This is a genomic window from Psychrobacillus psychrotolerans, from assembly GCF_900115805.1.
GTDB lineage: Bacteria > Bacillota > Bacilli > Bacillales_A > Planococcaceae > Psychrobacillus > Psychrobacillus psychrotolerans.
Map to the genome: position 1 here is coordinate 115343 of NZ_FOXU01000008.1, position 57671 is coordinate 173013.

Sequence of the window (57671 nt, forward strand, 5' to 3'; positions counted from 1 at the left end):
TGCGAAGGAGATATTCCTTCGTAGTTTTTTATTTTGGGATACATAAACACAAAAGAAGTGTTTCTCATACTATAATGTGAGGTGAGAAAATGCCAAGAATAAAGTATCGAGATGCGGACGTTGACTTAGTGGCAAGGATGATGAGAGCAGAAGGCGAAGGCGAAGGAAACCAAGGTATGTTATATATTGGGAATGTAATTGTTAATCGTGCTGTTGCAGATTGTTTAGATTTTAGAGATGTAAGAACAATTGAAGACGTCATTTATCAGGTGCAGGGAGGAAATTATTCTTTTGAAGCTGTTCAAAAAGGTAATTTATTTTATTCGCCTGCGAGAGAAAATGAAAGAAAATTAGCAAGACGAGTTTTGGAAAATTGGAGAGACCACCCAGCGAAATTTGCGCTTTGGTATTTCAATCCATATGGCGAATGCCCTCCAACATGGTATGATCAACCTTTTACTGGTCAATTTAAACAACATTGTTTCTATGAACCAATAGCCGGAACATGTGAAAGTGTTTATAGGGGATAGGTAACAGTAATTAGCATTTAACCACTCTAATGAGCCTTACTACATAGTGTTATGTAGTAAGGCTCTAGTTTTTTTGGCTTTATGCTTGTAAAGAAATTGTTAAATATTCAAAAGCGTGATAAAAGTCACTGTGCACCAAATACCTATTTGGTAGCATGGATATTAATGCTAAACACTTTGGAGGTAATAGAATGTTTAGAAAAAAACGAATTAGTTCACCTATCAATCTGTTAAATAGACCTGATGTTCACTTCGATATTAAGGATAAACTTAGACTGATTCAGTTGCAGTTGATTGATTTCACTGAAAAGGATCTTGCAAACCTTAAACAAATGGAATCATATTTTGCGCCCCACATTCCAGAAGCAGTGAAGAACTTCTATGACTCCCTAATGGCAAATGAAGAATTAATCGATATTATAAATAAACATAGTTCACGAAATCGTTTAGAACAAACATTAATAATACACATTGGGGATTGGTTTGCTGGAGTTTTGAACGAAGGGTACATAGAAAAACGAAAGAAAATTGCTAAAATGCATGTACATATTCAGCTGAAAACGAAATGTTATTTAGGAGCATGTTATCAGCTCCAAAACAGTTTAGTGGAAAAAATACAATTAGCTCAATTGCCAATTGAAAAACAAATCGAATTTGTAGCATCTTTAAACAAAATAATTAACTATGAGCAACAATTAGTTGTAGAAGCTTACGATAAGTATGCCGAAGAGCAAGCAAGGGAAAAAGAAGATCGTATAAAAAGAGCCATAAAAGAAACATTGGGAAGTATCGTTACTAACCTAGAATATCAATCTACTGAAACCACCACCTCTGTAGAGGAGCTAATTGGAACTACAAAAGATGTGGAGATAGAAGTAGCGAAGGGAGTAGAAATCTCACAGAGGACGATTGAAAAGGCCGAAAATGGGAAGCGAATTATACAAACCTTAACGGGTCATTCACAGGAAATTTACGACAAAACGAAGTCGATGTCAGGCTTAATCATCAAATTAAACCAATCTTCTCAAGAAATTTTGAATGTAGTAAAGATAGTCAAAGATATAGCGACTAAAACAAATTTGCTCGCATTGAATTCAGCGATAGAAGCAGCAAGAGCTGGAGAGTATGGCAAAGGTTTTGCAGTAGTGGCAGAGGAAGTGCGTAACCTTGCAGAACAAACAAAAAGTTCAGTAGAACAAATAGACTCGCTAGTTGGCGACTCGAATATTGCGCAACAGGAAGTAGTAAAATCTATTGTAGATGTACAACGATTAGCAACTATTGGTTTGAATGAAAGTGACCAAACATCCACTTCTTTAGCGAGTATTTCCTCTATGATCCGTGAAGCAGCGGTTGAGTCAGAGAACGTCGGCAAAGATATTAAAGACTTAACTGTTGCAGTTGAATCGATTGGTGCAGCATCCATTCAAATACTAGAGTCGACTAAACTTTTAGATGAGACCATTCAAAAAATCTAGCTTATGGATGAGAATCGGTTGAATGTCATAAAGAATCGGTTGAATAGTACGAAACCTTCTCTATGTTCAGGGGATATAGATTTATGGGGAATCTTAGTTTTCTCACAGATCTCATTCATTAGCTATAAAATTGTCTATTTCGAAAATCGAAATAATGTGGTAGGATAGTTTAATTAATCAATGAGTTGTGGGGATATAGAATGAGAATAAGAGATTGGGATCGTAGTTTACAGGTCCGTTTGTTTGGGGAGTTTTTTAGTAATTTAAGCTTTTGGATGGTATTTCCCTTTTTAGCTATTTATTTTGCTGATGAATTTGGCACGAGTATGGCAGGGGTTTTACTAGTTGCATCGCAAGTTTTTTCAGTAGGGGCTAATTTGGTAGGGGGCTATTGTGCGGATAGATTTGGTCGCCGGACAATGCTGTTTTTCTCAGCAATAGCAGAAGGGGTGGCATTCATATTATTTGCGTTTGCGAACTCCCCCTGGTTAGATTCACCGATGCTAAGCTTTGTAGCCTTTACGATTGCGGGGATGGCAGGGTCGTTATATCATCCTGCAAGTCAAGCAATTGTCGCGGATGTTGTGCCGGAAAAAGACCGAAGCACTGTATTTTCGGTGTTCTATACGTCTATAAATATTTCGGTAGTAATTGGTCCAATAGTTGGGGCGGTATTATTCTTTAATCACCGTTTTATACTTTTATTAGTTTCGGGAATTATTTTCTGTATCGTTGGTTTGGCAATTAGATTTTTAACGGAAGAAACTTTGCCCGACGATATGAAGGCTAAGATGGCGAGCGGGTCGAATAATTGGACTCAGGTGATTGTCACTCAGGTTAAAACTTACGGATTAATCGTAAAGGATAAGGTTTTCTTCTTATTCGTTATAGCAGGTATTTTACTAGGACAAACCTATATGCAATTGGATATGCTGATACCAGTTTATATGAAAGAGGTTATCGACAAGCAAGTGCTTGGTACTCTTTTTAATAGGGAATGGTCTGTAACAGGAGAAGGCTCGTTTGGTATTCTTCTTTCCGAAAACGGATTATTAGTAGTACTGTTTACGGTAATTGTTACAAGGTGGATGACAAAATATCCGGAGAAGTGGGTGTTTTTTCTATCTTCGTTTTTATACGCAGTGGCAATGATTATATTCCCGATGACAGCGAACTTCTGGGTTTTCTTAATAGCGATGGCAATCTTTACTTTAGGAGAATTAGCAACAGTTGGATTACAGGAAAGCTTTGTGTCCAAATTAGCTCCTGACGATATGAGGGGACAATATTTTGCGGCGGCAAGTCTCCGCTATACTATTGGTAGAACAATTGCACCCTTAGTATTTCCGCTAGTAGCTTGGATTGGGTTTACGTGGACATTCGCGATACTTGCAGCTTTAGCTTTACTGAGTGGATTCATCTATTTGCTGATGTTCAAAGAATACAACAAACGAAAAAAAGAAATAGCTGGATAAATTGGACAAGGGGCGCTCTCATAATGAGAACACCCCTTGATTTTGTATAGGTATAACATAACTTTTGAATTTTAAAATTTTCATCCCGAAAAGCTCGGGGAATAATTTCCATGAAAGAAACCTTTCAATGCCGCGGTAAATTGTTCCACTGGTTGCCTTCTAACCTAAGCAACGTAAACCCTACCTTCTTTTACGTCCTTGCGACCCTATAGCCGCTCCAGTGTGAATAAGTATTATCAAAAACACATATAGCAGAATGCCAATATCGAAAAACTATGTCGTACCAAATGTTAACTAAGGTATTATCTCACACATGAAAATAATTGTCAAACATGATTAAAACTAAGATGCTTGAATGATATACTATTTGTAACGAATAAGGTGTAAAGAGGGTGTAGAAATGGAACGTTGGGATATTATGAATGAGTTCAGAGAGAGTACGGGAAAGATATGGATAAGAGGAAATGAGATGATGGAGGGTGACTTTCATCAAGTAGTTCATGTATGGATCATGAATGAAAAAGGTCAATTTCTTATTCAACAGCGTCAGCCGTGGAAAAAAGGGTGGCCAAGTATGTGGGATTGTGCTGCAGCAGGGGCTGTTCTTGTAGGAGAAACTAGTGAAATGGGTGCTATTCGTGAAACGAAAGAAGAATTAGGCATTGAGTTGCAAATGGAACACGCAGAGCAGATATTCACTGTAAAGTTTTCTCGTGGTTTTGATGACCATTGGCTAGTCAAACAAGAAATAGAGGCGGATCTATTAAATTTACAATACGAAGAGGTAGCGGATGCTAAATGGGCATCAATCGATGAAATATATGGACTGGTTAAAAGTGGAGATTTTATCCCCTATCATCTTTTAGAAGCGCTTTTTGAAATAAGTAAGTCCTCTATTTCTCTAAGAAAAGCTAGTTTATCAGACGCTTCTGAACTATTTACAATACAAAAAAAAGTGTTTCAACCTATCTATGAAAAATACCAAGACCATGATACTAGTCCTGTTTTTCAGACGTTTGAAAGGTTTAAAGAACGGTTACAGACAGGGGACTATTTTAAAATCTTAAAAGATGAATTGTTGGTAGGGAGTGTTCATGTATATCCGAAGTCACCAGGGGTGATGAGATTACACATGATTAATATTCTCGAGGAATTTCAAGGGAAAGGTATTGCCCAAGAAGTCATGAGCCGTATTGAGGGCATGTATCCACATGCGATAAAGTGGGAGCTAGATACAATTAAGCAAGAACAAAGAAATTGTTACTTATATGAGAAAATGGGCTATGTGAAGACTGGTGATGAATGGAAGGTAAATGAGCAGATGACCCTCATTCACTATATGAAAACGAATGGTTTAAACCAGTTAATATCATTTTAATAAGTGTATTAAGTTATATATACCGGTAAAAAGGGATGCTAGTTAATTGTGGTGGATATCACAATTAACTAGCATCCCTAAAAATTTACTCAGTAACTATATAGCAAAACGTCTATTCAAAGTCCTTCGAAGAGGTTTTAATCTAAAAGGACCCATGTCATTTTTATCCGTTTTTCATTAACCAACTGTTACTGCTGAGAAAAATTCATTGTATAATGCACGCAGAATTTTGTTCTCACTACTTTCTTGAACACCAAATGACAGACTGACCTCAGAAGATCCTTGGTTAATCATTTCAATATTTGCTCCAGTATTTGCAATAGCGGATGCAGCACGTGCTGCCAGTCCTGTACTATTGTTCATACCTTCTCCTACAATTACAATCATGGAAAAATGATGGCGGAAGTGGACATCATCTGCTTTAAGTTCGTTCAATACTCGACTCATAATACGTGCTTCTTTCTCTGGGTCCAGTTGATGACTACGTACAATAACAGAAATATCGTCTAATCCAGATGGTGTGTGTTCATAAGAAATATGCTCTTCTTCTAAAATTTGAAGCAGCTTACGACCAAATCCAATTTCTCGGTTCATTAAATACTTACTTACATATAAAATAGAAAAACCGTTATCAGCGGAAATTCCAGTTACTGGGCGCTTGTTGTTTTTACGTTTAGCTACTATTTTCGTTCCAGGAGCTGATGGGTTATTTGTATTTTTAATACATACTGGAATGCCACTTTTAAATACAGGCATTAATGCTTCATCATGAAAAACAGAGAAGCCAGCGTAGGAAAGCTCTCGCATTTCACGGTATGTGATTTCTTCAATTTCAGCAGGATGGTTCACTACTTTAGGATTAGCGCAAAACACAGAATCGACATCCGTAAAGTTTTCGTATAAATCGGCTTTCACTGCTGCTGCAAGGATAGAACCGGTGATATCAGATCCACCACGATCGAATGTGCGCAGAGTGCCATTAGGTGTAAACCCAAAAAAACCGGGGAATACAACAACGCCAGAAAGGTGCTTTAGTGCATATAGATTGTCATATGCCTGTGGTAACGCTTGTGCTCGTTCAGGTAGATCATTTACAAGCAACCCTGCAGTCCTCGGGTTAACATATTGAGAATCGAGACCAATGCTAGTGAAATAAGCGGAAATTAGTTTTGCATTATTATCTTCTCCACTTGCTTTAATATTGTCTACAAATAATTCAAGAATACTTTGGTCTTTGTTAATACGTGAACGAAGGTCCTCTTCAATAACGTTACAAATTGTATCATCTAGTTCTAGGCCTTGTGCGATTTCTTTATAGCGATCCAAGACTTTGAATAGTTTTTCTTCTACTTCTTCTTTATGTATAGCAGCGATTGCCAATTCAATTAGTAAGTCCGTTACTTTTTTATCGGTATCGTAGCGTTTACCTGGTGCAGATACAACAATGAATTTTCGAGATGGATCTGCTTTAACTATTGCAGCTACTTTTTTAATTTGGATTGCACTTGCAACAGATGTTCCACCAAATTTACTTACTTTCATCTAATCAAATCCTTATAATTTAATGTTATTGTACTCACAGGAAAAACAAATGGTTTTATACAGTGTACAAATTAAACTCTTTAAGGTCAATAACTTTATAGCTATTTTTAAAATATATTTTTATATATACGAACTTTAATTGATTTAGAATAAATAAAGTTCGCCTTTACATTTAAATTTCATATATTAATTATATTTTTAATGCTTATATCATTAGAAAACGAATTAAAAATATTTCAAATATTTTTTTGGATTGTTAAACGGCATTATATCAATGTTTTTTTGAAACAAATAAAAATGATAGCGTTTTCAAGTATTTTGACTATATTGACAATTATTCTACTGGTGAGTATGATGAATTTAATTCAATAAAGCGTAAACAATTTTGACGGAGATAGACTTTACAATTTGAGATCTTCAGAGAGCTGATGGTTGGTGTAAATCAGTGATTTTGTTTGTAGAGTAGCACTCTAGAATTGGTGGACTGAAAACAGAGGATTTAGGTTCATCCGTGAAATGCGCGTTAAGCATACTAATTGAGAATCTGCGAGATGATTGCAGTAAAATTTGGGTGGTACCGCGTGAGTGTATAAGCTCTTCGCCCCTTACATGTTTGTAGGGAGTGGAGGGCTTTTTTATGTTTTTAAAATAAGGAGGAGTACTGGTATTTCATTTGATGCTAAATAATCGTACAAAAATATAGTAATAAAAGGAGAAGATTCATATGACATTTAATATTCTAATCAGTGATCCACTAAGCGAAGATGGTATTTTCCCGTTAAGAAATGCAGAAGGATTTAATATCGTTGTTGATACTTCATTAACTCCAGAACAACTTGGCGAAAAAATTGGTGGGTTTGATGCATTGTTAGTTCGTAGCCAAACACAGGTTACTCGAGAAATTATTGAAAAAGGAACTAATTTGAAAATTATTGGTCGTGCAGGAGTTGGGGTGGATAACATCGACTTAACTGCTGCAACAGAACGTGGGATCATCGTTGTTAATGCTCCTGATGGAAATACGAACTCAGCAGCAGAACATTCTATTGCTATGCTTATGTCGCTTGCGCGCAATATCCCACAAGCCTTCCATTCCTTGAAAAATAAAAAATGGGATCGCAAAACTTTTATCGGCGTAGAAGTGAAGAACAAAACATTAGGTGTTCTAGGCTTCGGAAGAATTGGGCAGGAGGTTGCTTTCCGTGCAAAAGGGCAACGTATGAATGTCATTGCCTATGACCCATTTTTAACAGCTGAAAAAGCGGAGAAACTAGGAGTTCAGTTTGGTACAGTAGAAGAGGTGATCAAAGCGGCAGACTTTATAACAGTACATACGCCTCTATTGAAAGAAACTCGTCACTTAATAAATAAAGAAGCTTTTGAAAAAATGAAAGACGGGGTTCAAATTATTAACTGTGCTCGAGGTGGAATTATCGACGAAGATGCATTATATGATGCTATCATGTCAGGTAAAGTTGCAGGTGCGGCACTGGATGTATTTGAGGAAGAACCTTTTGTGGAGCATAAATTATTAACACTTCCACAGGTTATTGCAACACCCCATTTAGGTGCTAGTACGATAGAAGCACAAGAGATTGTAGCAATTGATGTGTCTTATGACGTTGTGAGCTTCTTACAAAATGGGACAGTGAAGAATCCTGTTAACCTTTCTTCTGTACCAAAGGATGTCCTAGCTAAAATTGAGCCATTCTTTAATCTAGCGGAGCAATTAGGTTCATTCCTAAGCGATCTTGCGGATGGAGTACCTGAGGAGGTCAATATTACTTATTCTGGGGAATTGGCAAATCTAGACACTCGTCCATTATCACGTAATGCTATAAAAGGTCTACTGAAAAGCAAATTAGGGGAATCAGTAAATGATGTAAATGCGAAATTCCTTGCAGACCGTTTGGGCATTACAGTAAACGAATTAAAAACTTCCAAGTCCAAAGGTTTTACAAGTTTAATAACGGTTGAAATGAAAACAGCGACTGGAACAAGAAAAGTAGCAGGCACATTATTAAATGGTCTAGGTGGCCGTATCGTACGTGTAGATGACTTTATCGTAGATGTAGTTCCATCTGGTTACTTATTATTCATCCGTCATAAAGACCAACCGGGTGCTATTGGTCGCGTAGGAACACTGCTTGCTTCGGAAGGTATCAATATCGCAGCGATGCAAGTGGGTCGTTCTGAAGTAGGTGGAGATGCGATTATGATGATTTCAATTGATAAGCATGTGGAAGAGTCAGGTGTTGAGCAGCTTAAGGCATTAGAAGATATCTTTGATGCAACACCGATTGATCTATAAAATAAAAAGGTGGATTCACGACAATTATATGTCGAGGATCCACCTTTTTTTAATAGAAGAAGAGTATAAAATTTAGTGCAGATAGTTCATCTATCTAGTTATTATGAAGAATAAGATCTATACAATGATACTACTGATTTCCGTTTTCAGGTGGAGAACAAAGGCTAAGTGCGCCACGTCCTGTGGCAAAGCCTTTGTGACCAACCTCCTGTTGTCCTCCGCGGGCGAGGTCGAGCCTCCTCGTTCGCTACGCTCCTGTGGGGTCTCGACTTTCTCGCTTATCCCGCTGGAGTCGCCACCTTGCACTCCAATCAATATAGTGAGTAGTACTCCACTCTAAGATTGAGCATAGCTTCTCGCTTAGATGCTAATAGTAGTCAAAGTTAATATAGATATAAAATCGTCTGTTGAATTAGGGATATTATTCTGTAATAAAGGATGAAGAAAGTAGATTTTCTTTTAACTAGTGGAAATAAAGAGAAATAGTTAGGAGATTTTAAATAAAGAAGTGAAATAGCGAACGAAATTGCCTCTTCGTGAGCTTGCTTTATCAATAGGAAAGCATCGTTTCTCTAGTTATCCAAAAAAGCACTAGCCTGTTTCGAAAAGATTTAGAAGTGCGACGGACAGAGAAATGCCATAAGATTACCGGAAAAAGAAGTGGTGGTCGTGACGTTAGTCACGACCACCCTTCAAAAATTAGCTGGTTAAAGTATAGTAACAAGTCTGTCCAAAGCGCTTCGAAAGCGATAGAAACAGGTCTTAATCTTAAAGGACCGAGCGTTTTTTTTACCCGGTTTTCTTACGAGAGCAATGTTAAAAGCTCTCTCAAGTTTTCAATTGTATATGTAGGCCTTATTTCTTCAATTACCGGTTTTTCCTCGCGGTTAATCCACACAGATTGAATGCCAACCTTAGAAGAGCCCAATATATCGGTCATTAAGTTATCACCGACCATCAATACTTCTTCTGCCGATAATCCTACCATCTCTAAGGCATGTTCAAAAATGGATGGGTCAGGCTTTCCTTTACCGAAGGATCCAGAGATAAGGATATGATCAAAATATGGAGCAATCTCCGGTGTGATTTCTAATTTAGTGTTTTGAAGACTTGGTGATCCGTTTGTCATTAATAATAATGAATACTTCTCTTTTAGTTGGTCTAATACTTCATAGGTTTCTTCATATACAAAGGGGCTTTCTTTTCGCATCCGTGGGAAATACTCCGCCAGCTCTCTGCCTAATTCTTCATTATTAATCCCTAACTGCTCTAATCCCTTCGTCCAAGCTAAACGCTGATATTCGGGTATGATAGCTTTCATCTTTTGAAAGTCTTCAGAAGGATCGTCAAAAGTTCCCCATAGCCCTTCAAAAGGATTAATGCCGATCATTTTAGTGTAAGCACGTGTTTCATATGTATCGTACAATGTGCTTGCCTCTGAACGTACGGCTTGTTCTAGAGCAAATGGTTCCACATTAACCTGAGTGGCTGCATATACGCATGTTTTGTGAAACGCAGTGGACACACTTTTATTGTCCCATAGTAAAGTATCATCTAAGTCAAAGAAAATTGCTTTTTTCATTCCCATAAACCCCCAGTACGTATTTATATAATACTTTACCGTACTAAAGAGAGTGTGTCACTAGAATGGAATCATTTTTTCAAGAATACCACCTTCCCGAATAAGATTTTCTATATCTTTAATGGTAATTGGAAAATAGGGGAAGCCGTATACATACGGAGTCCATTCATACACTTGAAAATAAATGACAAGTGAATGGTCTGCTATATAAAAATCTTGATCACTTCGTATTTGTGTAAAATCCTCTAATAGAGGTACATCCCACTCGACAATTTTCTTTTCAATCATGTCAGAGAGGACTTTTACATAATTGCTGTCTGGCTTAAACAATTCGCTTAGTCCATACTGCTTCCCAGTCTTGACATCAAAGGTGAGTGATTTCGTAATTGTTAGACCATGGGCACCACCTGTAAACGAATAGACAGTTAAACTTAAGCTGAGAACGCCGCGTTCATTCGTTTTAATCTCATAGGTACCGACCATTTCAACTAAATGTTCACTGTAAAATCCTTGTTCGATTAAAAGCTTGTTTAGTTCATGAATAATATCTGCATTAATCTTTTTTTCAACGGCAGGATTGGGTAGATTAGTTACTATAGGATAATACACGTTAATTTTTGGCGAACTTTTCTTAATATATTTCGTTTCTATACGAATAGGTAGATCCAAGGCAAACAACCTTTCTTCAGAAGTAATAATTTATGATATGAGTGGGAGAGGAATCATATGTTTTTAAATAGAGTGACCCTTTTCAAAGAGCCGCAAATGGAAAGGCAGTATCCATTCACCATTCCTGCAATTAGTAACTTTAATGAATTAGAGTTAACTTCTCCTGTCACTTTCTTTGTGGGAGAGAACGGGACTGGGAAATCGACATTATTAGAAGGAATTGCAGATAAATGTGAGTTTAATACTGCTGGAGGAAGTCGAAATAACCTTTATGATGTAGATGCTGCAGAAAGTGCATTGGGGAAATATCTAAGACTTTCTTGGATGCCCAAAGTAACTAGTGGTTTCTTTTTACGAGCAGAATCCTATTATCAGTTTGCTTCACATCTGGATGAACTGGAAAGAGAAAATCCTGGCCTTGGTGTGTTAGACAGTTATGGTGGAAAATCCCTTCATGAGCAATCTCATGGTGAGTCATTTTTGTCGTTATTTAAAAATCGATTTAATGGTAGGGCTATTTATCTGTTAGACGAACCAGAGGCAGCATTATCACCGCAGAGACAATTGGCATTTTTACGTATCATGCATGATTTGATCAAAGAACAGAATTGCCAGTTTATCATTGCGACACACTCTCCAATATTATTAGGATATCCTGAAGCGACGATCCTAAGTTTTGATGAAGGACAAATTGAGGAAATCGATTATGAACTGACCGCGCATTATCAAATTACAAAGTATTTTTTAGATCATAGGGAAAAATTTTTAGAAGAGTTATTTGAAGGTGAGTAGATGTATGTAATCATAAATTATTTAGATGATATGCTATTTTTTATAGGGATTGCCTTTCCATTGATCGTCATTTGGCGACTATTTCGTTGGAAGAAGAGAGGATTTAAGCTTAAAGAGACTTTACATGAGATTGGAATATTAGTGTTTTTCTCAGTACTTGTTGGTCTTTTTTCTCAAACAATAATACCTAAAGTAGGGGACGTACCTGCCTATACTACTGGTGTAAATTTGGAGTTATTTCGTGTTGTGGAAGAAACCTACAAGTCAGTTGTATACCTAGGTTTTTGGCAACCATTTTATATAAACTTCCTTGGTAATATCATTCTATTTATGCCAATTGGATTTCTTCTACCTTTACTATTTAAAAGGATGGAACTTTTTATATTACCTGTATTTGTGGGATTATGTATCTCCTTATTTATTGAAATTATGCAGATTCCACAAAGTAGGAGTAGTGACGTGGATGATTTGTGGCTGAATACACTTGGGACATTTCTAGGCTATGTATGCTATTACTTTGTTCGTAAAGCTTTCCCATCATTTACGGGTGCTTTCAAAAGAATGAAAAGACAAGTTTATTAAACCTTAGAATGGGTAAAATACAATGGAATAAAATTTGCAAGGAGACATTAACATGATGATGATAAAAGAATCACAAACAGAACAAAAACGTGATGGAATTATTGAAGAATTTGTAAATAAAGGTGTATATAAAATTGATGGAAGACAATTATATGAGTTGAATTTTTATGAATTAATGAAGGAATATACAACTGAAGAGGAAAGTAAATAAGTGCCTTTTTAACAGGCACTTTTTTTTATCTAAATCTCTATAATCTATAAATAATAGTCGATATAAAAAATATGGTACACTTGACTTAAATACGGATAAGGTGGAAACAAATTTGACTTTTATAACTAACTTAAATGAAACATTACAAAACAAATGGCAGGATGCAAATTTTGCATCACCAATGCCTATACAATCTCAATTAATCCCACATATGCTGGATGGCTCTGATATTGTTGCAGAATCTCCAACAGGAACGGGAAAAACGCTTGCTTATGTACTTCCAATCTTGCAGATGGTTGACCCTACCAAAAAACATATTCAGGCAATGGTAATCATTCCTTCTCAAGAACTTGGAATGCAAATTGTAGAGGTTTTTCGTGAATGGGTGAAAGGTACAGACATTTCAGTTGCACAATTAATTGGTGGAGCAAATATTCACAGACAAATTGATGTACTTAAAAAGAAACCGACAATTGTCGTTGGAACCCCTGGTAGATTGCAAGAACTAGTAAAAACGAAAAAACTAAAAATGCATGAAATAAACATCGTTGTCCTAGATGAAGGAGACCAACTTCTGAGCAGAGAACATCGCACAACTGTAAAAAGTTTAGTTGATGCAACTGTCGAAAGCCAACTAATAGTAACTTCTGCAACAATCACAGAAGAAATAGAACTAGTTGCGGAACGTATGATGAAGAATCCTGTGCGTATTCAAGTAGCAGCAGAAGATATTCCTTCGCAAGGAGAAGTTATCCATAGTTTCGTGAAGACAGAACCTCGTGATAAAACTGAATTACTGCGTAGAATATCTTACTTGAAAGGTATGCGAGGCCTTGCATTTGTAAATAGTTTAGATCAGCTATTAATGAAGGATGCAAAACTTTCTTATAGAGATGCGCCGATTGTATCCCTACATTCTGAAATGAAAAAGGATGAACGGAAGAAAGCATTAGATGATTTTAAAAGCGGTAAAGTAAGTTTACTAATTGCTACAGATGTGGCAGCAAGAGGATTAGATATATCTGGACTTACTCATGTAATCCATGTAGATGTACCACATTCAGTGGAACAATACTTACATCGTTCAGGACGCACAGGTCGTGCGGGTGCTGATGGAGAGGTAATGACATTATTAACTTATTCCGATGAAAAGACTTTTAAAAAGTGGACAAAAGAGCTTCCTAAAAAGCCAATTCAAAAAGTATGGTATCGCGGAGAGTTAATCGAGGGGACATCTAAAACTATTAGTCAAAAGGGGAAATAAAGATGGATTTTCAACAAAAGCTTGAAGAGTATGCAGAATTAGTAGTGAAGGTTGGCCTGAATATACAGCCGAACCAACCACTTCTTATAAATACGACGACAGATACAATTGAATTTACACGATTAATAGTGAAAAAAGCTTATGAAGCTGGCGCAAAAAGAGTAGATGTCAACTATACAGATGAAGTAAATGCACGCGCATTTTATGATTTTGCTCCAGATGAAGCGTTCCATGAATTTCCTAAGTGGGCTGCTATGCAGCGCGACGAGTTAATCGAAAATAAAGGCGCATTATTATGGATTGACGCGGATAACCCAGATCTACTAGAAGGTGTTTCGATTGACCGTATTTCAAGCTTTCAAAAGGCAAGTGGGAAAGCGTTAGAAAATTATCGAAAAGCTGTGATGAATGATGTAATTACATGGTCCATCGTTGCAATGCCTTCAGAGAAATGGGCTGCCAAAGTTTTCCCTGATCTGAAGCCTGAAGAACAAATGCAAGCCCTTTGGGAGTTAATATTCCAAGTTGTGCGCATCGGCGAAGGCACAGCAGTTCAACAGTGGAAAGAACATATTGATAACCTGGAAAGTAGAGCGGCACTACTAAATAATAAGCATTTCAAAAAGCTGCACTATAAAGCAGAAGGAACAGATATTCAAGTGGAACTTCCAAAAGAACATATTTGGATGTCCGGAGCTAGTAAAAATGGTCAAAACACACCATTTATAGCAAATATGCCAACAGAAGAAGTATATACTGCACCACTTAAAACAGGTGTAAATGGCTATGTTAAAAATACAAAGCCATTTGTTTATCAAGGAAATGTAATAGATGATTTTACTTTGACTTTTGAAAATGGGAAGATTACTTCTATTAAAGCTGCAACTGGTGAGAAACTATTGCAAGAGTTAATTGGAACAGATGAGGGAGCAAAGTATTTAGGCGAGATTGCTTTAGTGCCACATGAATCACCTATTTCCGCTTCGAATGTATTATTCTTTAACACCTTATTTGATGAAAATGCCTCCAACCATTTTGCAATTGGAGAAGCATACCCTACCTGTGTGGAAGGTGCTCGTGGCTTAACTCATAGTGAATTAGAAGATATGGGTATTAACACCTCCATTGTGCATGAAGACTTTATGATTGGTAGTGGCGACATGGATATTATGGGAGAATTAGCAGATGGATCAATGGAGCCTATATTCAAAAAAGGAGCATGGGCTTTTTAAGGAGTGAGTAGTTTGAAAAAAATGCTTGGTACTTTAATCATTCTGTTTATCTCATTTGGCTCTATCACAGTAGATGCAAAGGGAACTGAAGTCTATCTAGCACTTGGCGATTCTTTGGCAGCCGGTCAAACACCAAATCGTGCCATCGATACTGGTTATACAGACTTAATCGCACAGAAACTAACTACAACAGGACAGCTGGCTTTCTATTCAAAAGCATTAGCATTTCCAGGATATACAACAGCAGATGTTCTTGAGAGTATTCAGACAGATGAAGCGAAAGAGTTGCTGAAGAAGGCTACGTTAGTTACGATATCCGCAGGAGCAAATGATTTGCTACAAATGGTACAAGTGAATTCAACGAGTGGTTCTGTAGCATATCAACAAATTTCAGCTGATTTTGCTTTAAATAATGCGCGAAAAAATATAGCGCAGATTATTAAAGAAGTGCAAGTACTAACACCAAAAGCAAAAATTTATGTCATGGGTTATTATTTTGCTTATCCTCATGTCAGAGAGTCGCAAAAGAGTGGTATTAAAAAAGAGTTAGACCGTTTGCAGCTTATATTAAAAAAACAATCAGAGGCAAATGGAGCAACTTATGTGTCAGTAGAAGAGTCATTTGGAGTTAATGCAACGACATTATTACCAAATCCTGCAGATGTCCATCCAACGATGGAAGGTTATCGTATTATGGCAAATGCATTTTTTTCACAGTACAACAAGGGAATATTTGTGACCCAAAGTGAGTTGCCAGCACCGAATCCACTATCGTTTGAACAAATTCTGAATGCTAGTAAAGAAGAAGGAAAATCTCCTGTAGCTAAGTCAGAGGGAATGGACAACTACTACTCATTAACAGAATTGAAGCCACTAATATAGCATGTTGCTTACCTTTCCAAATGCTTAGCTGTATTAACGCTTGGGGGAAGTTGCTTAAATAGGGGTAGAAGTTGCAAGTTTACTGATGAATGCTGCGCAAAAGCACCTCATATACTAAAAAAACTGTCCCCTTATTTAGGAGGACAGTTTTTTAGCGAGTAGTTTTTTTAGATTTTAACACTTTGCGGATAATGGGATAAACAATTGGTGCAAATTTAATTGCTGTTTTAACTAAGTTTTTTACTTTCATCATAATCGCTCCTTGGCTTTCGTTATTAATAATTATGTACCCTTAAGAGCCTATAAATAAACGTTATCTTAATACTTTAATGCCTTGAACAATATTCCAAACCATTACTATAACATACACAAGCATATATATACCGATTAGTATTAAAGGTCCCACTGCCATCCAAAGGGTAGGCTGTTCATTATATCCAGTTGTAAAAGGCATAAAACTTGAAAAGATACTAATGAACAAAATTACTAATAAAACAACAGGTATGATATGAGAGATTAAGGATTTTTTTGCATGATATTTAACCTCAGAATCCTGTGAGACAAAATAAACGATGATGGGCAATAAAAAGGGAGCAAACAAAACACTAAAATAGGAAAGTGCTGATAAAATTCTTGGATTATCCAGTTTATATCACCTCTATTCTTTCTAATATATCCTACGAAATTATAATATTTTTCTCACTTTTACCTAAGGAGACTAAGATGTTTTTATAAGTTTCAGTAGAGGAAATAGATACATATTCTTTTTCACCATGCCAATCCCCACCACTTGGTCCAAACTCAATAGCGCCTGCTCCAGTTTCTGCATAAAAGCGAGCATCAGCTGCTCCATGCTGCCCAAATAACACAGCAGGTTTTCCTATAAACTGTGAAGTGACCTGAGCAATACGTTTGATATATGGGTTAATAGCTTCAGTTGTTACTGCAGGAGCGGTAGTGTGCACTTGTATTTCACTATTGGGAAATTCTTCCGTCAACGTTTGGAGGTCTAAAAGAATACTATGCATATCTTGTCCGGGTACGTAACGAAGATCATAACTTACTATGCACTCATCGGGCACTACGTTATATCGTTCTCCTGCTTGTATTTTTGCCAAGTTTAAGGAAGGATAATCATAGAACTCATTGCTTGCTGTTAAAAAAGAAAGTTTGCGAAGCTGTTGGTCAAAAAGAAACGCTTGTTCAATTGCATTTATTCCTTCCCAAGGACGACTGCCATGACTAGATTTGCCCTTAAGTATTACATCAAACTGGATAATTCCTTTTGCCTGTAAGCCAATTTGTAGATTGGTAGGTTCTCCGCATATAACAAAGTCACCGATATATCCTTGATTGACCAAAAATTTGGATGTCTCTCCGTCTGTTTCCTCATCGGTTACGATATGTAGTTGGATTTTTTGAGCAAGATTTTCAGGTTGTTTAGATAGCTCATAAAAGGCTTGCATCATCGCTGCAACTCCCGCTTTCATATCAGCTGTTCCACGACCATATAAATAATCTCCCTCAATATAAGGCTGAAATTGTGAAGTTTCTCCTGGAACAACATCTACGTGACCATTCCAAATCATACATTTATCACCGTCTCCTATTACTGCCACAAGCATCAGTTTTTCCTCATGCTTTAAGATCGTAGTAGTAATACCTCGTTCCTCTAGCCAATTCTCACAAAATAACAAAGCATTATTTGCGCCTTCCAATGTGTCACTTTTGATACGTATTAAATCTTTTAATAATGTAATCATGTAAACATCCCCTTACGCATATAGTTTTTACAAGTATAACAAAAGAACAAAAGAAGGTTGCAATACTTTATCTATTCAGCTACAATGAACTCGAACTAAATAATTCAAACCACAAGGGGCGCCGTTGATACGGCTGAGATAGTACCCTTCGAACCTGTAAGTTAATACTTGCGTAGGGATGTGGATGGAAACTGACAATCGCGCGATGTCTGGGTCTATCCCGGGGGTCGTTTTTTTTGTGGTCAAAAAAGGGGATTGTCATGAAGAATAATCGAGTATTAATATTAATGGAAATCGCTATTTTTGCAGCTTTAGGATATGTTTTAGATATGATCGGCTTTGGAATGCCGCAAGGTGGATCAGTTACATTCGTTTTAGTACCTGTTATTTTAATGGCTTTTCGTCGTGGTATTGTAGCAGGTTTAACTACTGGATTTTTAATAGGTGTATTACAAGTCGTTACAGGCCGTTTTTACGCAGCTCCCTTATCATTTGAAATAGTGATAGCACAAGTAGCAATAGATTATTTCATCGCATTTATGGTAGCTGGTTTTGCTGGTTTTCTGAGACCTGCGTTTTTACATGCATTTGAACAAAAGGATAAAATGAAAATGGTTAGAGCAGTTGTCTTGGGAACGTTCATCGCAGCTTTTCTTCGTTATTTAGCACATGTAACTTCAGGTATTCTATTCTTTGGTGAATTTGCTGGTGAGCAAAATGTTATTTTGTATTCGTTGATCTATAATTCTACTTATATGATTCCTGTATTTTTAGTAGCAGCTTTCATTTGTTCGATATTATTTGTTAAAGCTCCGCGCCTCACACTGCCGAATCTTCACTAAATATGGTATGATTAGAATACATTTAGTGAAGAAGGGATCTTGTTAAGATGATTGTACAAACTGACGAAGAGTTAGTAGCATTAAAAAAAATAGGGCGTATTGTTGCAGAAATTCGAGATGTAATGAAGGCTGCTACTAAACCTGGTGTGACTACGAAAGAGTTAGATGAAATCGGCGGAAAGCTATTTAAAGAGCATGGTGCGATTTCTGGACCAATGGGAGAATACGATTTTCCGGGATATACTTGTATTAGTGTTAATGAGGAAGTAGCTCATGGTATGCCAGGCGCTCGTGTTATAAAAGATGGTGATATCGTGAATATAGACGTTTCAGGATCGCTTGATGGTTATTTTGCAGACACAGGAATTTCTTTTGTCGTAGGCGAAGGATATGAAGAGAAAGAGAAGTTGTGTGCTGTAGCTGAGAGTGCATTTGAGCGTGCAATGCTAAAAGTTAAAGCAGGTTCACGATTGAACCAAATTGGTAAAGCAGTAGCTAGAGAAGCCAAAGATAATGGCTTGCATGTTATTATGAACCTAACTGGACATGGTATTGGGAAATCACTTCATGAAGCTCCTCAACATGTATTGAATTATTATGATGCATGGGATCCAACAATATTAAAAGAAGGAATGGTTTTAGCAGTTGAGCCATTTATTTCTGCGAAGGCAGAGCATATTGTGGAATCAGGTGATGGTTGGACATTTATCACTCCTGATAAATCCTTAGTAGCACAGATTGAGCATACAATTGTTGTCACAAAAGGTGCACCAATTTTATTAACTAAATTAGATTAAAACAAAACGCCTTCAAGAGTTTACTCTTTTGAAGGCGTTTTTTAAATTAAGAATATGAATTATCCTACTACGAAGTAAGTGCTCATAGTAATTTTCGGCTGATGGACGGTTTCCATGGGCGTTGCCTCAGCCTCCTCGCTTAGAAAACATTTATATCTAGTTATTTAAAAATACATTAACTATTTCTTAAAGTTGTAGGAGACAGACAGATAAATATGTTTAACGAAAAAAGAGAGGCTGTTTGTGACAACTACCACAAACAGCCTCTACTCGGTAATAATATTGTAAAATGTCTGTCCAAACCTTAAGGGGTTCTGGATCCTTTCTTAAGGAAAATTATCCCAACGACCAAGACGCAGCTTAGGAAAAGAGAAGCTGAGGTCAGGAGCAGTTGACTAAAGTTGTGTTGGATTGCTACCCCGACGAAAGTCCAGATAAACACAACTGACATAAGACGATCAAAATAATGATAGCGGAAGTGAAGAGCTATCGCTGTCGCAATGGTTAAGAAGATAACACCCCAAAGTGATTTTGTCATACCAAATCCACCGAATTCATAAAACGTGAGGAGATAAGATAGATTTATGAAGAAACTGATAAATGTCCATCCTAAAAGGAAGGAAATTGGTAATCGATTTTTTCGATTTATATCATCTAAAGGATAGGTTAAATATAATTTAAACAAGCAGCTTAGTAAGACAGTGAGAATACCAAAAGCATAACCAAACAGTTCGTAATGCCAACTGAATATATACAAAATATATAACACAGATGATGCCCCGTATAATAGAACTCGTCTAGTAGGGATAGGATGAGAAGACTTGTAATCTTTCATCATATTCCAAATCCACCAAGCTAATGAGATGAAAATAACAATCCATATGTAAAACACATAATTTGCTGGAGTAAAAAAGACGGGAAGTCTATTGAAAATCTCGCCACTGGTTTGACCATTTATGGGAAGTAGAATAGATAGTAATTTAACGATTACAGTAGATATAAAAAATAATATTAAAAGGATTATTTTAAACATTCAGCTGCCTCCTTCTATTTAATAAGTATACCTTTGATATATACCAACAACAAATTAGAATTATGAATGTTATGTGACGAAATTGGGACAATCTGTATGAGGAAAACATGATATACTAGAAATCTAATATAATTGTCAATATAGGAGGAATATTTAGATGATTGAACAAACTTATCCGGTTGTATGGGATCTTGATCGCTTTTTTGAAGGGGGTAGTAGCTCTCCATCTTTAAGAAGCCATTTGGATGAAGTAAAAGGAAAGCTAAGCAGTTTTGACGCAAAACTCCAAGACTTTAACTCACCGACATCTATAGCAGATGTCTCCATTATTGAGCAAACAATAGAACAATTAAAAGATATCGCAACAAATTTATCTGAAGCTGGAGCAGTAATAGGTTGCTTTATGGCACAGGATACAACTGATAAGCAGGCAGCATTATTAGAAGGGGAGATAGGGTCACTTTATGCTAGATTCTCTTCTCAAATGCTCACAATTCAACAAGTGCTAAGTAAAACAGAGGAATCTGTATGGGAAGATCTACTTCAAACACCTGAGCTTTCTTCATTTGCATTTGTGTTGAATGAATGGAGAGAAGAAGCAAAAAGAATGCTTTCTGAAAAAGAGGAAGACATAATTACTAAACTTGAGGTAGATGGCTATCATTCATGGGGACAACTTTATGATTTACTTGTAGGTGATATTCGTATTAAACTTACAATAGATGGAGAAGTAAAAGAAATGTCAGTTGGACAGGTTAATAATCTGAGTTCCCATGAAGATGCAACGATTCGAAAAGAATCATTTGAAGCACTTGAGGCTGCTTGGACAGATAAAGAGGAGTTCTTTGCAAAAACACTGAATCATATTGCTGGCTTCCGCCTTGCAGTTTATGAAAAAAGAGGATGGAATTCTGTTTTAGAAGAACCTCTTCATATTAATCGTATGAGTGAACAAACACTAGATGCAATGTGGGGAGCTATCTCTAAAAATAAAGCTCCATTCGTAGAATACTTAAACAAAAAATCGGCAATGCTAGGCGAAAAACAAATGCATTGGTACGACTTAGAAGCACCCGTGAGTACTTCTACAGAGAAAATGGATTATCAACAAGGTGCTGAGTTTATACTAAAACATTTTAAAGAATTTGGACCAAAGTTAGAGTCATTTTCAAGAAATGCGTTTGAAAAAGGTTGGATTGAAGCAGAGGATCGTCCAAACAAGCGTCCAGGAGGATTTTGTACAGGAATGCCTGTATCAGAGGAATCACGCATTTTCATGACGTATAGTGGGTCTATGTCCAATGTTTCTACGTTAGCTCATGAATTGGGTCATGCCTTCCATTCATATGCTTTAAGACCAGTACATTGGATGAACCGTCAATATGCCATGGGTGTAGCGGAAACTGCATCCACATTTGCTGAAATGATAGTTGCCGATGCTGCTGTAAAGGAAGCAACAACTGATGACGAAAAAATTGCTTTACTAGAAGATAAAATTCAACGTAGTGTAGCATTTTTTATGAATATCCATGCTAGATTCTTATTTGAAACTAGATTCTATGAGGAACGTAAAAATGGAATAGTATCTGCTGCTCGTTTGAATGATTTAATGGTTGCAGCTCAACAGGAAGCATACGGGGATGCATTAGACACAACACATCCTCATTTCTGGGCATCAAAACTGCATTTCTATATAACGGGAGTACCATTTTATAACTTCCCATATACATTTGGTTACTTATTCTCTTTAAGTATCTATGCTAAAGCTATAAGTGAAGGTGCGAACTTTGAAGAGAAGTACATTGCATTATTGCAAGATACGGCAGTAATGTCGGTGGAAGACTTAGCGATGAAACATTTAAATGAAGACATTACTCAAGAAGCATTTTGGATAAAAGGAATTGATCTATGTATCCAAGATGTTAAAGAGTTTATTCAATTGACTAACGCAAAAGGGTGAAGGTGTTTGATTTATCTAGAAGGAGATACATGTTATTTACGAACATTAAATACGAAAGATGCACCAGCTCTAGCGGATCTGACTTATCGCAATAAGATGTATTGGTCTGTTTATGAACCGCTGCATCGGGATGATTATTATACTACTTCTGTCCAACGGGAGAAAATTCGGGAATCTCTTATGCTCTCAAAGGAAAAAAGAGAGTATAGCTTCGGGATTTTTGAACATCAGTCAGACAAAATGATTGGTAGTGTATCCTTATACAGTATTAAAAGAATGCCTTTTTCTAGTGGGCTTATCGGATATTCTATGGACGAATCCAATATTGGAAAAGGGATTGCTTCTGAAGCGGTTCACCTTGTGAAAGTATTCGGATTTGAGCATGTCCAACTAAATCGTATTGAAGCATATGTATCTCCAAATAACCCTGGTTCTATTAAAGTATTAGAGAAAAATGGCTTCAACCAAGAGGGATTACTACGAAAACTACTTTATATCAATGGTAAATGGCAGGATCATTTTATCTATGCATCCTTAACAGAAGAAGATATTTAACAAACTTAAAACCCACTTATTCATTTTTCATGAATAGGTGGGTTTTCTTTAGAATTCATTATTTTGTAAGTCTCCCTGTCGATTTCCCGGGAAATAGTTTATTTCTTGTCGATATTCCCATCAGTCACTAAATCTAGACGCCCGGTTTCCGGATCTATAATTAGACCATGAACAGGGATTTCCGGAAGCATAAGCGGGTGATTACGAATCATTTCAACACTATGTAAGACACTACTTTCTACGTTAGAAAAACCTTCCAACCATTTTTCTAAGTCCACGCCAGAATTTTTAAGCGTATCTAATACACGAGGATCTACCCCACGTGTAATCATTTTATCAATCATTTTATCGGTTTGTATAGCACTCATTCCACAATCATGATGACCAATTACATATATCTCATCGGCCTGAAGCTCATAAACAGCTACCATAAGACTACGCATGATTCCACCAAATGGATGATTGATAATTGCGCCAGCACTTTTAACGATTTTGACATCGCCATTTTTAAAATTCATGGATTTTGGAAGCATTTCTGTGAGTCTTGTATCCATACAAGTTAAAATAACAATTCGTTTGTTTGGAAACTTTGTAGTTAAAAAAGGTTCGTAAAGTTTACTTTCTACAAAATGATCATTGTAAGTTAGAATTTCTTGTAAGCTTGGCATCGTATTCCTCCTTTAGGTTATAATTATATTTTATAGGAAATGAAAGATAATTGCTTTATTTAATACTTAGTACTTCCTATTCAATTTTTAATAGTATACAAAAAAGCAAAATGTTGTTCATCTGAATGAACAGTATTTTGCTTTTTCATTAGGTATTTTTATATTTTAAGGCCTAGAAACCATTAAGTGAACTTTATTTTATTTCGCTAGTTTTTGTTTTCGGTCTGAGACAATATAGGATTTCCCTGTCCCAATAGCAACAGATTGTAATGGCTCCGGTGCGAGGTGAACTGGAACTTCAATGACCTGAGTTAACCATTCGGAAATACCTTTTAGTAGTGCTCCACCACCAGTTAGTATTACCCCGTGATCGACGATATCTCCAGCAAGTTCAGGCGGGCAAGTTTCCAACGTAGCGCGAATTGCTTCTAAAATTGTTTCCAGTGATTCTGTTAAAACTCCTTGAACTTGAGTAGACGATAGATAAATGGTCTTTGGTAATCCACTCACTACATCTCTCCCGGTAACTTGCATTTGTTCTACTGCATGGGGAACTAAAGCATGTCCAATAGTCATCTTAATAAGCTCAGCGGTAGGCTCGCCAATTATGACATTATATTCTTTTCGGACAAAGTGAATAATCGCTTCATCCATACGATCACCAGCAGCTTTTACTGTATTAGATGCGACAACACCACCGAAAGAAATAATACCCACTTCCGTAGTACCTCCACCAATATCCACAATCATACTTGCCACTGGTTCATCTACAGGCAGACCAGCACCGATTGCAGCTGCAACAGGTTCTTCCATTAACTGAACTTCCTTTGCTCCACTTTGTCTTACGGCATCTTGTATAGCTCTTCGTTCAACAGAGGTTGCACCAGATGGAGTACATACAACAACAGTTGGTTTTCTCAAAGAAGTGCCAAGTTTTTTTCCTGCTTTTTGCATAATAAGTTTTAATAATTGTGTTGTAATATCAAAATCGGCAATTACGCCATCTTTTAGAGGACGTATTACCTCAATAGAAGTGGGAGTCTTGCCAACCATTTTTTTTGCCTCTTCACCAAAAGCTACAATTTCACGAGTTTTAGTATTTACTGCTACTATGGTAGGTTCATCTATTAACAAGCCTTTGCTTTTTGTATAAACTAATGTATTTGCTGTGCCTAAATCTATTCCAATATGTGAGTTTGAAAACATTTGTCTTCCTCCTATTCCAATCATACTAAATAAGTATAATAGATAAACAGAGGTTTGCCATTTGTCACATTATGGTATTTTACATATATTTCATCAGATTTTAGGTCAATAGAAATAGAGAGGGACATAAAAATAAACGAATAGTATTGGTTTGTCATCTCTTTGTAATAGTTTTGTAGTTAATTTGAGAACAAAAAGAGATAACATAACATATAAAAAAACAACCGTCAGCTTACTCGACGGTTGTTTTTGGTATTATTGAAAAGGTTTTGGATCTATCGTAGTAGAATCTTTTGAATTCATGCCTTTTCCGAAGAAATGTAAAATCGCATAACCAACGATTCCCATTACTACAGAAAATCCAAGTACTGTAGATATGAATAAAGCCATTATTAAACACCTCACTAGTCTTGTTTATTTGATTATAACCCAAATTCGAAAGAATAGTAACTAGTAAAATATTGAATTATAGTTAACAATTAAAATGCCCAGTTCCCATTACGGAATATTGGCTCTGTAGTCCCATCTTCTTTTATACCGTCAATATCCATTTTATCTGAACCAATCATGAAATCAACATGTGTAATACTTTCGTTTAATCCATTTTCTGCTAGTTCTTCACGACTCATTTTTTTGCCGCCTTCTAAACAGAAAGCATATGCACTTCCGATTGCTAGATGGTTAGATGCATTTTCATCAAAAAGAGTGTTGTAAAATAATAGATTTGAATTAGATATCGGTGAGTCATGTGGTACAAGTGCAACTTCGCCTAAATAATGAGACCCTTCGTCCGTTGCCACTAAGTTCTCCAGAACTTCTTGACCTTGTTCTGCCACCACTTTAACAATACGACCATTTTCAAAAGTAATAGTGAAATTATCAATAATATTTCCACCATAGCTTAATGGCTTCGTACTTGCTACATAACCATTAACGCCTGTTTTCATTGGGACAGAGAATACTTCTTCCGTAGGCATGTTAGCCATGAAAGAAAATCCTTTTTCGTTTGTGCTGCCAGCTCCACACCATAAATGACCCTTTGGTAATTCAATAGTTAAGTCCGTACCTGGAGCAGTATAATGAAGCTTTTGATAATTTTTTTCGTTTAGATAATCTACTTTCGTGTGTAAAAGGTTATCGTGGTCAATCCATGCTTGCGTTGGGTTAGCAACATCCGCACGAACCGCTTGGAAGATTGCTTCCCATAATGCTGGTACTTGTTCCTCTTCTGATAGCTCAGGGAATACCTTTTTAGCCCAAGCTTTAGATGGAGATGCAATTACTGACCAACTTATTTTATCGGATTGCACATATTGACGATACTTGCTCAAAGCTTGACCAGCAGCTTTTTGGAATGCTGAAATTTTAGAAGAATCCATGCCTTTTAATAGGTCGGGACTTTGGCTGACAACACTTATAAATGCTGCACCACCATCAGCTAATAGTTCTTTTTCTTGTGCTTTCCAAGATGGGAAGAAATCAAACGAATCCTCGGGTGCCAGTTCATATCGAAGACGAGTAATCTCATCGTCTGTTAAATCTACGAATACTTGTTTAGCTCCGGCTATGTATGCTTTTTTAGTAATTAATCGAACAAGTTGCACACTATCCGTTGAAGCGGCGATAAATAAATTTTGACCAGGCTGAATATTAACTCCTACTTCTACAACAAGAGAAGCATAATTTTCTAGTTTTGTGTTGAAAGATGTCATTTAGATACTTCCTTTCTATTATTATCTCCATAGTATCAGTATTGAACATGTATTATCAATATTCAAATTTGTCTATTAGTAAAAATTTGTTCATAATTAAGAAATTTAATTAAACATTCGGGTAAATTTTATTAATAATATATGATAATAGCCGAAATAAAGTAGAGAAATAGAATGTGGGGGAAATTGAATGGATAAGTCTACAGTTTTTGGTTTAATAATTGGATTTGTATCGTTATTTGTTGGGATGATTATGAAAGGTGTTACCGTAGGTGCATTATTAAATCCTGCAGCAATCTTAATCATCATTTTCGGTACGATTGCAACAATAGTTATTGGATTCCCAATGAACGAATTAAAAAGAATACCGAAGATTTTTGGCGTTATATTTAAAGAAACAAAACTAGTACCAGATGTTGAAGTTATTAAAATGTTTTCCAGTTGGGCAGATTTAGCAAGACGAGAAGGATTATTAGCCCTTGAAAGTAAAACAACAGATGTAGAAGATCCATTTTTAAAAAATGGTCTTACATTAGCAATTGATGGACAAAATGCAGACTATATTCGAGATGTGTTAACAGAGGAAATTGACGCACTAGAGGAAAGACATTCTGGTGGTGCTCAAATTTTTACTCAAGCTGGTACATATGCTCCAACGCTTGGTGTACTTGGAGCAGTAGTAGGTTTAATAGCTGCTTTAAGTGATATGAGTGATATTGATAAACTAGCTCATGCTATTTCAGCAGCCTTTGTCGCAACTCTTTTAGGTATTTTCACTGGATATGTTTTATGGCATCCATTTGCAAATAAATTAAAACGTAAATCGAAACAAGAAGTTAGACAAAAGACAATGATGCTAGAAGGGATACTTTCTGTATTAGAAGGAGATGCTCCGCGAGTTATTGAACAAAAACTAGCTTCCTACTTATCTATGTCTGAGCGTAAAAAAGTTTTAGATGAAAGCGGGGAGGCTGGCCTTGGCAAAGAAGCATAAAAAACATAAGCATGAAGAGGAAGTAAGTGAAGCATGGCTTCTTCCATACTCGGATGTTTTAACCTTATTATTAGCATTATTTATCGTGTTATTTGCTACTAGTTCAGTAGATCAGCAAAAACTGGAACAAATGTCTCAAGCGTTTAATCAAGTTCTTAATGGTGGGACTGGTATTTTTGAACAACCGTCTCCGGTGGAAATGCCTGATACTCCTAACGATTCAGGCAAGGGAGAAGACGGAGAGAGTACGGCTTATTTGGAAGATCAGCAAGCACTGTCCGAAATTCAAGATAGTGTCGATGAATATATAGCAGTAAACGCACTTGAAAAACAATTTATTACGAAACTTACGGATGAAGGATTACTTGTAACTATAAGAGATAGTATCTTATTCGATACCGGGGAAGCCGAAGTAAAAGGGGAATATCGTCAAATTGCAGAAGATATTTCTGATTTATTAGTGTTTGATCCACCAAGAAATGTAGTTATTACTGGTCATACAGACAATATTCCGATCTCTAGTAGTGAGTATTCTTCTAACTGGGAGCTGAGTGTAATGCGTTCAGTAAACTTCCTAAAAATATTAGCAGGCAACAATACAATAGATCCTCTATATTTTAGTGCGAAGGGTTACGGTGAATTTAAACCTGTAGCTGCAAATGATACTCCAGCAAATAGAGCAAAAAATAGAAGAGTTGAAGTACTCATTCAACCACGTGTTTTAGAAGATGGTACATTAAACGATAAACCTGAATAATTAGAGAAACTGACAACTATATTAATGGTTGTCAGTTTGAGTTTGGACACAGAGGTATTTTTATAAACGGTTATGAATAGTAAAAAATGTTCCTAAGGATGGTTATTCATCTTATTAAAAGTAAGATATCGATTACTTTATTGGAACTGTTTATAAGGCAAGGGCCACCACGAAGACTCCAGTGGGAATAGCTTGAGCTGAAGACCTCGCAGGAAAGACATTGGTCGAACTTTGTTTGACCAATGTCTTTGCGACGAGTAACCGCAGGAGCATATGTTTTTAGTAGTGACGAGGGGGCTGAAGCCAAGCCCACGGAAAGCGAAGTGGTGGACCTTGCCGAGTTTAATATTCTACTCTATACACCTAGAATTGAGTTTGGGTTTGTCTACAGTCTGAAACTGACAACTATATTAATGGTTGTCAGTTTTTATTTGACTTCTTAAAACAAAAGTTTATAATTAAAACATAAGTTTGAAACGGTGAGGAGGTGGAAAGTAAATGAATTCAAAAGAAACAAGTATTTTAAAGTACTTGCGAGAAAACCCGTATGCTTCTCAAATGGAAATAGCAAATGAATTAAAAATGTCTCGACCAGCCGTTGCGAATATAATCTCCCAATTAATCAAAAATGGGAATATTACAGGAAGAGCGTATATATTACCTGAGAATAAAGAAATTATTTGCATAGGCGGAGCAAATGTAGATAGAAAATATACATTGAATAATAAACTCCAAATGGGTACATCCAATCCTACATCCAGCATACAAAGTGTAGGAGGGGTTGCAAGGAATATTGCAGAAAACTTAGGTAGACTAGGGCAATCTGTACGCTTGTTGTCTGTTGTAGGAACCGATATGGAATACGAAGCGATTGAAAAAGCCTCTAGTCATTGGATGAATTTATTTTCAGTCGAAAAGTTACCAAATTACACAACTGGAACATATTCCGCAGTGTTAGATTCGACTGGAGAAATGCTCCTTGCTTTAGCTAATATGGATATTTATGAACAGTTAACTGTGGATTATTTAAAGAAACACGAAGCTCATTTGACCAATGCACAGCTAATCATTATAGACATGAACTGCTCGAAGGAAGTAATAGAATATATCAGAACTGTCTCTATTGGACATAATATACCGCTTGCTTTAATACCTGTATCTTCCCCGAAAATGGATAGAATGCCTGAATCCTTAGAGGGGATTGAGTGGTTAATCACCAATAAAGATGAGGCAGAAACGTATTTAGGTGTGAGCATTAACGATAAGGAGTCTTGGGAAAAAGCCACAAGACTATTTGTGCAAAAAGGTATTTCTCATGTAGCTATAACTTGGGGGAGCCAGGGCATCATGTATGCAGGTAGTGATATGGAAACGTCGCATTTTTCAGCAATACTAGTGGAGAATGTAATTGATGTAACAGGAGCAGGAGATGCATTTGTATCCGCAACTCTATATGCATGGTTAAATGGTGATGTTATTTCAACTGCAATACAAACAGGTATGTTAAATGCCAGTAATACAATTCGTTCAAGCGAAACGGTAAGAACAGAACTTTCCAGAAATAATTTAACTAATGAGATGGAGGAATTTATAAAATGAAACAATATATCACTTATTCAGAAGAAGTAGCAAAAGGTATGCAAGAAGGAAAGGCTATAGTAGCGCTAGAGTCGACGATTATCTCACACGGTATGCCATACCCTCAGAATGTAGAAACAGCTAGAAAAGTAGAGCAAATTGTACGTGACAATGGTGCTGTTCCAGCGACTATTGCTATCATGGACGGGAAGATTAAAATCGGTTTATCTGATGAAGAATTAGAGACACTAGGAACAAGCAAAAATGCAAGAAAAACTTCTAGACGAGATCTTGCATACGTTGTATCTTCAAAAGAAATTGGTGCAACTACAGTAGCAACGACAATGATTTGTGCAGAAATGGCCGGCATTAAGCTATTTGTTACAGGTGGAATTGGCGGGGTGCATAGAGGCGCAGAAACGACGATGGATATTTCGGCTGATTTAGAAGAACTAGCAAATACAAACGTTGCAGTAGTTTGTGCAGGAGCAAAATCTATTCTAGATATCGGTTTAACTCTAGAGTACTTAGAAACAAAAGGTGTTCCAGTTGTAGGCTACAAAACTGACTCATTCCCAGCATTTTATACAACGACAAGTGAATTCAATGCGGATTTCCGTTTAAACAGCGAAAAAGAAGTAGCAGAAATGTTAAAAGCTAAATGGGATCTTAAGTTAGATGGAGGAGCAGTAATTGCAAACCCTATCCCTACAGAACATTCTTTAGAAGACTCTTATATTAACTCGATTATCCAAACTGCTTTACAGGAAGCTGAAGCAAATGGCATCAAAGGAAAAGACGTTACTCCATTCATGCTAGGTAAAGTAAAAGAGCTAACAGAAGGTAAATCTTTAGAGGCTAACATCGAACTAGTTTATAATAATGCTCGAGTTGGATCTAAAATTGCAGTCGAGTTAAATAATCTATAAGAGTAAGGGCTATCTATGTCAGTAAGAGGACAATAGATAGTCCTTTTTTACAAGATAAGAAATTATAAAAATACAGCATGAAAGTGGATCAAATTGATTGGAGCGCAGAGTGGCGACTCCAGTGGGAATAGCGCGAGCTGAAGACCCTGGACTGAGCGTAGCGAGGGAAGCGGCTGAAGCCGAGCCCACGGAAAGCGTCCGCTCGGAGCAGAAATCAATGGCATACCTCCATATATATTTTTAAAGGACCGGGCGTATTTTGCTCGGTTTTTCTTATGGGAAACATTTGAAATATAAATAGATAAATTATCCGTTCCGAAAGTAAATCTCCATTAAGAGCAAGTAAACGTAGAGTCATCGCAAGTAAATGGCTATCTAATGGTAAGATTCCTTAATTCTTCCTGATCTCTTTGATGGAATAAAATAAAAAAATTGACCATGAACGAATTCATGGTCAACCATTATCATATGATTATTTACGTAAGTTTCCTAGTTCAGATGCGATTGCTTGCATTTCACTTGGACTAAAAGTATCTCGTTTTTTTACCATTTCATATAAGTAAACAAGATCTTCATATTGTGTTGCATTAAAGTCTTCTGCTCTCATTGCGTCTACATTGACCATACGAAGCTTCTCTTTAATTGTTTCAATCATATACGTTACATTTTCCGCTGAGGGTTGTGATAGATCCATTCTTAGTAACCTGCCTTTCATACATTAGAATTATCATTTCACGCTACGCCTACAATGTCAAACACTAAATAGATTTTGATGCCTCTTTTTCTTCTTTTAATTTCTCCTGGATTTTCTTCGTTTCATAAATAATTACTCCAGACAGTCCTAGAAGACCTATTAAGTTAGGAATTGCCATTAATGCATTGGTAATATCAGAGAACGTCCAGATTAAATCTAGAGAAATAACTGACCCAACAAATACCATCAAAACAAAAGCAATACGATATACAATTAGAAGAGAAGGATTTTTAAATAAATATTGGAAACATTTCTCGCCATAATACGCCCATCCGATAATGGTAGAAGAAGCAAAGAATATCAATCCAATTGCCACTACTATTGGTCCGAGGTCACCTAAGAAGTGGCCGAATGCTCCGGTTGTAATTTCATTTGCAGCTAAGCTTTTATCCGTATATATACCAGACATAACAATTGTAATACCAGTAATGGAACAAATGATAAACGTATCAAAGAACACCTGTGTCATGGAGATAAGTCCTTGTCTACCTGCAAGATCTGTTTTTGCAGCAGCTGCCGCAATAGGAGCAGATCCTAAACCAGCCTCATTGGAGAAAACTCCACGAGCAATCCCGTAACGAATAGCGGCACCGATTGCTCCACCTGCAGCGGCTTCACCAGAGAACGCCATTTTGATAATCGTAGCAAAAGCTTCAGGTATTGCAGTAACATTCATAACCATGACTATTAATCCAGCAGCTACATAGAATATAGCCATTACAGGAACAAAAATTGCCGTAACCTTACCGATAGATTTAATACCACCTAAAATAACTAAAGCAGCAAATACAGTTAGTACAATTCCTGTTATCCAATTATCAATACCAAATGTAGCATTAACTACTCCAGCAACGGAATTAGATTGAGTACCGTTCCCAATACCGAATGCCGCAATTGCTCCAAAAATTGCGAATAAAACAGCTAGCCACTTTTGTTTTAAGCCATGCTCTAAATAGTACATAGGTCCGCCGGCCATTTCGCCATTCGCATCTTTTACCCGATACTTAACTGCTAGTACGGCCTCTCCATATTTTGTTGCCATCCCGAAGAATGCGGAAACCCACATCCAAAATACTGCACCTGGTCCACCTAGAACTATAGCAGTGGCAACCCCAACAATATTACCAGTTCCCACTGTTGCAGCCAGTGCAGTCGTAAGAGCTTGAAACTGTGAAATATCTCCTTCTGCCGACTTATCATGGTTTTTGGAGAAAACTTGCTTTAAAGCAGCAGGTAACAAGCGTAATTGTAAAATTCCTAAACGCACTGTCAAATAAATACCTGTACCTACTATTAGTACAAGAAGTGGGATACCCCATAAAAAAGTTGAAACCGAACCTAAAAACTCATTTAATTTTTCCATCGACAAGAACCTCCATATTTTTTAAAATGAACTCTATCATCCTTTCAAATTATTTATCCTTGTTACAATATTCGTAAAATTATGAGTTCTAGTCAAGGATATTTTTTAAATATATAAAATTATTGTTTGATTCTTTTTTACTGAGGGTATAATTAAATCATCTATATAGTTAAACTTGGAGGTAATTCGGATGAGTGAAAATAAATTTGTAAAAGGCATTTTATATGGAGCAGTTGTGGGGGGAGCAATCACCCTACTAGATAGAAAAACTAGAGATTCAGTTATGAACAAAACAAGATACGTACGAAATGAAATTAAATATTACAGCAAAAATAGAGAAGAGTTAAAAAACAATATTGAACAGCAAATAACAAAGTGGAAGTCTGTCTATGATCAATTTTCATCGGATGCTATGTATTTAACAGAAAAAGTGAACGAGGCTAAAGAAATAACGCCTCAGGTTAAAACTTTATTTACAGATACAAAAGATGCATTTTCCCAATCAAAAGAAGAATACAAATCAATTGTAGTTCCTGAACAAGAAGAAAAAAGTATTTTTGAACCAAAAAAGTAATGGCCATAACGAAAGGAGAGGATGAAGTGAAAGAATTTCATAAGACTGAAGAACATGCGAACCCTTCATCCTCAAATAGTAGTTGGTACGAGAAGTTAAAATTTCTTAATATAAAGAAGAAGGAAAAGCAAGACGTGCACCATGATCTTACAACATGGTCGGGATACATAAAGCATTTAATACAACATATTCAAAAAACAGATATTGCAGGATTAGCAGCTCAGTTAGCCTACTTCTTTCTATTATCTTTATTTCCCTTACTAATTTTCATAGTTACTTTGTTGCCGTACTTAAATATAGACGAGGCGCAAGTCTTCCGTCTATTAGAGAACATCGCGCCACAGGAAGTATATATTCTTATTAGTGATACGTTATCTGAAGTTCTTACAAATAGAAATGGTGGGCTATTATCCATCGGGATCATTGGTACGATATGGTCTGCTTCTAATGGAGTGAATGCAATAGTTAAGTCGTTAAATCTTTCATATAGATTGGAAGAAACAAGACCCTTTATAATTGTTCGACTATTATCTATCGTGTTTACGTTATTAATGATTATGTTGTTTGTAGTAGCACTAGTATTACCAGTCTTTGGTCAGCAAATCGGAACAATTCTCTTCTCATACTTTGGGTTTGAAGAAAGTTTTGTAACGCTTTGGAATAATTTAAGGTGGACGATTAGTCCATTAATCATGTTTATCGTTTTAATCGCGTTATATTGGATTGTCCCTAATACAAAACTATTCTTAAGAAGTGTATTACCAGGAGCTGCTTTTGCAGCGATTGGTTGGCTTCTAGTATCATTAGGATTCTCTTTCTATGTTAGTAATTTCTCTAACTATTCGTCCACCTATGGAAGTATAGGGGGAATCATCGTATTAATGTTATGGTTATATATATCAGGGAATATTTTGTTGGTTGGCGGTCAAATAAATGCAGTTATGCAGGAACGTAAAATAGCATTAGAAAAAAAAGAAACAGAAGGACACGTTTAAACGTGGTCTTCTGTTTCTTTTTAAGTTCTCCTATATATTTCGATTCAACATACGTAATCCATTTAATATAACTAATATGGTACTGCCTTCATGACCAATAACTCCTAATGGAAGATCTACTACTTGAAGGAAATTAGAGACAATGAGTAGGGCGATTACCGTTACGGAAAATACGATATTTTGCTTAACGATACGTCGCATTTTACGTGACATCTTCACTGCGTACGCAATTTTAGATAAATCATTTTTCATTAGTATAATGTCAGCGGTTTCTAGTGCCACATCTGTACCTTCTCCCATGGCAAATCCAGTAGTTGCTGTTGCAAGTGCTGGAGCATCATTTATACCATCTCCAACCATCCCAACAAACTTATGTTGCTGTAGTAATTCTTTCATATGCTTCACTTTAGTTTCTGGTAAACACTCTGCAATATATTGGTCAATACCCGCCTCTTTTGCGATGACACTTGCAGTCTTTTCATTGTCCCCTGTAAGCATTACCGTTTTAATACCAAGGGATTGAAGTTGTTTAATCGCAGCCTTTGCTTCTTCACGGACCGTATCTTTTAATGCAGCGACTGCAGCTATTCCTTTTTCATCTCGCATAAAGATAACTGTTTTTCCTTCTTCAGCAAGTGTAATAGCGATACCATTTTGAAAGGCAAAGGCATCATTCCTATTAACAAAGTCCGGTTTTCCAACTAGTATTGTTTCTCCATCGATAGTAGCTTGTATTCCAAATCCCGGTTTGTCTTCAATAGGAATAAGGGGTAAATTTCCTACACCTTCAGATTTTGCAAAGGCTGTAATTGCCTGAGCTAGTGGATGATTAGATTGACCTTCAATAGTTGCAAGCTTTGTTAACGTAGCTATTCTATCTAAATCTGGTCTAACTAAATAATTTGTTACAACGGGTTTCCCGGTTGTTAATGTACCAGTTTTGTCTAATGCGATTGCTTTCATCTCACTGATGTTTTCTAAATGTACTCCACCTTTGAATAATATCCCCATTTTAGCACCGTTCGAAATTGCTGCTAAAGTGGCTGGCATGATTGAAGCGACCAGAGCACAAGGAGATGCCACTACCAATAAAACCATTGCGCGATAGAATGTGGTGTTCCAGTCCCAATCAAGTAGATAGTGGGGAAGAAACAGCATAAATGCTACTGAAATTAGAACCACTTTCACATACGTACTTTCAAAGCGTTCGATAAACTGTTGAGCAGGAGACTTTTCATCCTGAGCTGTTTGCACAAGATTAATAATTTTTTGGAATAGCGAGTCCTTGTTATCCTTCGTCATTTCCATCGTAATAGCACCGCTCATATTAACAGTTCCTGCGAAAAGTTCATCATTTAATTGTTTAGTTACAGGGATTGACTCGCCACTTATAGCAGACTCGTCAACCACAGTAGTTCCGCTTAGTATTTTACCATCTGCAGGAATTCGTTCACCTGGCTTTACAATTAAGTGATTGCCTACTAAAAGTTCACTTACTGCAACGCGAGAGCTAGTGCCATCATTATTTAAACGCAACGCTTCATCGGGTTGGAGCTCCATAAGAGAGGAAATTTCCTTTTTGCTTTTATTCATCGTGTACGTTTCAAGGGCACCACTTACAGCGAATATAAATATTAGAATAGCACCTTCCGTCCAATAACCAATGATGGATGAGCCTATTGCTGCAAGTATCATGAGTAATTCTACATTTAGTTCTTTTTCTTTAAATGTTTCTATTAAACCTTCTTTGGCTTTTGCATATCCACCTATTATAAATGCAAGTAAGTAGAAAATAATTGATGCAGTTTCTTGCTCGGTATTTCCTAACAGCCAAGCTATGAGGATTAGTATCCCAGAGAAAAGAGCTGCGACCAATTCAATATGAGACTTTAAGGTTTCAAGAAATAATGGGGTAGATTTACTCTCAGTTATTGTTGTCATATAAAAACCTCCTTGATAATGATTTTCAATATTAATAGTCCTTATAAATGAAGAAAATGGACTTCCAATAGGAAATCCATTTTGTATTTATTACTAATTTATAATTATTATAATCTAGAGGTTTTTATAAGTCAACTGTTTACATTAACTGAATACTTTTTCTTTATAAGCTGATAGTTTTTCAAGTGAAGATTTTTCTACATCAGCATGTAAGCTATTACCATGGGAATCCATTGTTACTACAGCTGTGAACTTTTCGACACGAAGATGCCACATAGCTTCAGGAATACCGAATTCCATCAAGTCCACACCTTCTACGCCTTTAATACAATCTGCATAATACTGAGCAGCTCCACCGATTGCATTTAAGTAAACACCACCATGTTCAGAAAGAGCGGCAAGTGTTTTGGGACCCATTCCACCTTTACCGATTACTGCACGAATGCCAAATTTCTTCATAATATCGCCTTGGTAAGGTTCTTCACGGATAGATGTAGTTGGACCTGCAGCACGTACATGCCAGTCACCTGCGGCATCTTTTTGCATGACAGGACCACAGTGATAAATAATTTGCCCATTTAAGTCAACTGGTGCATCATGGCTCATCAAGTGGTGATGTATTGCGTCACGGCCAGTATACATACGACCACTGATTGAAACAACATCTCCGACCTGAAGTGCACGAATTTGTTCCTCTGTAATAGGAGCTTGTAATTCTACTACTTTTTGAGGAGCTTCTTCGGACGATTGGTCTTTGAACTCAATTTTCTCTCCATCTTGGTAGTGCCATTCGATAATTTCACCTGTAGTGGAGTTAATATTAATCGCCATACGACGGTAAGCCCAACAATTATAAGCAACAGACACATAGAAACTTGCAGGAATACGGTGCATTACTCCAATTTTACAGCCAAGTAATGTAGCTTCTCCACCGAAGCCCATTGTACCAATGCCTAGTGTGTTAGCTTTTTCAACTATATATTGCTCTAATTTTGCTAGGTCAGGATTTGGATTTGTATCTTCTACATGACGGAATAATTGTTCTTTGGCTAAATCATATCCAGAAGAACGATCCCCACCGATTCCTACTCCGATAAAGCCAGCTGAACAGCCTTGTCCTTGTGCTTGATAGACAGAATGTAAAATACATTTGCGAATTCCGTCTAAGTCACGACCAGCACGACCTAATCCTTCTACCTCAGTAGGCAGGCTATATTGAATATTTTTGTTTTCACAGCCGCCACCTTTTAAAATAAGCTTCATCTCAATGTAGTCGTTTTCCCATTGCTCAAACTTAACGACAGGAAGACCATCACCTAAGTTATCCCCACTGTTAGCACCAGTTAAAGAGTCAACAGCATTCGGACGAAGCTTTGCATCTTTAGTAGCTGACGCTATTGCACGCTTAATCGCTGCTTTAATTTCTAATTGGTTCACGCCAATAGGTGTTTTAATCTTGAAAGTTGGTAAACCCGTATCTTGGCAAATAGGAGAAACATTATCATCTGCCATTTGAATATTATTTGTGATCGTATCTAAACTCATCGCAGCTCGAGTACCAGCATTTTCAGCAGCTTTTGCCTTTTTTATCGCACGTCGAACATCCTTAGGTAAATTTGTAGAAGTTTCGGTAATTAAATCATAAATACTTTTTTCTAATTGCTCCAATTGCATGAGGTGAACGCTCCTTTTATATGTAAATAGGTAACAAACATTACAAGTATACTATTTTATGGAGATGAAAAAAAGAGTAGCTGAGGGAATAAATACATGGAATGGCGTAAGTGCGGGGACAGTAGCTTCAGGGGAAAATGCTCTCACACTAGTAGAGGCTTAGGAGAGAGGTGTATCCGTCGGGAACCACCCGAGTGTCCAAGTAGAGTGGTCATCCGCCTGAGAGAAGGAGCTATACGCCCGAGAACCACGGCAATCCGCCCGCGAAACGCCCGAGCGCCCAAGAGAATAGCTTATCCGCCCGAGCGAAGTAGGTATGCGCTCGGGAATCACGGCTATCCGCCCACGAAACGCCCGAGCACCCAAGAGAACAGCTTATCCGCCCGAGCGAAGTAGGTATGCACCCGAGAACCACGGCTATCCGCCCTCGAAATGCCCGAGCGCCCAATAGAACGGCTTATGCGGCCGAGCGAAGTAGCTATGCGCTCGGGAATCACTGCTATCCGCCCACGAAACGCCCGAGCACCCAAGAGAACGGCTTATCCGCCCGAGCGAAGTAGGTATGCGCCCGTGAACCACGGGCAATCCGCCCACGAAACGCCCGAGTGCCCAAGAGAACGGCTTATCCGCCCGAGCGAAGTAGGTATGTGCCCGTGAACCAAGGCTATCCGCCCGAGAACTACAACCATCCATCCACGAAAAAAAAGTTCGGAATGATTTCATTCCGAACTTCTTAATTATTCTTTTGTGTTTTTAAACTGTTCAACTTTTAACTCAAGGTCGTCCATCATTTGAATCAGGCGGTCTATATCTTCAAGTTCAGTTGTTTCAGGTTCGATTGTGTCTAAAACTTCTAAAAACATTTGAAGTCGATCTTTTAAATAAGATACTTGTTGTTCTGGATTTGAAATTTGTTTACCCACAGAATAACACCTCACTTTAGTATAGGATATAGGAAATTGTAAAGAAAAGATAGGTCTAAAGAGTTAATTTAATGATTTGTATATTTACAATGTTTACAATATTCAGTTTATATGATAAAGTATCAATAAGATACATAGAAGGGAGGCCGTAGTGAACAGTCGACCATTCTAATCAGTTGAAAGAGGGTGTATAGACATTTCACCGGCAGACAGGCCGAAAATGCAGTTATGAATATACAAGTAAATAATAGTTATATGTAAAGGCTCAGTCCATTATCTTACAGAGATATCGGCTGAGCCTTTTGTTGTGTAAATTTATATATTACCCATTCTTATTCTCTGCTAAACTAAAGCTATTATGAAATTAGTTTGGATAAAAAGAGGTATTAATATGCATGAATTTACATTAGAAGAAAAAAGACGTTTTAGAATATTAGTTGCTATTGTTTCAATATCTGGTTTTTCGCAAGGGATGTTGCTTCCTTTAATTTCTGTAATTTTTGAACAAGATGGTGTTAGTGCTACTTTAAATGGATTAAGTGCAACTGGATTATACATAGGTACGTTGTTAATCTCTCCTTTTATGGAACCACCTCTACGAAAATTCGGATACAAACCGATAATAATTGTAGGTGGACTTCTTGTTATTGTGTCCTTAATGCTTTTTCCTTTGTGGAAAAGTGTAGCCTTTTGGTTTGTGTTGCGGCTATTGATCGGAATTGGTGATCATGCTCTTCATTTTTCGACACAAACTTGGATTACTAGCTTTTCACCACAGCATCGATTAGGTAGAAATATTGCAATTTACGGATTATCATTTGGCGTAGGTTTTGCGGTGGGACCTTTATTTGTCCAATTAGTGGAGATCTTTGAAGGTTTACCGTTCATTGTTTCGAGTATCCTTTGTTTAAGTGCGTGGGTCCTTGTATTCTTCATTAAGAATGAGAAGCCTGAAGTTTTTTCCGATAGTGCCTTAATAGCTGGGACCTGGAAACGCTTTGGAGCAGCATTTGCAGTTGCATGGATAGCATTTATACCACCGTTTAGCTATGGTTTTTTGGAGTCCTCACTGAACGCAATCTATCCTGTGTATGCACTACGTAATGCTCTAGACGTTACAGATCTTTCTTATATATTAGCAGCATTTTCTATCGGGGGTGTTGTATCTCAGCTGCCATTAGGGGTATTGAGTGATCGCATCGGTCGAAGAAAAGTGTTGATCGTGGCATTGGCCATGGGTTCTTTAACATTTGGCCTAGCTAGTATGTTCGAAACTTCCGTACTAGTCATAGGAAGTATGTTTTTTATAGCAGGTACATTTGTAGGTTCAACGTTTTCCCTTGGTATTTCGTATATGACCGATTTAACACCAAAAGAATTACTACCAACTGGCAATTTACTCTGTGGAATTTTCTTTAGTTTAGGGAGCTTGTCTGGACCGTTTTTAGGTGGGCTTTTCATACAACTATTTGATGGCCTAAGTTTCTTAATACTTATAGCTCTATTGTTAGGTTCATTATCATTTCTTATACTCATCTCCAATCCACAGAAGAAAGGTCGATTGTTATGAAGCAAAAATCATCTAAGTTAGGAAGTAAAATTACACTCTATATTGTCGTAGGCATTCTTTTACTCGTAGCATTATTTACCACTGTCCTTGTTTACAACACGAACAAAACTGTAAAAGATTCATTAGGAGGAAATGGCATACATATTGCGCAAAATATCGCAACGTTAGTAGATGTTCCAGCCTATGAAGAATTTAAAAAGAACCCTGAACAAAATGAAAAGTACTGGGAATTAAGAGAAGAGTTAAATAATTTACTAATACAAAATGGCATATTATATGCGTATATTACGGATATTCCTAAAGAAGGAGAAACAGCCACCATCATTGTCGATGCTGCAGGAAAAGATGATGATAGTGCTTATTTACCAGGGGATATAAGTGAAGGAACAAATTATGAAGCTGTAGAAGGTGCATTAACTGGAAGTGGAAGCTACACAGACTTAATTGAGGATGAAGAATACGGGGAATACCTATCATCGTATGCTCCTTTGAAAAATGAAACAGGAGAAATAATTGGGATTGTAGGAGTTGATATTTCTGCAGCAGATGTCCAAGTAATTCAACAAAAAAGCTTAAAAGAATCTGTTCCTTTTTCTTTGATAATGGTTATTCTGTTAGGTACAGTCATTACTTTAATACTCTATCGTTATGTTCGAACTGCATTGAAGCCACTAACAAATATGCAAGATGCTTCTATTAAGTTTGCAAATGGAGACCTTAGAGGGGCTGAAGAAGTATTAAAATCGGTGTCATTAAAACAGAATAATGAAATATTCGATTTTGCTAAATCATTCCGAAAATCCATTGTTCAATTATCCTCTATTTTAACAAATATGAATGGAACAGCGGGTTCGCTATTAAAAGTATCTGATGAATTAGAGGAAGTAATGAAGTCAGTTAGATCCTCAAATGATGAAATATCAGAGAGTATTTATAAAATAGCTTCTGGATCTGAAATACAGAAAACAAATAATGATGAAGCTCTAACTGCTATGGAAGAGATGACTATTGGCATCCAGAGAATTGCAGATTCTTCTACCTCAGTGGCCACATCATCAAGTGATATGACAGAACTTGTTACCTCAAGTGCAGCAAATTCTATGACAGTAGTTCACCAGATTAAAAACGTCGAGGCTTCTGTACTGGCAACTGAAAAACATGTGAAAGATCTAGGAGAAAAATATCAATCCATTGAAGAGATGGTTACAGTGATTACAGGTATTGCTGATCAGACGAATCTACTAGCATTGAATGCAGCTATTGAAGCGGCTCGGGCAGGTGAAGCAGGTAAGGGCTTTGCTGTTGTTGCAGATGAGGTTAGAAAACTAGCAGAAATGTCGAGAAACTCTGCGGAGGAAATACGTGATCATATTCAAGGATTCCAAACAGTAACTGTTCTAGCATTAGAAGAAATGGCTAGAAGCGCAAAAGATGTCCAAAGTGGATCATTAGCCGTCGAAGAGATCGGAAACGACTTGAATAAGGTACTGGAATCTGTTGTCCGTGTAAATGAAGAAGTGCAAGATGTTTCAGCTGTAACAGAACAAATGTCTGCAAGCTCCGAAGAAGTACTTGCATCCATGGAGCAAGTTACCGCTATTGTAAATGAGTCAGTAGAACAAACGAGAACTGTTGCTGTTTCGGCAGATTATCAAGTGGATACCGTTGAAAACTTAGACAAAACGATTCAAACTCTACAACATTCAGCGCATCAGCTTCAAAAAGCAATTAACCAATTTAATCTGTAATAGCGAAGCACTAAGGATTGTTCTTTTTTAAGAACAACCTTAGTGTTTTTGCTTTTGGCTATTTTAAAGATAAAGGCTTTTCTGGTCTATTAGGGCAATATTTGCAACTAGGGTCACTACATTTAGATTCTATCCAACTATTACATTTAGGACAAAAATACGTATCAAAATCATCATAATAAACTAAATTAAACTTGCATGTAGAACAATACTTTTCTTGTTCAATTTGACCATAAAATTCAAAGTCATCTATTATCACTTTGTTATCTACTTCTTTTATTTCCATGAAAATCTCCCCCTTAAGTTCATTTCCTACGTCCCATCCCTGAAAATAACAATATATAAACAACTCTTGACAATATTCTGAATAATAGGTTAGTCTGAGTTAATTATAGTAAAGGGAGAGATTCATATGCAAAGAATAACACTGACTTCTTCATTCAAATTGGAGGGCATGTTGGTTTAATAATATGATCTCCGATTTGATTCAATCCAGAATCAACTAAATCGGAGGAATTATAGTGAGCATACAAAATTTTTATTATACAATCACAAGTTCTAGATCGTTTTTTATCCAAATCGTATTTACATTAAATGCTATTTATTATGTAACGCAAGCAGACTTAAATGCATTGCAACTGGTTTTAATCGGCACAATTATGGAAGTTTCCGTTCTCTTGTTTGAAATGCCAACTGGCTTGTATGCAGATCACTACGGACGAAAGCGTTCACTAGCACTGGGCACAGTTATTATTGGTTTGGCACATGTACTTGAAGGGAGTACGCCAGAATTTTGGGCGATTGCTATCGCTTCTGCGATGTGGGGAATAGGCTGGACTTTCATAAGTGGAGCTGAACAAGCATGGATTGCGGATGAGTTAGACGGCGAAGACTTAGACACCACGTTCCTTCGAGGTTCACAATTTTCTTCTTTTGCACGTTTTACAGCAATTTTGGCCAGTGTGGCAATTGCGGCTGTTTGGTCGGTGCAAACGGCGATTATATTCGCAGGTGTCATGCTGATTGCCCTTTCATTCTGGGCATTCATCAAGCTACCCGAAACCAAGTTTGTCAAAGTAACACGTGAAAAAGGTGTCTCGGGTGTCACTCATATGGTTACCACTATCAAAGCTGGACTATCACAGATTCGTGGGAATACTATGCTAGTTAGCATAGCGGTAGTTACGTTATTATGGGGACTTGCGAGTGAAGGATTCGACCGTTTATATGGAGCCCATTTCATTACTGACTATAATTTGTCGGAAGATGAGTCCATCTACTGGTTCGGTGCTTTTTATGCGATTGCATTTTTACTTAATATTGTCGTACTACGTTTTGTTGAGAAAAACGTGAAAGGTCGCTACGCGGATGTCCTATTGCTTATAAATGCAGTGTTGACAGGAACGATGCTAATTTTCGCATGGACAGGTCATTTCTGGATAGCTGTGGTGATGTACTGGGTGACAAGTGCACTGAGAAACGTAAACTATCCATTAATGAGCATCATTACAAATGAACAAATTGAATCGAAAGGTAGAGCAACAACACTTTCCATGTTTGGGCAACTTGATGCTTTTGGACAAATTGTTGGGGGCCCATTAGTAGGATTGTTAGCATTATACACAACAATTGCAGGAGGCATTTCGGCATCTGCATTCCTGATTTTACCCGTTCTTTATTTCTTATGGCGAATGAAGCGGAAAACAGGTCATTTCTAATTTTTCAGTACTTGATGCGAATGAGCATCAGGTACTATTTGATTGGAGTGATATGTGATAAGAGCTACTCCATCAATATGATGCCAGTTGTTGTAGCCCTTTAGTTTAAGTGATAACCTTCACGACAATGATGTATGTATCTTTACCATAACTGTAATTGTGTAACTTTTCTGCCTACTTTACGTATAATCAATAAATACACTACTTCAAAAAAAGGAGTGGAATCGATGATAACGCTGAATGCAGAAAAAAAGTATATAAATTTACTTCTATACTTGCTTCTCATAGCTTTTGTGCTGGTCACATACACCTTGGATTTATATCCAGCAGCACATCAAATAGATTATAGTGATGAGCAATCTTTTACTATAACTAAGAAAGGTATGCTTCACTCGGAGCAACATAAGGTTATCAAAACAGAGGAATCCACCTTAAAAGTTGCGCTGATAGATTATGAGGTAAATTTTCTGAAGGCACTTTGGCTTGCGGGTATTATAGTATTCTCCATGTTTTTTATTAATCTTGTTAACTTACTGGAACAAGGGAGTATTAAGCCAGCCCTTATAATATCAGCTATTTATATCGTTATTTTTATAGGGGCTCTTTTTGTCTATATAGATAGATTCCTTTTTGTAAATGAAGTAATTAAGAAATTAATAGTTTGAAGATCAACTAAAATGAACAAATAGATATTGTTTAATGAAGAATGGAAGGAAATGATATTTTCAAATGGAAGCAATGGAACTTAAAGAGATATTATCGGAGCTTAAAAGTGGGGAAAGAATTTGGGAAGCCGAGGAAACAGTCATTATTATCAAATCGATGATTGAACATATTGGTTCTTCAGATGGCGAGTTGAGAGATCAATTAATATATAGCTGGTTTTATCATTTAATAATAAAAAAGAATTTGCTAGATCAGGATCTGTTGAAGGAACTATTAGAAGTGGCACTAAAGGATTTGTTATTGAAAGGTATTGGAGATAAAGACACAGATACTGTATTCACAAGGTCTTTTACTACTCTTTTAATAGCACTTATCCTATCTAGAGACAACGAAGATAACTTTCTTAGCCAAGATGTAATTTTGCAAGTAAAAAATAAAATAGTAGATTATATTAATCTTGAAAAAGACTTAAGAGGATATATTCCATATAAAGGATGGGCTCACAGTGTAGCGCATGTCGCAGATACTTTGGATGAACTGATAAAAAGTAAAAAAGTAGGTGTAAAATACTTTGGAGAAATCTTAAACGCACTGTGGGATAAAGTCCTTGTTTCCACTACTGTTTACATTCACGAAGAGGAGGAAAGAATATTAGTTCCAATACTGGAGATGCTCGAACGAGGTCTAGAAATAAAAGAAATACAATCATTGTTACAGCAAATACCAGATGAATTACATAAACAGAAAATGTTAGTGAAGGAAGAAGAGTATTGGTATTTATATGCAAACTGCAAGTCATTCTTAAAAAGCTTCTTAATTGAAGTTCAAAAAAGACCAAAATTATATCCTTTGCAAAAAAGTATTGAAGATTGCCTTGAATCGGAATGGAATTTTATGTCATGAGAAAAGGACAGACAAGTTGAATGTCTGTCCAATGTATTATATATAATTAAGGTTTTAACACGAATTTAATACTTTCTTCTTCATGATCATGGAAAGTTTTATAAGCATCGCTTGCTTTGTCTAATGGCATACTATGTGTAATAATTTCTTTCGGATCGAATTCACCGTTCGTAATTTTATCAAATAAGGTAGGCATATAATGTACAACTGGGGCTTGTCCCATCTTTAGGGTTACATTTCGTTCGAAAATATTACCTAGTGGGAACATATTATACAATGACCCGTAAACGCCTGTTAATTGAATTGTCCCAAACTTTCTTACTGCGTTTATTCCGATATCTAGAGCACTTAATGTTCCACCCTGGAGTTTTAGCTTTTGTTCCACTTTTTCAACCATCGACATTTTACCGTCCATACCTACACAGTCAATCACTACGTCTACTCCACCGTTAGTAATTTCTTTAATATGTGAACCCATATCATCGTATTGTTCAAAATTATACACTTCAACATTATTCATCTTTATAGAATGTTTTAAACGATAATCTAAATGATCCACTGCAATTACTCTCTTTGCACCTTTCATCCAAGCAAACTTCTGTACCATCAGACCGATAGGACCTGCTCCTAAAACGGCAACGGTGTCTCCTTCTTTCATGCCAGAGTTTTCAACACTCCAATAGGCAGTAGGAAGAACGTCTGAAAGAAATAACAAAGATTCATCTTCTAGTTCACAAGATTCCGGTATTAAAAACGGCAGATAGTTTCCATATGGTACTCGTAAGTATTCTGCCTGACCCCCAGGGAAATTACCATAACGTTCGGTAAAACCAAAGTAACCCCCTGTGTCCAAGGCTGGATTATCATTAGAGTTATCGCATTGGCTTTCCATCTCATTTTGACAATAAAAACATTCGCCACATGATACGTTAAATGGAATAACTACTCTATCTCCTTTTTTAACTTTCGTTACTGCTGGTCCAACCTCTTCCACTATTCCCATTGGTTCATGCCCGATGACATAGTCCTTTCGAGTCGGCATGGCACCTCTATAAATATGAAGATCTGATCCACAAATAGCTGTAGTGGTAATACGTACGAGGATATCATCTTGTTTTTCTAATTTGGCATCGGGAACTTCTTTTACTTGGACATCTTTGGCACCTTGATATGTGACAGCTTTCAAAAAAATCTCCTCCTTTAAAAGTATGTTCAATTTAATCTTTCCCTATGATCTCCAAATTAAAACTCACGAAGATATGATGAGGGTGGGGAGTGAGAAAAGTAATAATCATTAAAATCTGGTAGAAAAAATAAAAATCCCGAGAAATAATTCTCGGGATTTTTTATTATTTTAGTATTAATAATGTTACTGCTTCAACATGTGCAGTTTGAGCAAACATATCAACAGGCTGGATGTATTCTATATTGTAAATTTCTTTAAGAGCAGCTAAATCCTTCGCAAGTGTCGATGGGTTACATGATGTGTAAACAAAACGTTTTGGTTTAATATCCAAGATCGTTTTTAACAATTCATCATCTAAACCTGCGCGTGGTGGATCTACTGTTAATACATCTGGAACGAATCCTTCATTTTTCCACTTTTGTAACCAATGTTGTGCTGTACCATGTACATATTGCGTATTTTTGAAGCCATTTCGCTTGGCATTCTTTTTAGCATCTTGAACAGATTCTTGAATAATATCCATACCACGAACCTCTTTGGCATTTTTTGCAAGCCATAGTCCGATGGTGCCGACACCACAATAAGCATCTACGATTGTTTCTTCTCCTGTAAGAGCCGCAGCTTTTTCGATCTCATTGTACAAATGCACTGTTTGTTCCGGATTTAACTGGAAGAATGCTCGAGCAGATAAATCGAAAGCTAATTCTCCAAGCTTTTCATGAATCGTTTCTTTCCCATGTAAGTTAATCGTCGTATCACCAAATATTAGCGAAGTATCTTCTGCATTGATATTCTGACTAATGGACACTATATTAGGATCAATTGCTCTTATTTTTTGAACTAGTTCTTCTTTTTGATGCATTTTCTTTTGAGTTGTCACAAGGGTAACTTGAATTTGTCCAGTTTTCATACCCGTACGAACGACAATTGTGCGGACGACTCCTTTAGAATTTCTTCCATCATAGATAGAAATTTTCATTTCTTCCAGGAATCTTTTTATTTCATTTGTAATATGGGTAGTAGCCGGGTGTTGAACGGAACATTCGTTAATATCGATTAACATATTGGATTCTTCCGCGTATAATCCAGCAATAACTTTATCGCCTAATTCTCTCACTTGGAATTGGCTTTTGTTGCGATAGTGCCATGGGTTTTCCATGCCAATCGTTGGTCTTACATCAATTGATGGGGCTAAGTCTTTCACATATCGTTCTAAAGCCTGTATAACTAAATCTCTTTTTACAAGCAGTTGACTTTCATAAGTCATGTGCTGTAACTGACATCCGCCACAGGATTCATATACTGGGCAAGGTGGAGTAACACGATGCGGAGACGCTTCTCTTAAAGTTTTAACTTCTGCTTCGGCATACTTAGGATTTGCTACTGTCACTTTCGCAGTAATTACTTCTCCTGGAAGTGCTCCTTTAACAAAAACAACATTACGTTTAAAGAATCCAACGCCTTCCCCATTGATACCAAGTCGTTTAATCGTCAGGGGGAATTCTTGTCCTACTTCTATAACTGATTTTTCACTCATACCTTCACGTCCTTTATCCCGCTTTAACTTGCAGTAAAATCCCCACTGGAATAGCCAGTGGGGATTAACTCCAAGTAAAAGTCCGATTGGCTCAACTAACATTCAGTGGAAAATCATCACTGAATGAAGTTTCCCTTTATAATCTTCCTTCTATTATAAAGGAGTTTATTCAGGAAGCAAAGTAAGCGGAATATCCAGATTATTCATGACTAGATCATCTAGTGTTCCAAATGTATATCCCATTTTTCTAGCATCCTTGATGAACATTGGTAAGCCCTCTGCATTATCAGGAGATACTGTGTGCATTAAGATGATTGCACCAGGGTGGATTTGGGACATTAGCTCATCATAAGCATATTTACCGCCTTTTTTCTGATCCTTATGCCAGTCAATAAAAGCTACAGACCAAAAGATATGCTGATATCCTATTTCATTGGCAGCCTCTAGCACTTGTTCGTTAAAAATGCCTTCCGGTGGCCGAGTGACGGTTGTTCGGGTTAATGAAGTTAGTTCACTTAAACGTTTATCAAATTTTTGCAGTTCTTTTTTGACACCATCCTTAGAGAGCCTTGCTAGGTTAGGGTGTCCATATGAATGGTTGCCAATCTGGTGTCCCTCTGCAATCATTCTTTTTACTAAAGGAGTTGCACTTTCTAAATAGTGCCCAGTTAGAAAGAATGTAGCTTGAATGTTTTCACCTTTCAAAGTATCTAAAATACTCTCGGTATAGCCGTTTTCATAGCCGTTATCGAATGTAAAATATAGAATTTTTTCATCTGCAGATCCCTTATATATGGAACCATGTTTTTTGAGCAAGGCATCCATTTCTCCACCTGCTTCTGCTTGTTGTTCATTTGTAGCTTTTTTTAAGCCCCAATGGATTTCCTTATCAGCTTGGGCAGAAAAAGGTTTATTCATAAATCCGATACTTAAAATGATTGTTGCAATAATAATTCCTACTAGGTGAGATTTCCACATAAAAACGCAACCTTTCTTTTTTAAGTAGGTTGCGCCAATAAGAGTTAGTTATTCATTTATAAATAGCGCGTAAAGCACTTTCTAAATTAGGAAAATGGAATGTATAACCTTCATCCAGTAGAACCTGTGGTATAACATGTTGGCCTTCTATGACAAGCTGACTTTTTTCACCTAAAGCAAACTTTAAAGCAAAAGATGGAACGGGAAAATAATGTGGCCTTTTCAATACAGTTGCTAAGGTTTTTCCAAAATCGTTCATCTTTTTTGCATGTGGCGCAGTAATATTAAATGGACCATTAATGGGTTGTTCTATTGCAAATAATAAGGCACTTGCAACATCTTTAACATGTACCCATGACATCCAATTATCACCTGTTCCAATAGGTCCACCAACAAAAAGCTTGTATGGTAATGCCATCAATGGAAGTGCACCTTCAGATTTACCTAAAATAATTCCGAATCTACCATAAGCAACACGTATCTGAAGCTCTTCTGCACTTTTAGCTTTCAGCTCCCAATCTCGAACTGTTCGAGCTAGAAAGTCAGTACCAACTTCTTTTGATTTTTCTGTATATCTTGTACTAGTCGAGGCTGGATAAATGCCAATCGCACTTGCATTTACTAGTACTTTCGGTTTTACAGCAAGCGCTTTTAATATCCGGAGCAGTTCATCCGTTGTTTGCATCCGACTGTCATAGATTTTTTGTTTTTGTACTTCTGTCCATCGCCCATTATTAATGGACTCACCAGCCAGATTTACAAAAGCATCGATGCCTTCTAACTGTTTTTCAGGGTGGGCATTTTCAGATAGCCACTGTACATATGTTATGCCATGTTCCGTTCCCTGTTTAGAACGAGATAGTATATATACATCATGTCCTTTTTGCAACAGTAACTTTGTCAGTTCGCTTCCTACAAATCCAGTTCCTCCAGTAATTGCAATTTTCATTTATCTTCAACCTCCTTCTTAGTTTTATCATAACAGTTCAATCATTTATCACCAACCAACTTATACGTTATAATTGAAGAAAGACGAATGGAGAGAGTAATGTGCCGGTTATTACGAGAATTGGACGACAAAAGAATAATAATGAACGGTATAATTTATATTTGGATGAAAAGTATGCATTTAGTTTGGATGAAGCAGTTCTGATCAAATACCAATTATCTAAGGGCAAAGTCATCGAAGAATTTACACTAGATGAAATTGTTTTTGACGATGAAGTAAGAAAGGCGTTTAACAAAGCGATTAACTTTTTAAGTTACCGTATGAGAAGTGAGTACGAAGTAAAACAAAAACTATTGCAAAATGAGTATGGTGAAGCAGTTATATTAGAAGCAATTCGAAAATTATATGAGTATGGCTTTCTTAATGATGAAAGCTTTACGAAAGCCTTAGTAGAAACACAAAAGAAAAATAGCAAAAAAGGACCTACTGCAATACGTCAGGAACTGAAGAAAAAAGGAATTGATAAAGATCTTCAAGAGAAAGTATTGGGCAATTATTCAGAAGAAGAGCAAGTAGATATAGCGAGAACTTTGGCAGAAAAAATTATCAATCAAAATCAGGATAAAACACCAAGGCAGATAAAACAAAAAGTCCAAGATACACTTCAAAGAAAAGGGTATAATTTTAGTATAATTACCCAAGCACTTTCAACATTCGAATTAGAAAAAAATGAAGAAGAATGGATCGATATAATTGCTACGCAGGGAGACAAAATTTGGCGAAAACATTCGGCTAAATATAAAGGAAACGATCTACGAAGACGTATAAAGACAGCGTTATATCAAAAAGGTTTTCCTGCAGAACAAATTGATCTATATATAGAAAAGAAGGAGTTGGAAGAGCAAGATGAGTGAAAAAAAATATGGTGATATGACTGTACCAGAGCTTAGAACGGAAATTGCAAATTTAAAAGAGAAATCACGAAAAGCCGAGCAACTAGGAATAGTAAATGAATATGCCGTTTACGAAAGAAAAGCATTGATGGCCCAAGCTTTTCTAATAGATCCTGCTACTATTAAACCAGGTGAGATGTACCGAATTATTGGAGATCCTGGTGTGTTTTTTCAGGTAGAATACTTAAAAGGAAGATTTGCATGGGGTTACAGATTAGGTGGAGAAAAATATGAAGAAGCCTTGCCAATCTCAATGCTAGAATCACTGGAGGAAAGAAAATAATATGCAAACAAAAATAGATGAATTAACTTTCGCACTTCTAGAAAAAAATGATAAGCTATCTGCTGCAAAGGCAAGAGCTTGGATAGAGTTACTATGGTCAGACTTTGAATCCTCGTATGCCAAAGCTGGATATGATTATAAAGGGGCTGCTGTCACAGAAATGGTCATTAGAAAATGGATAGATGGCTACGGTGCACAGCTACATGAATTTGCAAATACGAACGAGAAGTATAAACATTTATTGGAGACCGACGATTTTAGCAATTAAAAACGCTAGGAAATGTATCCTAGCGTTTTTTCTTTATTAGTTATGTGGGATAAAATCTAGCTTTTTACGTAGCTTATCTTCACTGAATATCCAACCTGTGTAGGAATTGACTATTTCTAAATCTTCATTTAAATGTGCCACGGCTACGAATGGATAAAAGTCATTACTGCGATATCGTAAGTCAATTAGTCTTACTTCATATATATGCTCAAATTCCGTAATCTCCCAGCGGTAAATAGGAGAAAACGAAGTAAATGCACTCATATTTTGGTCTTTCAAAGCAGCTTTTACTAAATCAGATTCGGGCAGCGGATTACGTTCGAACTTATCATAAATAGTGATAGATCTGCCGTATGCTCTTCCTACATAATGATGTGTTTTAGAATTTGCAGCTACTCTCCATTGAAAAAATTTCATCGTAGGTGCAACAATAATTTCATCTGCATCGGGAATAGTATGCTTAACAGAATTTTTCACTGCATGCTGTACGGCGAATCGTAAAATATAGTACAGGAAAATAATAGCGTACATAGTAAGAAAAGTTGGTACAGGATTTAAGCTTAACATCCATAAAAGTATACCAACCACATGAATACCAAAAATAATTGGATCAAATGTATTAATAACTCCCAGGGCAACCCATTTCTTTGAAAATGGCCTTAAAGCTTGAGTTCCATAAGAATTGAAGATATCTACAAAAACATGTACAAATACAGCAAGAAAAGTCCATAACCATAAATGCAGTAAATTGGCTTCAGGGAAAATAAGCCATAACACACCTGCTATTAAAATAGGCCATAAAATAACGGCTGGAATTGAGTGAGTAATTCCACGATGATGTCGAATATAAACTGCATTATTGCGTAATTTTAGAACAGTATCTATATCAGGGGCTTGAGAGCCTATAATTGTACCTGCTATAACTGCAGTCGTTGTAAGTGTGCTCCCTGCAACAACGGGGTCAATAAGAGAGAGACCGCCTAGTGCAACACCCATAACAACATGTGTACCTGTGTCCATACAACCAGCTCCTTTAGGATTACAGCTTACTACATCTTAAAATAGATTAGTTAAAAAACAAAGCCGCTACTATTCATATACCCAAATTTAATGTCAATAATCGCAAGGAAGGATTTTACAGTGAACGAATTATACAAAAAAAATGTTAGAGAATCTCTAGTTTCATGGTTTTTAGAAGAAAAACGTGACTTGCCGTGGAGGAAAACAACAGACCCATATAAAATTTGGGTTTCCGAAGTAATGCTACAACAAACAAAAGTGGATACGGTTATTCCTTATTATGAAAGATTTATCGCAAAATATCCTTCACCACAATCATTAGCTAATGCAGAAGAAGGAGAACTATTAAAAGAGTGGGAAGGATTAGGTTATTATTCCCGTGCGAGAAACTTACAGAGTGGTGTTAAAGAAGTAGTTGAACATTATAATAGCGTTGTACCTTCCAATCGAAAAGAAATTTCCAAGTTGAAGGGTATTGGTCCATATACTGCTGGTGCTATTTTAAGTATTGCATACGGAGTGCCAGAACATGCTGTAGATGGCAATGTTATGCGTGTACTTTCTAGAGTCTTATTGATAAAAGAAGACATTGCGAAGCCAAAAACAAAGAAAATATTTGAAGAGGCAGTAATGGATTTGATAGATCGTGAAAATCCCTCTGCCTTTAACCAAGGTCTTATGGAACTAGGTGCAGTAATTTGTACCCCAACTAAACCAAAATGTCTTTTGTGTCCATTGAGAGAAAATTGCTCTGCATTTTTTGAAGGTGTGCAAGATGAGTTGCCTATAAAAACAATTCAAAAGAAATCAAAGACCCATAAAGTGAAAACAGTAGTTATACAGAATAAGGATGGACATGTATTACTTGAAAAACGAGCTTCTAAAGGCTTACTAGCGAATATGTGGCAATTCCCAATGGTAGAGTTACCAACGCCTAACCATACAGTAGAAGAGATTGTCGAACATGATTACGGAATAGAGATTGAAAAAGGTCCGTTAATCAATGAGTTTAAACATGTGTTTTCGCACCTAGTATGGGAAATGGAAAGTTTTGAAGCAATCTTGAAGCAGGAAAAAGAGCTTCCTAATCGTTGTAAGTGGCTTACTATAGAAGAAATAAATCTACAACCGATGCCCGTCCCGATGTTGAAAATTTGGAATGCATGGAAAGAGAGGGAGATTTGAAAATGACAACAAATAAAGTAGCTTTAGTTACAGGTAGTAGCAGAGGTTTAGGGAAAGCTATTGCTATCGAACTTGCCAAAAACGGATATGATATCGTCGTAAACTATGCTCGAAGTAAAACCGCTGCTCTTGAGACAGTGAAGGAAATTGAAAACCTAGGAAGAAAAGCACTTTTAGTAAAGGCGAATGTAGGAGATGTGGAAAAGCTTCGTGATATGTTCCACACTATTAAAGAAGAGTTTGGTCGTTTAGATATTTTTGTTAGCAATGCTGCTTCCGGTGTTTTAAGACCTATTATGGAATTAGAGGAATCACATTGGGACTGGACAATGAATATTAACGCCAAAGGAATGTTATTTGGTGCCCAAGAAGCGGCTAAGTTAATGCCAGACGGTGGGAAAATTTTGGGGATCAGTTCTTTAGGGTCTATCCGTTATTTAGAAAACTACACAACAGTCGGAGTTTCAAAAGCCGCAATAGAATCACTCACAAGGTATTTAGCAGTGGAGCTTGCACCTAAAGGAATTGTAGTAAATACTGTATCTGGTGGTGCGCTCGACACTGACGCACTCAAGCATTTTCCAAATCGAGATGAATTACTAGACGATGCCAGAGTAAATACACCAGCAGGACGGATGGTAGAAATAGATGACATGGTCAAAACAGCTATGTTCTTGCTATCTGATGACGCTTCCATGATTAGAGGCCAAACAATTATTGTCGATGGCGGAAGATCGTTAAAAATGTAGTGTCTTACACTCCCACTAATTTTTCAGCTAGGAAGACATAAATGCGTGGCGTGCAACGGCCACATCTGAGTAAAACTTCTTATATTGGTATAATGAAGACTGTCTATCTAAACTTGAAGGCGAAGATGCAAATGTAAACTAGATTCATAAATGACTATCTATTTATAGTAGCTATATACTTCATACACAGTGGTCGGTTGGATGTGCGCCTTCCAAGCCGCATGAGCGCAAAGAATGAGACTTTAAAAGGGTGAAGGAACGGAGTGACTCATCCTTAAAGGCTCATGCGTAGCGTGCGGCAGCGCACATCCGTGTAGAAATTTCTTTTATTGCTAGTACTCTATATGAAATTGACTCATTGGTATAATGAAGACTGTCTATCTAAACTTTAAGGCGAAGATGCAAATGTAAGCTAGATTCATAAATGACTAACTATTTATAGTAGCTATATACTTCATATACAGTGGTCGGTTGGATGTGCGCCTTCCAAGCCGCATGAGCGCGAAGAATGAGACTTTAAAAGGGTGAAGGAACGGAGTGACTCATCCTTAAAGGCTCATGCGTAGTGTGCGGCAGCGCACATCCGTGTAGAAATTTCTTTTATTGCTAGTACTCTATATGAAATTGACTCAAAGAATGAATAAAATTATGCCATCTGCACATGATAGGAATGTACGGAGGTGAACAATCCATGAAGAATAACAGAAAACAGCAGAACCAAAACCAAGAGTTTGCTTCTGAAACTGATATTCAAAAAGTTAAAGAACAAAATCGTCAAGCAGAGTTGAAAAAACAACAAGCTAGCGGTCCACAAGCAAATCGTTCTTCTAACCGAACTAAATAACATGGATTCACCAAAAATCAGCGAGGGTAAATAACCCTCGCTGATTTTTTTACTATAGTTTTTTACATTGAATTGCTATAATAAGAAAATAAGTATAAAAATTCTAAATTTACGCTTGATGAAAAGGTGGCTAAATCATGGCGATTCCAAATGAAGGAGAAACTATTCAAATTCACAGCTACAAGCATAATGGTCGAATCCACCGGGTCTGGCAAGAAACGATGGTTTTAAAAGGAACCAAAAATATTGTAATTGGAGCAAATGAACGAACACTTGTAATTGAATCCGATGGTAGAACTTGGATTACTAGAGAACCTTCTATTTGTTACTTTCATGCAGAATATTGGTTTAACATTATTTGTATGCTACGAGAAGATGGTGTATACTATTACATCAACATGAGTTCTCCATTTGTCTATAACAATGGAATGCTAAAGTACATTGATTATGATTTAGATGTGAAGGTATTTCCTGATATGACCTACACAATTCTGGATGAAGACGAATATGAGCAACATAAAAAAGAAATGAAGTATCCAGAAGAAATTGATGGTATTTTAAATCGAAATGTCGAGAAGCTCATTTCCTGGATCAAACAAAGAAAAGGTCCGTTTGCACCAGATTTTATTGAGGCTTGGACAAGTCGTTATCATTTTCAAAAACAGTTGAATGAGTAGTTAGAGAAACCTGTTGAAATATGCAACAGGTTTTTCTCATGGTAGAAGGGAGTTTTTATATGAATTCGATGAAAAGATATATGGAATTTGTAAAACCGTATAACTTTCAAATTTTCTTGACAATCGTCATAGGGGTTATAAAATTTGCTATCCCATTATTTATTCCGATTCTTATCAAGATTGTAATTGATGATATTATCGGAGCAGAAGCATTAACCAATGATGAAAAAATGACTCAATTAATATATTGGCTTGGCGGGACTGCATTAGTATTCTTAATCGTCCGACCACCAATAGAGTATTATAGACAATACTTAGCGCAATTAGTGAGTAATAAAATCTTGTTTGATATACGTAAGAAAATGTATATCCATTTACAAAAGCTTAGCTTAAAGTACTACTCCAACACACGTGCTGGCGAGGTTATTTCTCGAGTTATCAATGATGTGGAGCAGACGAAAAACTTTGTCATGATTGGATTGATGAACGTCTGGTTGGACCTAGCGACTATTTTAATCGCTATCGGCATCATGTTAACGATGAATGTAAAGCTTACTTTAGTTACATTATTAGCATTTCCGTTCTATGCATTCAGCGTTAAATACTTCTTCGGAAGATTACGGGATTTAACAAAAGAGCGTTCTCAAGCATTAGCTGGTGTTCAAAGTTACTTACATGAGCGTGTACAAGGAATGAGTATTATTAAAACCTTTACGCTAGAAAAACATGAACAAAAATTGTTTAATGAGACAAATGGAGAATTTTTAGATGCAGCAGTAAAACAAACAGTATGGAATGCAAAAGCATTTGCAGTAGTTAATACGATTACAGATATTGCTCCTTTACTTGTTATTGCTTATGCGGGTTATGAAGCTATTCATGGAAGACTTTCTGTAGGGACAATGGCTGCATTTATTGCTTATGTGGAGCGCTTATACAGCCCGTTAAGACGTTTAGTAAATTCATCCACAACATTAACGCAATCATTCGCTTCGATGGATCGTGTATTTGAGCTAATGGATGAAGAGTATGATATTGTCGATAAAAAAGGTGCTTCTACTTTAGGAACCTCTAGCGGAGAAGTGACATTTTCTAACGTATCATTCCAGTATGAAAAAGATGGACATATGATTTTAGAGGATATCGATTTCCGTGTTAATGCAGGAGAAACAGTAGCTTTTGTAGGTATGAGTGGCGGTGGTAAATCGACTATTATTAGCTTAATTCCTAGATTTTATGATGTTACTAAGGGACAAATACTAATTGACGGTAAGGATGTTCGTGATGTCACCATTGAATCCTTAAGAAAGCAAATTGGTATAGTGCTACAAGATAATATTCTTTTTAGTGATTCGGTCAAGTCCAATATATTAATGGGGAAACCTGGTGCTACAGATGAAGAAGTAGTGGAAGCGGCTATAGCAGCAAACGCACATGACTTTATCATGGAGCTTCCTGAAGGATATGAAACAAAAGTCGGCGAGCGTGGAG

56 protein-coding genes, 1 riboswitch and 1 other annotated feature (1 of these 58 cut by a window edge) are annotated in these 57671 nt (G+C 36.8%); of the genes, 35 read left to right on the plus strand and 21 right to left on the minus strand.

The window, feature by feature from the left end; all coding sequences use genetic code 11:
• The first annotated feature begins 89 nt into the window (after positions 1–89).
• From BM260_RS14855 to BM260_RS18690, 4 genes are all read left to right on the plus strand, one after another.
• Entirely contained in the window at positions 90–530 is a 441-nt protein-coding gene (locus tag BM260_RS14855) for a cell wall hydrolase (protein ID WP_093538128.1), read from the plus strand.
• Positions 531–721: 191 nt separating this feature from the next.
• Positions 722–2008 carry a globin-coupled sensor protein gene (locus tag BM260_RS14860; protein WP_175496312.1) on the plus strand — a complete coding sequence of 429 codons (1287 nt, stop codon included), beginning with the start codon at positions 722–724 and terminating at the stop codon, positions 2006–2008.
• A gap of 200 nt (positions 2009–2208) precedes the next feature.
• The gene (locus tag BM260_RS14865; protein WP_093538130.1) at positions 2209–3483 is read left to right on the plus strand and encodes an MDR family MFS transporter; all 1275 of its coding nucleotides are present in this window, start codon (positions 2209–2211) and stop codon (positions 3481–3483) included.
• A gap of 400 nt (positions 3484–3883) precedes the next feature.
• Positions 3884–4861 (plus strand): GNAT family N-acetyltransferase, encoded by a 978-nt coding sequence (locus BM260_RS18690; protein ID WP_245762743.1) that lies wholly within the window; start codon positions 3884–3886, stop codon positions 4859–4861.
• 177 nt (positions 4862–5038) lie between these two features.
• Here the strand turns inward: BM260_RS18690 and BM260_RS14880 are convergent, their stop codons facing one another.
• On the minus strand, positions 5039–6403 hold the full coding sequence (locus BM260_RS14880) for an aspartate kinase (protein WP_093538131.1): 1365 nt from the start codon (positions 6401–6403) through the stop codon (positions 5039–5041).
• Positions 6404–6779: 376 nt separating this feature from the next.
• Positions 6780–7012, plus strand: a binding site (T-box leader).
• Between the two features lie 115 nt (positions 7013–7127).
• Here BM260_RS14880 and serA point away from each other — a divergent pair.
• Positions 7128–8714, plus strand: a complete 1587-nt coding sequence (serA, locus tag BM260_RS14885) for a phosphoglycerate dehydrogenase (RefSeq protein ID WP_093538132.1) — start codon at positions 7128–7130, stop codon at positions 8712–8714.
• Between the two features lie 802 nt (positions 8715–9516).
• Here the strand turns inward: serA and BM260_RS14890 are convergent.
• Together BM260_RS14890 and BM260_RS14895 are read right to left on the minus strand one after the other, a co-directional pair.
• Positions 9517–10296 carry an HAD family hydrolase gene (locus BM260_RS14890; protein ID WP_093538133.1) on the minus strand — a complete coding sequence of 260 codons (780 nt, stop codon included), beginning with the start codon at positions 10294–10296 and terminating at the stop codon, positions 9517–9519.
• A gap of 60 nt (positions 10297–10356) precedes the next feature.
• Positions 10357–10905 carry a DUF3298 and DUF4163 domain-containing protein gene (locus BM260_RS14895; RefSeq protein WP_245762744.1) on the minus strand — a complete coding sequence of 183 codons (549 nt, stop codon included), beginning with the start codon at positions 10903–10905 and terminating at the stop codon, positions 10357–10359.
• Positions 10906–11022: 117 nt separating this feature from the next.
• Here BM260_RS14895 and BM260_RS14900 point away from each other — a divergent pair, with 117 nt between their 5' ends.
• The 6 genes from BM260_RS14900 to BM260_RS14925 all read left to right on the plus strand — a co-directional run bounded on the left by BM260_RS14900 (position 11023) and on the right by BM260_RS14925 (position 15928).
• Positions 11023–11757 (plus strand): AAA family ATPase, encoded by a 735-nt coding sequence (locus tag BM260_RS14900; protein ID WP_093538135.1) that lies wholly within the window; start codon positions 11023–11025, stop codon positions 11755–11757.
• The gene (locus BM260_RS14905; RefSeq protein ID WP_093538136.1) at positions 11758–12339 is read left to right on the plus strand and encodes a VanZ family protein; all 582 of its coding nucleotides are present in this window, start codon (positions 11758–11760) and stop codon (positions 12337–12339) included.
• Between the two features lie 52 nt (positions 12340–12391).
• Complete coding sequence (locus tag BM260_RS14910; RefSeq protein WP_139219931.1) at positions 12392–12550, plus strand: Fur-regulated basic protein FbpA; 159 nt, start codon at positions 12392–12394, stop codon at positions 12548–12550.
• Between the two features lie 112 nt (positions 12551–12662).
• Positions 12663–13814: a DEAD/DEAH box helicase gene (locus BM260_RS14915; RefSeq protein ID WP_093538137.1), complete on the plus strand. Its 1152-nt coding sequence runs from the start codon at positions 12663–12665 to the stop codon at positions 13812–13814.
• Between the two features lie 2 nt (positions 13815–13816).
• Complete coding sequence (locus BM260_RS14920; protein ID WP_093538138.1) at positions 13817–15046, plus strand: aminopeptidase; 1230 nt, start codon at positions 13817–13819, stop codon at positions 15044–15046.
• Between the two features lie 21 nt (positions 15047–15067).
• Positions 15068–15928, plus strand: a complete 861-nt coding sequence (locus BM260_RS14925) for an SGNH/GDSL hydrolase family protein (protein ID WP_093538206.1) — start codon at positions 15068–15070, stop codon at positions 15926–15928.
• Between the two features lie 313 nt (positions 15929–16241).
• On the opposite strand, the gene BM260_RS14930 is transcribed toward BM260_RS14925, so the two are convergent.
• The gene (locus BM260_RS14930) at positions 16242–16574 is read right to left on the minus strand and encodes a DUF4870 domain-containing protein (protein WP_093538139.1); all 333 of its coding nucleotides are present in this window, start codon (positions 16572–16574) and stop codon (positions 16242–16244) included.
• Between the two features lie 31 nt (positions 16575–16605).
• Positions 16606–17691 (minus strand): M20 family metallopeptidase, encoded by a 1086-nt coding sequence (locus tag BM260_RS14935; RefSeq protein ID WP_093538140.1) that lies wholly within the window; start codon positions 17689–17691, stop codon positions 16606–16608.
• 104 nt (positions 17692–17795) lie between these two features.
• Positions 17796–17887, plus strand: a riboswitch (TPP riboswitch).
• Positions 17888–17951: 64 nt separating this feature from the next.
• On the opposite strand from BM260_RS14935, the gene thiT reads away from it, so the two are divergent.
• Together thiT and map are read left to right on the plus strand one after the other, a co-directional pair.
• Positions 17952–18533, plus strand: a complete 582-nt coding sequence (thiT, locus tag BM260_RS14940; RefSeq protein ID WP_093538141.1) for an energy-coupled thiamine transporter ThiT — start codon at positions 17952–17954, stop codon at positions 18531–18533.
• Between the two features lie 47 nt (positions 18534–18580).
• Positions 18581–19330 carry a type I methionyl aminopeptidase gene (map, locus tag BM260_RS14945; protein WP_093538142.1) on the plus strand — a complete coding sequence of 250 codons (750 nt, stop codon included), beginning with the start codon at positions 18581–18583 and terminating at the stop codon, positions 19328–19330.
• 304 nt (positions 19331–19634) lie between these two features.
• On the opposite strand, the gene BM260_RS14950 is transcribed toward map, so the two are convergent.
• The gene (locus BM260_RS14950) at positions 19635–20363 is read right to left on the minus strand and encodes a hypothetical protein (protein WP_093538143.1); all 729 of its coding nucleotides are present in this window, start codon (positions 20361–20363) and stop codon (positions 19635–19637) included.
• A 157-nt stretch (positions 20364–20520) separates the two neighbouring features.
• Here BM260_RS14950 and BM260_RS14955 point away from each other — a divergent pair, with 157 nt between their 5' ends.
• Both BM260_RS14955 and BM260_RS14960 read left to right on the plus strand, forming a co-directional pair.
• Complete coding sequence (locus BM260_RS14955; RefSeq protein WP_093538144.1) at positions 20521–22323, plus strand: M3 family oligoendopeptidase; 1803 nt, start codon at positions 20521–20523, stop codon at positions 22321–22323.
• A 6-nt stretch (positions 22324–22329) separates the two neighbouring features.
• Complete coding sequence (locus BM260_RS14960) at positions 22330–22878, plus strand: GNAT family N-acetyltransferase (protein WP_093538145.1); 549 nt, start codon at positions 22330–22332, stop codon at positions 22876–22878.
• A 98-nt stretch (positions 22879–22976) separates the two neighbouring features.
• On the opposite strand, the gene BM260_RS14965 is transcribed toward BM260_RS14960, so the two are convergent.
• The 4 genes from BM260_RS14965 to BM260_RS14975 form a co-directional block, all read right to left on the minus strand.
• Positions 22977–23546: a beta-class carbonic anhydrase gene (locus BM260_RS14965; protein WP_093538146.1), complete on the minus strand. Its 570-nt coding sequence runs from the start codon at positions 23544–23546 to the stop codon at positions 22977–22979.
• Between the two features lie 198 nt (positions 23547–23744).
• The gene (gene mreBH / locus BM260_RS14970; protein WP_093538147.1) at positions 23745–24752 is read right to left on the minus strand and encodes a rod-share determining protein MreBH; all 1008 of its coding nucleotides are present in this window, start codon (positions 24750–24752) and stop codon (positions 23745–23747) included.
• Between the two features lie 255 nt (positions 24753–25007).
• A complete protein-coding gene (locus BM260_RS18825) occupies positions 25008–25142 on the minus strand; it encodes a hypothetical protein (protein ID WP_281249761.1) in 135 nt (44 codons plus the stop codon).
• Between the two features lie 89 nt (positions 25143–25231).
• Complete coding sequence (locus BM260_RS14975) at positions 25232–26464, minus strand: aminopeptidase (RefSeq protein ID WP_093538148.1); 1233 nt, start codon at positions 26462–26464, stop codon at positions 25232–25234.
• Between the two features lie 190 nt (positions 26465–26654).
• On the opposite strand from BM260_RS14975, the gene motA reads away from it, so the two are divergent.
• The 5 genes from motA to BM260_RS14995 all read left to right on the plus strand — a co-directional run bounded on the left by motA (position 26655) and on the right by BM260_RS14995 (position 30722).
• Positions 26655–27458: a flagellar motor stator protein MotA gene (gene motA / locus BM260_RS14980; RefSeq protein WP_093538149.1), complete on the plus strand. Its 804-nt coding sequence runs from the start codon at positions 26655–26657 to the stop codon at positions 27456–27458.
• Positions 27442–28215: a flagellar motor protein MotB gene (gene motB, locus BM260_RS14985; RefSeq protein ID WP_093538150.1), complete on the plus strand. Its 774-nt coding sequence runs from the start codon at positions 27442–27444 to the stop codon at positions 28213–28215. The genes motA and motB overlap by 17 nt, the downstream gene beginning before the upstream one ends.
• Positions 28216–28457: 242 nt before the next feature.
• Positions 28458–28658 (plus strand): hypothetical protein, encoded by a 201-nt coding sequence (locus BM260_RS18235; protein ID WP_139219932.1) that lies wholly within the window; start codon positions 28458–28460, stop codon positions 28656–28658.
• Between the two features lie 55 nt (positions 28659–28713).
• The gene (locus BM260_RS14990) at positions 28714–29814 is read left to right on the plus strand and encodes a carbohydrate kinase (protein WP_139219933.1); all 1101 of its coding nucleotides are present in this window, start codon (positions 28714–28716) and stop codon (positions 29812–29814) included.
• Positions 29811–30722 carry a pseudouridine-5'-phosphate glycosidase gene (locus BM260_RS14995; protein WP_093538151.1) on the plus strand — a complete coding sequence of 304 codons (912 nt, stop codon included), beginning with the start codon at positions 29811–29813 and terminating at the stop codon, positions 30720–30722. Before BM260_RS14990 ends, BM260_RS14995 begins: the two co-directional genes overlap by 4 nt.
• Positions 30723–31194: 472 nt before the next feature.
• On the opposite strand, the gene BM260_RS15000 is transcribed toward BM260_RS14995, so the two are convergent.
• Complete coding sequence (locus BM260_RS15000) at positions 31195–31416, minus strand: DUF1128 domain-containing protein (protein WP_093538152.1); 222 nt, start codon at positions 31414–31416, stop codon at positions 31195–31197.
• A 64-nt stretch (positions 31417–31480) separates the two neighbouring features.
• Positions 31481–32839, minus strand: a complete 1359-nt coding sequence (locus tag BM260_RS15005) for an alanine/glycine:cation symporter family protein (protein ID WP_093538153.1) — start codon at positions 32837–32839, stop codon at positions 31481–31483.
• A gap of 190 nt (positions 32840–33029) precedes the next feature.
• On the opposite strand from BM260_RS15005, the gene BM260_RS15010 reads away from it, so the two are divergent.
• Positions 33030–33413 (plus strand): hypothetical protein, encoded by a 384-nt coding sequence (locus tag BM260_RS15010; RefSeq protein ID WP_093538154.1) that lies wholly within the window; start codon positions 33030–33032, stop codon positions 33411–33413.
• A 26-nt stretch (positions 33414–33439) separates the two neighbouring features.
• Positions 33440–34408 carry a YihY/virulence factor BrkB family protein gene (locus tag BM260_RS15015; protein ID WP_245762745.1) on the plus strand — a complete coding sequence of 323 codons (969 nt, stop codon included), beginning with the start codon at positions 33440–33442 and terminating at the stop codon, positions 34406–34408.
• A gap of 30 nt (positions 34409–34438) precedes the next feature.
• Here the strand turns inward: BM260_RS15015 and BM260_RS15020 are convergent, their stop codons facing one another.
• The 3 genes from BM260_RS15020 to BM260_RS15030 all read right to left on the minus strand — a co-directional run bounded on the left by BM260_RS15020 (position 34439) and on the right by BM260_RS15030 (position 38946).
• Positions 34439–36349, minus strand: a complete 1911-nt coding sequence (locus BM260_RS15020; RefSeq protein ID WP_093538156.1) for a heavy metal translocating P-type ATPase — start codon at positions 36347–36349, stop codon at positions 34439–34441.
• 144 nt (positions 36350–36493) lie between these two features.
• Entirely contained in the window at positions 36494–38023 is a 1530-nt protein-coding gene (locus tag BM260_RS15025; RefSeq protein ID WP_093538157.1) for a fumarate hydratase, read from the minus strand.
• Positions 38024–38760: 737 nt separating this feature from the next.
• Positions 38761–38946: an SE1561 family protein gene (locus BM260_RS15030; protein ID WP_093538158.1), complete on the minus strand. Its 186-nt coding sequence runs from the start codon at positions 38944–38946 to the stop codon at positions 38761–38763.
• A 391-nt stretch (positions 38947–39337) separates the two neighbouring features.
• Here BM260_RS15030 and BM260_RS15035 point away from each other — a divergent pair, with 391 nt between their 5' ends.
• Both BM260_RS15035 and BM260_RS15040 read left to right on the plus strand, forming a co-directional pair.
• Positions 39338–40516 (plus strand): MFS transporter, encoded by a 1179-nt coding sequence (locus BM260_RS15035; RefSeq protein WP_093538159.1) that lies wholly within the window; start codon positions 39338–39340, stop codon positions 40514–40516.
• The gene (locus BM260_RS15040) at positions 40513–42264 is read left to right on the plus strand and encodes a methyl-accepting chemotaxis protein (RefSeq protein WP_093538160.1); all 1752 of its coding nucleotides are present in this window, start codon (positions 40513–40515) and stop codon (positions 42262–42264) included. Before BM260_RS15035 ends, BM260_RS15040 begins: the two co-directional genes overlap by 4 nt.
• 58 nt (positions 42265–42322) lie before the next feature.
• Here the strand turns inward: BM260_RS15040 and BM260_RS15045 are convergent, their stop codons facing one another.
• Positions 42323–42550, minus strand: coding sequence for a hypothetical protein (locus tag BM260_RS15045; protein WP_093538161.1), 228 nt, complete (start codon positions 42548–42550; stop codon positions 42323–42325).
• Positions 42551–42785: 235 nt separating this feature from the next.
• On the opposite strand from BM260_RS15045, the gene BM260_RS15050 reads away from it, so the two are divergent.
• The 3 genes from BM260_RS15050 (at position 42786) to BM260_RS15060 (ending at position 45551) form a co-directional block, all read left to right on the plus strand.
• On the plus strand, positions 42786–43982 hold the full coding sequence (locus BM260_RS15050) for an MFS transporter (protein WP_093538162.1): 1197 nt from the start codon (positions 42786–42788) through the stop codon (positions 43980–43982).
• Between the two features lie 227 nt (positions 43983–44209).
• Positions 44210–44647 carry a hypothetical protein gene (locus tag BM260_RS15055; protein ID WP_093538163.1) on the plus strand — a complete coding sequence of 146 codons (438 nt, stop codon included), beginning with the start codon at positions 44210–44212 and terminating at the stop codon, positions 44645–44647.
• Between the two features lie 64 nt (positions 44648–44711).
• Positions 44712–45551, plus strand: coding sequence for a DUF2785 domain-containing protein (locus tag BM260_RS15060; protein ID WP_093538164.1), 840 nt, complete (start codon positions 44712–44714; stop codon positions 45549–45551).
• A gap of 46 nt (positions 45552–45597) precedes the next feature.
• Here BM260_RS15060 and BM260_RS15065 read toward each other — a convergent pair whose 3' ends face one another.
• The 4 genes from BM260_RS15065 to BM260_RS15080 form a co-directional block, all read right to left on the minus strand.
• On the minus strand, positions 45598–46737 hold the full coding sequence (locus tag BM260_RS15065; protein WP_093538165.1) for a zinc-dependent alcohol dehydrogenase: 1140 nt from the start codon (positions 46735–46737) through the stop codon (positions 45598–45600).
• A gap of 163 nt (positions 46738–46900) precedes the next feature.
• Positions 46901–48274, minus strand: a complete 1374-nt coding sequence (gene rlmD, locus BM260_RS15070; RefSeq protein ID WP_093538207.1) for a 23S rRNA (uracil(1939)-C(5))-methyltransferase RlmD — start codon at positions 48272–48274, stop codon at positions 46901–46903.
• Between the two features lie 165 nt (positions 48275–48439).
• The gene (locus BM260_RS15075; protein ID WP_093538166.1) at positions 48440–49252 is read right to left on the minus strand and encodes a polysaccharide deacetylase family protein; all 813 of its coding nucleotides are present in this window, start codon (positions 49250–49252) and stop codon (positions 48440–48442) included.
• Positions 49253–49304: 52 nt separating this feature from the next.
• A complete protein-coding gene (locus tag BM260_RS15080) occupies positions 49305–50201 on the minus strand; it encodes a TIGR01777 family oxidoreductase (protein ID WP_093538167.1) in 897 nt (298 codons plus the stop codon).
• A gap of 101 nt (positions 50202–50302) precedes the next feature.
• Between BM260_RS15080 and recX the strand changes: the two genes are divergently transcribed.
• Genes recX through BM260_RS15095 form a run of 3 tightly spaced genes read left to right on the plus strand, consistent with a single transcriptional unit; the run spans position 50303 to position 51705 of the window.
• Positions 50303–51115, plus strand: a complete 813-nt coding sequence (gene recX / locus BM260_RS15085; protein ID WP_093538168.1) for a recombination regulator RecX — start codon at positions 50303–50305, stop codon at positions 51113–51115.
• Complete coding sequence (locus BM260_RS15090; RefSeq protein ID WP_093538169.1) at positions 51108–51437, plus strand: YfhH family protein; 330 nt, start codon at positions 51108–51110, stop codon at positions 51435–51437. Before recX ends, BM260_RS15090 begins: the two co-directional genes overlap by 8 nt.
• A gap of 1 nt (position 51438) precedes the next feature.
• The gene (locus tag BM260_RS15095) at positions 51439–51705 is read left to right on the plus strand and encodes a YfhJ family protein (protein ID WP_093538170.1); all 267 of its coding nucleotides are present in this window, start codon (positions 51439–51441) and stop codon (positions 51703–51705) included.
• Positions 51706–51741: 36 nt separating this feature from the next.
• Here the strand turns inward: BM260_RS15095 and BM260_RS15100 are convergent, their stop codons facing one another.
• Complete coding sequence (locus tag BM260_RS15100; protein ID WP_093538171.1) at positions 51742–52725, minus strand: metal-dependent hydrolase; 984 nt, start codon at positions 52723–52725, stop codon at positions 51742–51744.
• Positions 52726–52845: 120 nt separating this feature from the next.
• Here BM260_RS15100 and mutY point away from each other — a divergent pair, with 120 nt between their 5' ends.
• The 5 genes from mutY to BM260_RS15125 form a co-directional block, all read left to right on the plus strand.
• A complete protein-coding gene (gene mutY / locus BM260_RS15105) occupies positions 52846–53910 on the plus strand; it encodes an A/G-specific adenine glycosylase (protein ID WP_245762746.1) in 1065 nt (354 codons plus the stop codon).
• Positions 53911–53912: 2 nt separating this feature from the next.
• The gene (gene fabL / locus BM260_RS15110) at positions 53913–54659 is read left to right on the plus strand and encodes an enoyl-[acyl-carrier-protein] reductase FabL (protein ID WP_093538173.1); all 747 of its coding nucleotides are present in this window, start codon (positions 53913–53915) and stop codon (positions 54657–54659) included.
• Between the two features lie 691 nt (positions 54660–55350).
• Positions 55351–55503, plus strand: a complete 153-nt coding sequence (locus BM260_RS15115) for a gamma-type small acid-soluble spore protein (RefSeq protein ID WP_245762747.1) — start codon at positions 55351–55353, stop codon at positions 55501–55503.
• A gap of 137 nt (positions 55504–55640) precedes the next feature.
• On the plus strand, positions 55641–56180 hold the full coding sequence (gene ntdP / locus BM260_RS15120; protein ID WP_093538175.1) for a nucleoside tri-diphosphate phosphatase: 540 nt from the start codon (positions 55641–55643) through the stop codon (positions 56178–56180).
• Positions 56181–56239: 59 nt separating this feature from the next.
• On the plus strand, positions 56240–57671 hold the 5' portion of the coding sequence (locus tag BM260_RS15125; RefSeq protein ID WP_093538176.1) for an ABC transporter ATP-binding protein. The gene runs 320 nt beyond the window's last position; 1432 of the gene's 1752 nt are visible here — the first part of the coding sequence; it begins with the start codon at positions 56240–56242; its stop codon lies off the right edge, out of view.

Bases quoted from the DNA above. Each gene is read 5' to 3' on its own strand.
- rlmD (WP_093538207.1), bottom strand. From the start codon at position 48,274: ATGAGTGAAAAATCAGTTATAGAAGTAGGACAAGAATTCCCCCTGACG.
- BM260_RS14965 (WP_093538146.1), bottom strand. From the start codon at position 23,546: ATGCCAAGCTTACAAGAAATTCTAACTTACAATGATCATTTTGTAGAA.
- BM260_RS14935 (WP_093538140.1), bottom strand. From the start codon at position 17,691: ATGATTACATTATTAAAAGATTTAATACGTATCAAAAGTGACACATTG.
- BM260_RS15010 (WP_093538154.1), top strand. From the start codon at position 33,030: ATGAGTGAAAATAAATTTGTAAAAGGCATTTTATATGGAGCAGTTGTG.
- BM260_RS14925 (WP_093538206.1), top strand. From the start codon at position 15,068: ATGCTTGGTACTTTAATCATTCTGTTTATCTCATTTGGCTCTATCACA.
- BM260_RS18690 (WP_245762743.1), top strand. From the start codon at position 3,884: ATGGAACGTTGGGATATTATGAATGAGTTCAGAGAGAGTACGGGAAAG.
- BM260_RS14995 (WP_093538151.1), top strand. From the start codon at position 29,811: ATGAAACAATATATCACTTATTCAGAAGAAGTAGCAAAAGGTATGCAA.
- mreBH (WP_093538147.1), bottom strand. From the start codon at position 24,752: ATGTTTTCAAACTCACATATTGGAATAGATTTAGGCACAGCAAATACA.
- BM260_RS15000 (WP_093538152.1), bottom strand. From the start codon at position 31,416: ATGGATCTATCACAACCCTCAGCGGAAAATGTAACGTATATGATTGAA.
- BM260_RS15045 (WP_093538161.1), bottom strand. From the start codon at position 42,550: ATGGAAATAAAAGAAGTAGATAACAAAGTGATAATAGATGACTTTGAA.
- BM260_RS14880 (WP_093538131.1), bottom strand. From the start codon at position 6,403: ATGAAAGTAAGTAAATTTGGTGGAACATCTGTTGCAAGTGCAATCCAA.
- BM260_RS18235 (WP_139219932.1), top strand. From the start codon at position 28,458: ATGTCTTTGCGACGAGTAACCGCAGGAGCATATGTTTTTAGTAGTGAC.
- BM260_RS15020 (WP_093538156.1), bottom strand. From the start codon at position 36,349: ATGACAACAATAACTGAGAGTAAATCTACCCCATTATTTCTTGAAACC.
- BM260_RS15090 (WP_093538169.1), top strand. From the start codon at position 51,108: ATGAGTGAAAAAAAATATGGTGATATGACTGTACCAGAGCTTAGAACG.
- motA (WP_093538149.1), top strand. From the start codon at position 26,655: ATGGATAAGTCTACAGTTTTTGGTTTAATAATTGGATTTGTATCGTTA.
- BM260_RS14955 (WP_093538144.1), top strand. From the start codon at position 20,521: ATGATTGAACAAACTTATCCGGTTGTATGGGATCTTGATCGCTTTTTT.
- BM260_RS18825 (WP_281249761.1), bottom strand. From the start codon at position 25,142: ATGGCTTTATTCATATCTACAGTACTTGGATTTTCTGTAGTAATGGGA.
- BM260_RS14975 (WP_093538148.1), bottom strand. From the start codon at position 26,464: ATGACATCTTTCAACACAAAACTAGAAAATTATGCTTCTCTTGTTGTA.
- thiT (WP_093538141.1), top strand. From the start codon at position 17,952: ATGAAGAATAATCGAGTATTAATATTAATGGAAATCGCTATTTTTGCA.
- BM260_RS14890 (WP_093538133.1), bottom strand. From the start codon at position 10,296: ATGAAAAAAGCAATTTTCTTTGACTTAGATGATACTTTACTATGGGAC.
- BM260_RS15115 (WP_245762747.1), top strand. From the start codon at position 55,351: ATGAAGAATAACAGAAAACAGCAGAACCAAAACCAAGAGTTTGCTTCT.
- BM260_RS15060 (WP_093538164.1), top strand. From the start codon at position 44,712: ATGGAAGCAATGGAACTTAAAGAGATATTATCGGAGCTTAAAAGTGGG.
- BM260_RS14905 (WP_093538136.1), top strand. From the start codon at position 11,758: ATGTATGTAATCATAAATTATTTAGATGATATGCTATTTTTTATAGGG.
- BM260_RS15025 (WP_093538157.1), bottom strand. From the start codon at position 38,023: ATGCAATTGGAGCAATTAGAAAAAAGTATTTATGATTTAATTACCGAA.
- BM260_RS15005 (WP_093538153.1), bottom strand. From the start codon at position 32,839: ATGGAAAAATTAAATGAGTTTTTAGGTTCGGTTTCAACTTTTTTATGG.
- BM260_RS15055 (WP_093538163.1), top strand. From the start codon at position 44,210: ATGATAACGCTGAATGCAGAAAAAAAGTATATAAATTTACTTCTATAC.
- BM260_RS14920 (WP_093538138.1), top strand. From the start codon at position 13,817: ATGGATTTTCAACAAAAGCTTGAAGAGTATGCAGAATTAGTAGTGAAG.
- BM260_RS14855 (WP_093538128.1), top strand. From the start codon at position 90: ATGCCAAGAATAAAGTATCGAGATGCGGACGTTGACTTAGTGGCAAGG.
- BM260_RS14950 (WP_093538143.1), bottom strand. From the start codon at position 20,363: ATGTTTAAAATAATCCTTTTAATATTATTTTTTATATCTACTGTAATC.
- BM260_RS14860 (WP_175496312.1), top strand. From the start codon at position 722: ATGTTTAGAAAAAAACGAATTAGTTCACCTATCAATCTGTTAAATAGA.
- BM260_RS14910 (WP_139219931.1), top strand. From the start codon at position 12,392: ATGATGATGATAAAAGAATCACAAACAGAACAAAAACGTGATGGAATT.
- serA (WP_093538132.1), top strand. From the start codon at position 7,128: ATGACATTTAATATTCTAATCAGTGATCCACTAAGCGAAGATGGTATT.
- fabL (WP_093538173.1), top strand. From the start codon at position 53,913: ATGACAACAAATAAAGTAGCTTTAGTTACAGGTAGTAGCAGAGGTTTA.
- BM260_RS15075 (WP_093538166.1), bottom strand. From the start codon at position 49,252: ATGTGGAAATCTCACCTAGTAGGAATTATTATTGCAACAATCATTTTA.
- BM260_RS15040 (WP_093538160.1), top strand. From the start codon at position 40,513: ATGAAGCAAAAATCATCTAAGTTAGGAAGTAAAATTACACTCTATATT.
- BM260_RS15035 (WP_093538159.1), top strand. From the start codon at position 39,338: ATGCATGAATTTACATTAGAAGAAAAAAGACGTTTTAGAATATTAGTT.
- BM260_RS14900 (WP_093538135.1), top strand. From the start codon at position 11,023: ATGTTTTTAAATAGAGTGACCCTTTTCAAAGAGCCGCAAATGGAAAGG.
- map (WP_093538142.1), top strand. From the start codon at position 18,581: ATGATTGTACAAACTGACGAAGAGTTAGTAGCATTAAAAAAAATAGGG.
- BM260_RS14990 (WP_139219933.1), top strand. From the start codon at position 28,714: ATGAATTCAAAAGAAACAAGTATTTTAAAGTACTTGCGAGAAAACCCG.
- BM260_RS15080 (WP_093538167.1), bottom strand. From the start codon at position 50,201: ATGAAAATTGCAATTACTGGAGGAACTGGATTTGTAGGAAGCGAACTG.
- BM260_RS15095 (WP_093538170.1), top strand. From the start codon at position 51,439: ATGCAAACAAAAATAGATGAATTAACTTTCGCACTTCTAGAAAAAAAT.
- ntdP (WP_093538175.1), top strand. From the start codon at position 55,641: ATGGCGATTCCAAATGAAGGAGAAACTATTCAAATTCACAGCTACAAG.
- BM260_RS14865 (WP_093538130.1), top strand. From the start codon at position 2,209: ATGAGAATAAGAGATTGGGATCGTAGTTTACAGGTCCGTTTGTTTGGG.
- BM260_RS15100 (WP_093538171.1), bottom strand. From the start codon at position 52,725: ATGGACACAGGTACACATGTTGTTATGGGTGTTGCACTAGGCGGTCTC.